Below are 57,671 nucleotides of genomic sequence, written 5' to 3'. Positions count from 1 at the left end.
ATGATCTCTTTTTCTGTCACTTTTGCATTGGGCTGCAGCACAATGATTGCCTTAGGCGTTTCTCCCCATTTATCGTCTGGGATGGCAATGACCGCAGCCTCCAAAACATCTGGATGATTATACAATACCCCTTCTACCTCTGTTGAAGAAATATTTTCCCCGCCGGAAATGATTAAATCCTTAGCCCTGTCCTGTATCTCAATATATCCATCAGGATAGGTAACTGCCAGATCCCCGGTATGAAACCAGCCATCTCTAATTGCTTCGGCCGTCTTTTCCGGATCCTTATAATATCCTTCCATTACAACATTTCCGCGAGTGATGATTTCCCCCAGTTCCTTTCCATCCCAAGCGACTTCTTTCCCTTCTTGATTGACCACCATCGTTTCCCCATTGAAAACCAATTCAATACCTTGTCTTGCCTTTATTATTGCTTGTTCGTCCGCCGATTTAGCTTCAAACTCATCCTTCCACTCGTTATATAGGATGAAAGGGGAAGTTTCTGTTAATCCATATACGTGGATCATATTCAAACCAAGGATTTCTTGTGCCTTTTGTATAAGCGCTGCTGCTGGAGGAGCACCAGCTGTTGCCATCCTTGGACGCACTTTGATATTTGTTTCCTTTGCTTTAGGATCATTTACCAACATATTGACAACAGTAGGTGCTCCACATAACAATGTAATATTATGACGGCTGAATAATTTGAGGATAAGAGGGGGATCGACCTTCCTTAAACATACATGGGTCCCGCCAGTAGCCGTTACCGACCATACACCTCCCCAGCCATTAGCGTGAAACATCGGCAAGGTATGTAAGTATACATCGTCATGCTTCACTCCAAGGTGATAAATGAAATTAGCGGCATTCATGTAATTCCCGCGATGGGTCAACATTACCCCTTTTGGTTTTGAAGTAGTTCCACTCGTGTAATTTATAGTCAAAAGTTGATTTTCATCGATTGTAACCTCTGGCAGACCACCATCATTTGCATGCAAAATGAAATTCTCATAGTCTATCCCAGGTAAAGTGGTTTCATGTCCTTCAACAGGCACGATAATGATTTTTTCCAATGATAGTCTAGTAATGATCTTTTCGATTGGAGCGGTGAATTCTTCATCGACTATCAACATTTTTGAATCGCTATGCTTGATGATATATTCCAAATCCTCTGCAGCAAGCCTATAATTCAAAGGAACCATTACCGCTCCCATTTGACAAATGCCATAAAAACATTCCAACATATAATGCGTATTTGGCAACATTACTGCAATATGGTCGCCTTTTTCAATTCCCGAAGAATGCAATGCTTTGGAAAGTTGATCTGTTCGCTGCCCGAATTCCTTATAAGTAAACTCTTTCTCTTCATCAATGACTGCCACTTTTTGAGGATAATATTTTACGGCCCTGCGCTTCCAATCCATTGGAGTTAATGGGGAAAACATTTTACCATCTCCTTCTTTTCAGATTCTTTGTATTCAGCACCCTGCCTGGTTCGTCATGATGAATCCTGAGAAAAAAACTTCTTATCCTTTTGATACATATTCATTTTCCAGCCGTCATATCTTCTTTAATGGATTACTTACACCAAAATAAAATCATTGAATGACGTTTTTATCTAAATATTTTTTAATTATTCTGATAATTAACCTCCTAAAACAGTGAAATTCACTGCTTTAATAAATATATAGTGCATCTTCATTCTATTATAATGGAAACTGTACACGTCAGGAAGACTATATTTTATTCTCTATGCATGACGACAGATGTTCGGTAAGCTTCCCAACGATTTGTTTGAGACGTTCCGTTTCCTCTCCATTTAGGACGCTATAAAAGTCACGAAAGATTTTGGTAAAACACTTATTGATGGAATGATAGGTATTCCTTCCACTTTCAGTGGATTGGATAAAAACTACCCGCCGATCATCCTCACTATGTACCCTCTCAATCAACTTCTTCCGTTCAAGCCGATCAATTAGTGCAGTTCCTGCCGCAGGTTTAATCTTCAAATGATTCGAAACATCTTTAACAGCTATGGATTCATTCAAGACTATTAATTGCAATGCGCGATACTGTACAGAAGTTAAATCATATTTAACCAATAACGGTTCAACCAATTCTTGTGATAGTCTGCTTAGTTCCCTGATCTCTAGATGTAAATTATACAATTCACTTGAATTCATGTTTGACAATCCTTTCTTATTGACACTATCTATCTAAAACTATAACATAATTAACGTATCAAAAAATTAACCATGCGAATTAAATTGGTTATTGATTTTTTAAAGAGAGAGAGAGGCTGTCCATGTCAGCAGAACAACGCAAAAAGATCATTATCCTCATGATCAATATGTTTATAGCAATAGGAAGTTTCGGTATCATCATTCCCATTTTACCAGCATACCTGGCCTCCATTAATCAAGGCGGAACCGCCGCTGGCCTAATGATCGCCATTTTCGCGGGTGCACAACTTATCTTTTCGCCAATTGCCGGAAAATGGACTGACCAATTCGGGCGCAGAAAAATGATTATTTATGGATTGGTCGGTTTGACATTATCCATGTTTATTTTTTATGCAGTCAATTCCATTTGGTTATTATATGCTTCACGTATCATCGGCGGGATCGGGGCAGCTTTGCTTATACCCGCAATTTTTGCTTATGTAGCCGATATCACCACATTTGATCAACGCGCCAAAGGCAATAGTTTAGTATCTGCCGCCATGTCCCTGGGAATTGTAGTCGGTCCGGGAATTGGAGGTTTTTTAGCTGACTTTGGCTTGAAGTTTCCCTTTTTGATTTCTGCTCTGGTATCCCTATCAGCTGTTGTATTTTCGATTTTTGTTTTAAAAGAAAGCGAAACGGCACAGGTTCCACAATCCATGGATGCAAAAACTGAAACAATGATTCGGAAGATTGCCTTATCCGTGAAAATGCCTTATTTCATCCCACTCATCATTACTCTTGTAATGAGCTTTGGCTTAATGGCATATGAATCTGTAATTGGTCTTTATCTTGATAATCAATTCAATTCAAGTCCTAAGGACATCGCCGTCATGGTTACAGCCACCGGTATCGTCAGTGTAATAGTGCAACTGTTTGTCGTCGACCGGATTGTACAGCGTTTCGGGGAAGTGAATGTGCTGAATATCTTTATCAGTGTTGCAGCAATCGGTTTCCTTCTATCACTTTTTGCTACAAGTTACCTGATTTTCTTTTTGATTTCGCTTATCATCTTCCTTTCCACTTCCATCTTGCGTCCAGTTCTTAACACACTGATTTCCAAGATGGCAGGGAATGAACAGGGCTTTGCAATGGGTATGAATAATGCGTATATGAGCATTGGAAATGTGCTCGGACCTACACTTGCCGGAATGATGTATGATGTCCACATTACCTACCCGTTCATGTTGGGCCTTATCCTTTTATTCATTACTTTGATGATTACCATGGCTTGGCAAAAGCGATCACTTCATGCGAAGGCATTATCCTAGAGATTAGAAGGCATTTCAAGTTTCATGCCTTAACAAAACCCCCGAGTAGCAGCCGCCATTCGGGGGTTTTTCATTTATGATTTTTATATCAATTGAAATCCTCCAAAACTGTATATTCACGAGTAAAAGTTAAATCTCGCGGATATTCCCTCCATTTTCCGGAAGCAGCTCTAAATCTTCCGTAACATTCAAATTCACGAGTAAATGGATGAATCTCACGAGTATTTGATCCGAATTCACGAGTAAATGGCTCTAATTCACGAGTAACGCTTCAATCTCTTGGATATTCGCTCCATTTTCATGCGGAAACAGCTCAAAATCTTGCGTAACAATCGAAACCATTTGCTTCTTAAGTTAATGATTTTATTTGACCAAAACAAAAAGCGGCCTTTTTCCTCTAATAGAGAATAAGGCCGCTTATCATTCAGTTTTTCTCATTTATATTGTTATTAGGGGAAAATGATTTTCATTTAATATATACGGCTTTTTTCCCTTTACTGCTTTCAAAAGCTGCATCAATGATTTTAATGACCGATAATCCCTCTTGGGCGGTTACTGGAGCTTTTTTTCCGCTCAATATACTATCTGCAATTGCCTGGTAATATGTTAAATAAGATCCATTCAGTGTTTCAATGGTTTCATGTGTCTCATTTTCACCTTCAACCGTAACCAGCTTACCATAGAATTCGGGTTCATCTGCACCCCAAGAGTCATCCAACGGTTTTTTCCCCTCACTTAGGGCTGCCTCTTGGCAGTCAAGACCGTACTTGATAAATGATCCTTTACTTCCATGCACCTGATAGCGCGGTCCATTAAACGGAACGATTGAGCCTGAATGCAAGATAACTCTTAGCTTTTCATATCCTAATATTACATGGAAATAATCATCCGTTTCTGCATTTTCTTTTTGGGAAAATACATCTGCCCAAACGAATTGCGGCAATCCAAACAAATGAAGTGCTTGATCGATGAGATGTGATCCTAAATCATAAAGCATGCCTGATCCCGGACCTGGTTTTTCCCTCCATCTATCCCTGACCACAGGCCGGTATCGATCATAATGGACTTGGTATGTATTGATTTCCCCAAGCACTCCATCATCCATAAGTTTTTTCACGGTCAAAAAGTCATTATCCCATCTCCGGTTATGATAGACACTTAATAGCAGATCCTTTTCCTCGGCAATCTTAATGAGCTCCTCCGCCTCCCAAGCTTCCACTACCATTGGCTTTTCAAGAATGACATGCTTCCCTGCTAACAAGCTTTGCTTGGCCATTTCATAATGTAAACCACTCGGTGTCGTAATAACAGCCAAATCAATGGATGGGTCTTCAAGAATCTCCTCTAAGCTGCTTACCACTTCAACATCTTTCAAATCTTTTTGGACTTTTTCCTTATTGGAGCTGACAACTTTCGCTATTTGAAACTGCCCTAAAACACTTAGTAACGGCGCGTGAAAAGTAGCTCCTGACAATCCGTATCCAACTATGCCCACTTTAATTTTTCTCATTTTCGTTCCCACTCGCTTTCTTGTTCCTCTTAAACATACATTTTATTATATTTCATTGTCCGGGTATGTATCTCTCAAAAACTTGACAGATTGATTAATCAATTCTTTCAATACGTTAATATCGATATCTGCCACTTTATTGATGTACACACACGCTTTTCCGGAAGTGTGTTTACCAAATGCCTGTAACAATTCTTCTCTTTCTTTGTCTCCCGTAGCAAAATATAAACTGATTTTTGCTTTTCGAGGCGAGAAGCCTACCAGGGGGGCATCGCCTTCGTGACCTGATTCATATTTATAATGATAGGTACCGAACCCAATTATGCTCGGTCCCCACATCTTTGCCTCATAACCTGTCGTTTCGGTAAAAACATCCAACAATTCGTATGCATCTTCACGTTTTTTCGGATTATCGACGTTCTCAATGAACTCAATGACACTACTGTCAGTTTCTTTGGTTTTTTGTTTATACATGACCGGAACCTCCCTTTTATTAAAAGGTAGAAAAAATTCATAAGATATCGCTTGCACAGTATTTTAGATTGATATGTATACAGCCTTCATCATCGATGTATCAATGATTGGCGGATCTTCATTACTAGTTCTCCACGCTTCATGGCAAATCCTTCATTCAATACCCTTATATATTATAGAACATTGATTCGTTTTATTCTATTTTAAGAGCAGAGTTATATAGATAAATCTTTTTTGCGTTAAAAATCGGTACTTATCATAAAAATCTCTACGATCAGAAAATATAATTCTGATCGTAGATTTTTGCATTAAAAGGCAAAATGCAGTTTATCCAGACCTATTGCCGCCGGATTTTTTCAATTTCATCAGCTATGAATTGTACCTGTGTCCCTACGATGACTTGAATGCTTTGGGGACCCACGATATTGATTCCAGCAACCCCTGTTGATTTGATTTTATTCTGATTGACAGCTCCCATATTTTCCACTTCAACTCTTAAACGGGTAACGCAGTTATCTAAAGATGTAACGTTTGCGTCTCCGCCTAATCCCTCATAAATAGCGGAAGCCATTCCAAAGAATTTACTCTCATTATTCCCGCCTTGACTGCTGTCTGCTTCCGCAGTCGCTCCTCCGCCATCAAGCTCATCTTCTGTATCATCTTCTCTGCCGGGAGTCATTAAATTGAACCTTGTAATCAAGAATCGGAATAAGAAATAGTAGATGACAGCAAAAGCCAGTCCTTGAAGAAGTAGCATATACGGTTCATTTGCCAATGGCAACCTTGAACTTAAAACAAAGTCAATGAATCCTGCACTAAAACCGAAACCTGCTGTCCATTGGAAAGTCGCAGCAATAGCTAATGATATTCCTGTTAATAAGGCATGCACAACGAATAGGGCTGGTGCAACAAACATGAAAGCAAATTCCAACGGTTCAGTAACGCCTGTGAAAAATGAAGCGAAACCGGCTGCGAGCATTAATGAGGCAACTTGTTTTTTCTTCCGTGATTTTGCCGTATGGTACATGGCAAGAGCTGCTGCCGGCAAACCGAACATCATGACGGGAAAGAATCCGGCTTGATACATGCCTGTGGTTCCTTTTATTCCTGTTCCAGCCCAGAATTTACCGATATCGTTAAGTCCTATCACATCGAACCAGAATACCGAGTTTAACGCATGATGTAAACCTGTTGGTATCAAAAGCCGATTAAAGAATCCATAGAGTCCTGCTCCAGCAGCTCCTAATTCACTTATTCCTTCCCCAAATATAACTAACCAGGAATAGATGAGCGGCCATACGAAGAATAATAATAGGGAAACCAGTAACATGACAACCGCAGTAAGGATCGGGACAAGGCGTTTACCGCTAAAGAAAGCGAGTGCATCCGGCAGCTCGACCTTACTGAACCGATTATACATAGCTGCCGCTATAAGGCCCGAGAGGATTCCGACAAATGCATTTTCTATTTTCACAAATGCTGGATTTACATCTTTTGCATCAATTCCCTGCAGCATCGCTACAGAGTCCGTGGAAAGCAATGTCGTTACAACCAGATAGGCTACCAGCCCGCTTAAAGCGGCGGCTCCATCTTTTCCTTTCGACATCCCCAACGCCACTCCAACAGCAAACAAGATAGCCATATTGTCTATAATCGAAGAACCTGCTTTTATTAAGAAAGCCGCTAATGGACTTCCCGCTCCCCATCCTGCCGGATCTATCCAATAACCGATCCCCATTAAAATGGCGGCTGCCGGCAATACGGCTACTGGCAGCATCAAGGAACGTCCAATTTTTTGAAGATATTTTTTCATCCCGCTTTCCTCCTGTCAATTACTATTTAGGGCAAACCCCATATTCTATTAGACAGCGGTTCCTTCCATTTTAGAACTTCATTTCATATATAAAGTTGGCTATATTCAGGAATAAAGTCTTAGCGATTTACTCCTCGATCAAAAGTTCATAAAAAAAAAGAAAAGTCCAACCGGACTTTTCTTTTTTCACTTATTTATAGAGCAAGTAGTTTTTACGAATTTTTTTAAAAGCATCCTGCTTTACTTGATATTCCTTCATGATTTCATTTACTGATGAACCTTCTTCAATTCTGGACATTACCCAGCCATTGCCAATCAATAAATTGAAATTTTTGGCTGCAAGGAATTCGAAATCATCAGGATATAGATCCTGAATGGTCTTGATGATGTGAAGTCCAGTAGGGACAGCCTTGAATTCCTCTCTATCCGTTATATAAATTTCCACTCCGTGGCTGAGTTTACCTGCATGTTTTGAAAATGTAGGTGTAAAGGAGGCTGCCCTGAATTTTACGCCAGGTAACCTTAATTCATTTAATTTCCCAGCAAGCTCATCACTGTTTATATAAGGAGCACCAATCAACTCGAATGGTTTAGTCGTCCCTCTGCCTTCCGAGACATTCGTTCCCTCGATCAAGCCTGTAGCCGGATATACGAAAGTAGTGGAAACTGCGGGCATATTCGGTGACGGCAAGACAAAAGGGAGACCAGTATCATCATAGTCCATATCTCGCTTCCAGCCTTTCATCTTGATGACCTTTAGATCTGCACCAATATTAAATTCCTTATTGAACAAAGTCGCGAGTTCCCCAACTGTCATCCCATGCTTTAGCGGTATTGGGTACAAACCGACAAACGATGAGAATTCAGGTTCAAGTACCGGCCCATCTACCGACTCCCCGCCCTGTGGGTTCGGCCGGTCCAGCACGATAAAGGGGATATCATTTTCTTTGGCTGCTTCCATTGCATATGCCATCGTGTAGATATAAGTGTAATAGCGTGTTCCGACATCCTGGATATCAAAAACAAGGACCTCCACATCCTTTAACATTTCAGGCGTCGGTTTTTTCGTTTTGCCATATAAGCTATAAACAGGCAACCCTGTTTTTTCATCAATATAATATTCAACGCTTGCACCAGCTTGCGCATCTCCACGCACTCCATGTTCAGGACCAAATAACGCTGTCAAATTAATGTCTGGATCATCATGAAGTAGATCGACGATGCTGGTTAATTTTGAATCGATGCCAGTTGGGTTCGTAATCAAGCCGACTTTCTTTCCGCTTAACACGTTCTTTTCTTCTTTTAAAAGGACTTCAATACCGGGACTGACCTTTTGTTTTTTCTTCTCTTTAACAGCGGTTACACTTTTTGAGGAAACAATGCCGAAAGTCAACAGACAAATGGTAAATAGGATTATCATTCTTTTCAAACTGCTTCCCTCCCTATTTTCTAATGGGTCTTCCAGATTTAATATCTAATCCATATCCAAATTTATAAAGACTTTCAGAGGGCTTAATTACTGATGGTATATCAACCGGCAACGTACCTTTAGGTTTTGATACTCCAAAAATGGCCGAAATTCCTGCCGGGATATTCGGCTGTCTATAACGCCCATTCGAATACCCTTTGAACCCGTAAACAGCAAGAACCGCTTTCGCTTCTTCAAAGTTTGCAACATCATAAGGGTTTCTTAAACTCATTAATACAAATTCTTTATCTTTCTTATTAGCATGATTCATGACCGCTCTAGGGAAGGCTGTTGCCCACTTCGAAGAATCTTGAATGCTATCATCGATCACTCCATCATTGACAGCCGGATCGTTTTTGACAACATAGGAACCAGTTATGACAAAGTCCGATTCATCAATGAGCCTTGCCACTTGATCAGTAAATGACTTTCCTGAAAAACTCATACCCGTTATTTGGACTTTCTTTATTTTCTTTTTATCAGCTAATTCGCTGATGCTCCTGGACATGGATTCAACTTGGTCATCAAAAGGAGCAAGAATTAAAACTTTATCATTTTTCTTAGGTTTGAAAGGTAATGTTTTGTCTTCATTTTTCAATAAGGTGATGGCATCTTCCGCGATTTTCCGTTCTTTTTTCAAATGATCTTCATTCCCTACCACTTGAAGCGCGGTTTCGATTTTTTTATCGATCGGAGTTTCATCAGGGTTTAATATCCCTCTTTTCACTTTTAGTTCAAGGATCCTCGTTACAGATTGGTTGACTTGATTTAGAGGAATTTCCCCGCTTGCCACTGCTGCCTTCACTGCATTGAATACAGAGGTTAAATTCTTTTCCATTTGAAGCGAATTAACCTGTGCAGGCATCAATGCAATATCAACACCAGACTTCAGGGCAAGGACTACGGCTTCTTCCTGTCCGAAGTTGTCCGCGATGGCTTTCATATTCAATGCATCTGTAACCACAACACCGTCAAAACCCATTTCTTCACGTAATAGACCCGTAATGACTTTATGTGACAACGTTGCAGGAACCATAATCTCTTGACCGTCTTTTTTACTGATATAGGTAGTGTCATCGAATGCAGGAAACTGAACATGTGCAGTCATCATCATATCAACTCCAGCATCAATGGCCCTTTGGAAAGGCATCAACTCGATGGAACGCAACCGTTCTTTATCATGAGAAACAAGGGGAAGACCATAATGACTATCGACTGCTGTATCTCCGTGGCCGGGGAAATGCTTGGTCGTTGCTATCGTGTTCTGATTTTGCAATCCTTTTATCGTTTGAATGCCCAGCTTTGCTACAAGTTCCGGATCAGAACTGAAGGAACGAACGCCAATAACGGGATTTCCAGGATTATTATTGACATCGACAGACGGCCCGAAATTGACATTTATGCCAAGTGACGACAGTTCCTTGCCAATGATTTCTCCGGATTGATAAGCATAACTTTCTTTTCTGGCTGCACCAAGTGCCATATTTCCAGGAAGGTTCGTTCCAGTTTGAAGGCGAGTTACGATTCCACCTTCCTGATCAATCGTTATGAACAGCGGAAGGTCCGGGCTTGCCATCTGCAAACCATCGGTGAGCCGTACCGTTTGTTCGGTATCGACTACATTCTCTGCAAACAGAATAACACCGCCCAGATGATATTTTTTGATGATGCTTGCAACTTCTGAGTTCATTTCAATAAACCCCGTCGTCTTCGCTTCTCCTTGTTTTTGCCAATTACGAAAATCAGGCATGAGCATTTGACCGACTTTTTCATCGACTGTCATGTTTGCTACGATTCCCTGAATATCCGATACTTTTTTTTCAGTCTCTGATCCTTTTGCTGTCGCATTCCCTCCCAGAATGGATAAAACCAAGAATAATGCTATTCCAGCAGGGGCACATATCCTTTTTATCATTTAGGCTTCCTCCCTTGTATACTTTCTAGCTCTGTTAGCAGCAATTCCATAACCACTTTCATGAAGGGGTATAAATGAATGGAAAAGAACTATATAGATCCTATAAAGAAACCAAGGCAGCATTGGGAATCCCGTCTGCCGCCTCTTTTAACAAGCCATCATGAAATATATCCTATTATCCCCGTATAATTGATTCATAGAGCCCAATTGGTCACTCAATTATAAGTTTTATCGTTTGACCAGGCTTTAGAAGGGACAGCAAGGGAATATCTTCTTCTATAATTCGCCCAATCACATTAACTCGATGATTTGCCCCTAGGTCTCTCTTGCAAATTTGGACCTCTCCCCGATACCTTCCGTAACCATCATTGTCCATCGTTATGGATCCAAGGCTGCGTGCAACTGTATTACTCGGCTCAACATTTGCTGTGAGCCGGGTATTCTGCAGCCGGAAAACATCTTGAGAAACATCTGGCCTCAATTCGTACTGACCGCTTTGTAAGAGTCGGGATTCCGCTCTAACAGTTAGAATATTTTGATTTTTATAGGCAGTCAGATTCTCAAGCAGATTATTCTCCGTTCCTTGATCTCCAACGTAAACTCCTTCCACATGCTGAAACAGCTCGATACCGGCAGCGTAAGGATTCATCAACCTGTGTTTTTCAAGCGTTGGAAGACCTTCATGAATTGGACCGCGTTTACTTCCTGCACCTGGGATGAAAGCAAAGATCGGAATGCCGTATTTCATGAACATTTGATTTTGTTCATGAAAGAATTCTTCCTCAAGGCCCGTTTCAGGCCTTGGATAAAAGTTGTGCCAAGCTATCAGATTTTCCGGTTCCACACCGCCTCCAAGCACGGCTAAAAGTTCATCTTCATTCAACGTGCTTGCATTCAGTGAAAGTGAAAACACCTTGGATAAGGATATGACCGTTTCTTTATCAAATCCATCATCAAGGCGAATACCTTTAATACCTAATCTCCATAAATCCGTAAATTTGCTAATCCCCAAATGATCAAGCGTTTTTATTGAGACATCTGCATGGATTTCCATTCCGCAGGACTCTGAAAGCTTTAAAAGCCTGATCATTCTCTTTACCAGTTCGCCCTTTTCTTCAGGAATATGAAGCGAGGTAAATGCTCTCTTCACTCCCAGGTCAGCAGCATGTTTGATTTGTGTTTCTGCATGCGGGTCTTGTAGATAAAAAGAGATTCCGATCACTTGAATTCAAGCGCCATTTCATCATTAAATCCAAACAGATACGTAAAAATAAATCCTGCTATATAGGAAATGAACAGTCCAGCGAGGAACAGAGCGATTTGATTTGGATGAACTAAAAAGGTAAGCGGCAGTCCGGACACACCGATGGACGACGTTGCGATTCCGAATTGAGCCTGGAATGCTCCGCCTACTCCTGCACCTAAACATGCCGTTAAGAAAGGCCGGCCCAATGGCAGGGTCACTCCAAATATAAGAGGTTCGCCGATACCTAGCATCCCGGAAGGAAGGCCTCCTCCGATTGCTCTCTTCAAACTTGCTTTCTTCGTTTTCATATAGATGGCAAATGCCGCTCCCACTTGGCCCGCGCCACCCATCGCCAAAATGGGAAGCAGTGGATCATCTCCAATCGAATTTATCAATTCTAGATGGACAGGCGTTAAACCTTGATGTAAACCAGTAATGACGAGAGGGAGGAAGGCTGCACCAAGGACGAATCCAGCTACAACACCGCCGAAATCCAATACATTCAATAACCCAGTCGTAATGGCATCCGATAAAAACCCACCTACCGGCATAAATACAATGTAAGTGACAATCCCAGTAATGAGTAAAGCGATGGTTGGCGTCAAAATGATATCCAGTGATTGAGGAATGAATTTCCTGACCTGTTTTTCCACCAAGGCTATGAAAATAGCTGCAAAGAGGACTCCTATCAACCCACCGCGGCCAGGGAGCAAATTTTCACCGAACAATGAAATGTCACCGACAGCGGGGTTGATGACCAAAATGCCTGCAAGTGCACCTAGTGCAGGTGATCCACCGTATTCTTTTGCTGCATTGGTCCCAACCAAAATCCCCAAGTAGGCAAACAGCCCCGATCCGATAACGGTTAAAATGATGGCTAATTGTGATTCTGCTGCTAGCCAGCCTGCTTGAACGATTGCTTTTGTAATACCGGTTATCAAACCTGATGCCACTAGGGCGGGAATTAAAGGGATGAAAATACTTGCAATCCTGCGTAAAAAAAGTTTAAAAGGTTTTGCATTTTTCCTATCAATCTCTGATTTATTCTTCGAGGCTACTTCCTTTAAGTTCAAATTGCCTGAATAATCTTCCAAAAGCTTTTCAAATTCTGCATGAACCTTGTTCACCACGCCTGGACCGAGGACGATTTGTATCGTTTCCTCTTCAATGACGCCAAAAACGCCTTCAGTATTTTTTATATCTTCCATTTTTACTTTCGAACGATCGATTGGCAATACCCTTAGTCTGGTCATACAATGTGCAGCATCGGCAACATTTGATGCCCCGCCTAATTTCCCCAATAATTCTTCGGCTAAACTGGCGTACTTATCCCCCTTACCCATTCAAAAGCCCCCTTTGTCAAATCTCGTATCAATCATTTATATCGATCTGTCATCGATTTAATGGCAGACCTGGTGTTATCAATATATTGGACAGTCTCTTCATATTGCTCTGAAGCCATCCCCAAAAACAAAATGTCAATCATATATAATTGTGCCAATCGTGAGGATGTGGCTGCACTTCGAAACGGTGCTTCATTCGAAAAGGATGTATACAGTGTAGCGTCACACAAAGAAGATACCGTTGTTTGGCCATAATGAGTCAGCCCAATCGTCTTTACCCCACGTTCTTTTGCCAGCTTCAATATATTGACAACTTCAGGTGTTTCCCCTGAGAATGAAATGGCAAAAACGATATCATTTTCATCAGCATTTGCAATCAAGGTTGCAACTAAATGCATATCTGTAAAAGCCGTTGCCCCTTTATTGATGCGAAGTAATTTTTGCTGAGCATCAGCCGCAACTATATTCGAAGCACCGACACCGCAAAAGTGGACAGTTTTAGCATTCAGCATTAGCGTTATCGCATGTTTGAGATTATCGTGATCGATTATTTCAGATGTGTCCCGGATGGTCTGAATCGAATTACTCGTTGTTTTCTCAACAATCCGATACAGTGATTCGGAAGGTTCGATATCCCGGTAGCCCTGTTCAACGGTCTTCATCAAATCTCCAGCAATCCTTATTTTCAGATCTTGAAATCCTTTTATGCCAAGCGACTTACACAACCTAATAACAGCAGCCCCGCTTGTTTGGGCAGACGTACTTAATTCCTGTACAGTGCTGTTCACAACTTCATGAGGATTCTTGAGAATATATTCTGCTAGTTTTTGTTCAGATTGCGGCAGCTTGCTCAACATTGTCTGTATGATTGATAATCCTCCTGTAGCCATTTCTTCCCTCCTTAATCTTCATAGATTGAGATGGCTTTTCTGACATCTCCATCAGCATTTTCCAGTAACTCCATTGCTTTTTCATAATCTGTTGCCGTTTTTATCATGACAATCGCTGGCTTAACTTGATTATTTGCCTTTTCAAGCGTATTCAATGCTTGATCATAGTCAGCATTCGTTACAGTTTCTATGATGCTTATTGCACGGTCCTTCAGTTTTTGATTACTGACATTTACATCTACCATCAGATTTTCATAGACTTTTCCCAGCCGGATCATGGTTGCCGTTGAAATCATATTGAGTACCATTTTATGTGCGGTTGCGGCTTTCATTCTCGTGGATCCTGTTAACACTTCCGGTCCGACAACCACTTCAATCCCTATATCCGCTGCTTCTGTGATGCTCGCGTTTTTATTGCATGATAAAGCAACCGCTTTAGCCCCGACTTTTCTTGCATAACGTAAAGCGCCCTTCACATAAGGGGTACGACCGCTTGCCGCAATGCCAATAACCGTATCATTTGCTGTAAGGCCCACATCCATCAGATCACATTCCCCAAACTCTTCTTTATCCTCTGCTCCTTCAACAGCCCGAACAAACGCCTTTTCGCCTCCTGCGATTATTCCCAGTACCCTATCAGGCGGTGTGCTGAAAGTCGGGGGACATTCCACCGCATCCAGCACACCGAGTCTTCCGCTCGTTCCTGCTCCGATGTATATGAGCCTCCCCCCTTTTTTTAACGATTCGCAAGCCCATTCAACCACCGTTTTAATTTCTGACAATACCTCCTCAACCGCTGCTGCCACTTTAAAATCTTCTTTATTGATTGCAGAAATGATTTCCATCGTATTTACACTGTCGATATTCATTGTCTTTTCGTTCCGTAATTCAGTCGTTAATGAACGCAAATGTTCTTCCATAGACAATTAAATCCTCCCATAAACAATTACTTAAATATAATTTCATTTTTTAATAGAAAATAATGAAATTATATTTCATATTATATTCAATGATAGCGTTTTCATTACTCGGATACAAGATATTTTTGGTGATCTTGCACCACAGGATTTTTTCAACAATAAAAAAACGTGTACCGTCCCCAAACTTGGGAACGATACACGCACAAGTTATATAATAAAATGCCAAACTAGTATACTACTTCGGCCCCAGGATACCTCATTCCTTTACCCAGTTAACGGACAGGGACTACTTTCCCATTTTCTACTGCACCGACGACAATAGTTGATGCAAATCCTCCATTTTCATCAATCGAGGGAATATCGTATATTTTTTGATCTGGTCCTATATTGGAAAGTCCATCTTGCATATGCTTACGGATGGCCTTGGCATCATCAACGCTGCCTGCAGATTTCATCGCTTCCACAAACGCATACATGGCGATATAATTCAATCCTACTTCTGAGCTTGGATCTTCCTTATAATTCTTTTGATATTTCTCAACGAAAGCAGGTATTGCTTCTTCATCTGAGTCCATCAGTGGCAAAACGCCAATCGAGCCTTCCAATGTTTCATATGACCCTGCAATCGGCTTCATTTGATCCAGCTTTGCTTGATCCATGATGATGAAACCACCCTTAAATCCTAGCTCCCGAGCTTGCTTCGCTACTTTTGCCGTAGGTTCCGAAGCACCACCGATAAATAGCACATCAGGATCTTTTTTCAAGGCATTGGTGACAATCGTAAAGAAATCGGTTTCTTTGGCGAAATCAATCGATGAATTATAAACGACTTTTCCGCCTTGCTTTTCCCAATGTGGGAGCACGGCCTCCGTCCAGTCTTTACCGTATTGCGAAGATGTTGGCAAAGCGGCAATCTTCTTGCCGAAATGTTCCATTGCATATGTTGTAAAAGGTTCAATATACCCCTCGTAATTCGGTGGAATTCGAACGGTTAATGAATTTCCGCTTTCGGTCACTGCCGGTTCACTCGTATATGCCCCAATTATGAATTCCTCTTGTTCATTAAAAACCTGAAGTGCCAGCACACCTCCGCTATGAGGCGTGAAAATGATCGGCGTATCATATTCCTGAATTAACCGTTTAGCATTCGACCCTGTTTCATTTGGAAGGTATTTATCATCCAACGAAACTAAATTCAATGTGTATTTCTTACCATCTACTTCAAACCCACCAGCATCATTAATTTCATTGACAGCCATTTCTACACCATTCAATGTCCTTTTCCCATATAACGCTGCCGCACCGCTTAAAGGACCGCTAAAACCGATGTTAACGACATTATCACTTTTACCTTTACTGCCACTGCTTGACACAGTGCTATCCCCTTTATTGCACCCAGTCAACACAGTGATCATTAGCAGGAGAAAAATAAATAATACGTTCAGTTTTTTCATGAAAATCCCCCATTCAATTTTTTCAGGCTCCAATATACGCTTTCCTTACTTCATCATTGGCTAATAACTCACTTGCTGTCCCTTGAACGACAATTTCCCCATTTTCAAAAACATATCCTTTATCTGCAATGCCGAGAGCAGCATTCGCGTTTTGTTCAGCAAGCAGGACCGTGATTCCTTCGCGGTTTATTTCTTCAATGACCCGAAACATTTGTTCAACAATAAGTGGAGCGAGTCCCACCGAAGGCTCATCAAGCATCAACAATTTAGGTTTCGACATCAAAGCTCTTCCAATTGCGAGCATCTGCTGTTGCCCGCCGCTCAGGCTTCCCGCTTCATCATGATGCTTTTCTTTTAAAATCGGGAATAAGTGATAGACGTATTCCAAGGAATCCTTGATCTCCGCTTTCTTCTTTCGATGCACATAAGCACCCATCCTCAGATTTTCCTGGACGGTCATTTGTGGAAACAGTTTACGTCCTTCGGCACACTGGACGATTCCCTCCCGAACATTCTTGTCCGGGGCACGGCCCGCTATCGGCATGCCCAGAAAATGAATTTCCCCCTTGGACAGCTTACTGATTCCGCTTATGGAACGAAAAGTCGTGCTTTTTCCTGCCCCATTAGCTCCCAACAAAACAACGATCTCTCCCTTGGCAACTTCGATATTCACATGTTTTATCGCAGTGAAACTACCATAATTCACGGCGACATCGGTTAACTTAAGCACTGGCACTCCCTCCTAAATAGGCTTTAATCACCGCTTCATTTCCGCGGATTTCCTTAGGTGTGCCCTCGGCAATTTTTTCTCCGTAATTAAGGACCATGATGTGGTCTGCCAAGTTCATGATCATATGCATTTTGTGCTCGATTAAACAAACGGTCAGTCCCGATCGATTCAATTTTTTAATCAGTTCTGTCAAGCCTTCCGTTTCATCAGGGTTGATTCCCGCAGCAGGTTCATCAAGAAAGATAATTTCCGGCTCAGTCGCAAGGGCAAGGGCAATGGCTGTCCGTTTCTTTTCCTCCTGCGAGATGCTGGAGACCATTCTGTCAGCCGATTTCGTCAATCCGACAATATCAAGAACTTCCATTGCCTTATCCCTGCAAGCCGCTTCCTCCCGTTTTAAACGTTTTGTTCTTAGAATGGCATCCACCAGATTGGATTTGGTTCGCAGCCTATGACCGACAATGACATTATCCAACACGGTCGTTTGATCAAAAAGACTTGTCGTTTGAAAGGTTCTTGAAATTCCGAGCCCCGCTATTTCATTGGCAGGAAGTTTGGTGATATCAATCCCCTTAAAAAGGACCGTCCCGGAAGTTGGTCGATGAAAGCCACTGATCAAGTTGAAAAATGTTGATTTCCCTGCACCATTTGGTCCGATTATTGCATTGATTCTACCTTTTTCAATCGTAAAATCCACATTATTGACGGCCGCCAATCCTCCAAACCGCTTTGTCAAACTCTTCGTTTCGATTAGCAAATTCATCCCTCCTCAGCTTTTATGTGCATTTCGCTTCTCACCCTGGACAGTTCATTATCTTTTCGCTTTCTTTTCCAATCAAAGAAGGCACCTGCGATTCCGCGCGGATAAAAGATTATGATCACCGTAAGCAATGGCCCGAATATCAACATTCGATATTCTTGAAGGAATTGCAGATTTTGCGAAAGGATTACTAACAATAATGTTCCTACCAAAGGACCTGAAAGTGTCCCGATTCCACCAACCAATAAATACATCAATAGATCGAACATTATGGCGGTTGATCCGATATCAGGTCCAATGAAACGAATGAATGAAGCATACAAAGCACCTGCCAAACCTGCAAAGAATGTGGAAAGGACAAATGCGGTTAACTTATTCTTCATTGTGGATATACCAATGGTTTTTGCAAGGTCCTCGCTGTTCCTGATGGCCATATACGTCCTGCCGGTCAACGAGCGTATAATTCGATACACGACTAAAATGACTGCAAGCAGGAAAATGAGGACTAGATAATATTGGGATGCTGCAGTATCGAAGGTGATCGGCCCTATATTGCCAGGAGCAGGGATACCGATCAATCCCCTAACCCCCTCTGTAAGTCCTTCCCATTTATCGATGACCAGATATATGATGTAACCCACACATAGGGTATAAATCGCGAAAAAGTGTTCCTTTGTCCTCAGCGCGATCAAACCGATTAAAAACCCAATTGCACATGTGATTAAGCATGCACATACAAGTGCCAGCCAAAAGTTCATTTCCGCTTTTACCGTCAGGAGGCCAAGTGAATATGCTCCAATCGCAAAAAATCCAGCATGTGCAAGCGAGAGATATCCAGTATATCCTGATAATAAATTGATTCCATAAACAGCTATCGCCCAGATGAACGAAAGTGTCAGCATATGGAGATAATAATCGTTTTGAGCGATAAAGGGGAATGAAAAAGCAAAGATGATAAGTGCGAAAATCCCATTTCTTTTCGTTAATATCTTCACGCTACCTCTCCCCCTTGGCAAAAAGACCTGTTGGTTTCACGGTTAATATTACGACTAAAAGAATGAATGCAATTATGTCTTTATAATCATTTGAAATATAAGTTGCGCCCAGGCTCTCACTGAAACCTAGGATATATCCGCCTACGATCGCCCCCGGGATGCTCCCCATCCCGCCCAATATGATAATGACGAATGCTTTTAGGATGACTAAATGCCCCATGCCGGGAAAAACAAGGTTAATCGGTGATGCAAGGGATGAAGCGATGGCTGCTAATCCTCCCGATATCATGAAGGTAAGCATTGCGACTTTATTAATGTTGATTCCCACTAATGAAGCACCTTCACGGCTTTGGGACATCGCTATAATCGTCGAGCCGGCATAAGTTTTCTTTAGGAAAAGGTAAAGTAAAACCATCACTGCGATAGCTGATATGATGATCAATAATCGCTGAAGTGTGAACGTCAGGCCCATGATATTGACCACTTGGCCATATGGAGAAGTCATTGTATGGAAGTCGGCACCCCAGACAAATTGGGCAAAGGCTTCAAGAAAAAGGAGAATTCCGATTGCCGCTATCTTATCGTGCAATGGAGGTGCCTCCCTTAACAGGCGAAACACGAAACGTTCCAAAAGGACTCCCAACAAACCAACAACGATAATGGATACGAACATGGCAATCCAGTAATTGACCCCATATAAGGTCATCATTGATAACGTGATATATCCACCCAACATATATAGGGCACCGTGGGCAAAGTTCGGGATATGCAATATTCCATATACTAGCGTCAATCCCAGGGCAACAAGACTATATACGCTGCCAATCGTCAAACCATTAAAAAGCTGCTGAATCAAAATTTCCATTTACTTCCTCCTTGAAAATTATTGAATTTCACTTTGCTGTTCATTCCCTGGCCTACCATCCTGTCCATATTTTGAAAGCACACCTCTGTGATGAAAAACATTTTAATTTTTCCCTCACAGGCTCAACCTCCCGGGGAGGAATAGTAAGTATTATTTCCCTATATTCTCCACCTACAGATAAAGATTAGGTGTAGCGAAAAAAACACCCGATTGTTTGTTAGCGCTTTCATTTATAATGACAACTTATTACAGTACATGACGTTTTGTCCTCATTCATTCTGCCTTATGAATCTAGGCTGTACGATTGTGCAGACAAGCAGATGCTGATTTTAGGGATAGCCAAATGATTACAACTTCACTTTAATAACGGTTTACCCATGGTAATCGTCTTGTTCGTTCACCCCTTCCACACCACTAAAGGACCATTACGCAGATTAATTTCCTGTATGTAGATTATTTCTTGTATGTAGATTATTTCTTGTATTATAAATGCAAGTGCCGTGCCAACATGAACTCACCGACAATTAGGCTATTCACCAGTCAGTGAATTCATTATTGAATTGTAAAAATCAAAAGTAACGATTCCATACGGGATTTCCGTCATTCACTATTGACTGAAAAAATCATTTCTGAATCAATAAAATAATTAAATGAAGACATTAAATGAAAGGAATCCAATAATAACCTTCACAACCTTAATCGTTTTAAGCAAGTCCAGGTTAAAATGCACAAAAAAACAGCACCCTCCATTGTTGGATGGTTTCCAACAATGGAGGTGCTGTTCAAACTCACCTATTCTTTTCCGCTGACCTTTAATCGGTATTTTTTAAGTTTCCTCACAATTGTTGCCTGACTGGAATCTAGGGCCTCTGCGATTTCATATGTAGTTTGGTAGGTTTGAGCCGCTTTCGTCAAGATTTCCTTTTCGGCTCTTTCCACCGCTTCTTTTAAAGTTAGGGTAGCATTGAGGTTCGGCTGATTCCGATTTTCCGGCTGATATTCTTCCGGAAGGTCGTTAATCGATAATATTTGATTATCCGTCAGCACGACGAGCCTTTCCACTATATTAATCAATTCACGGACATTTCCTGGCCAATCATGTTGATAAAAATATTCCTTCAACCGCGAATCTATTTCTTTTGAGAATTTATATTGTTCGTTTGCTTTTGTTAAAAATAAGTCAGTCAATGCCAAGATATCCTCTCTTCTTTCCCGTAGAGGAGGAATCGTAATCGGAATGACATTCAGCCTATAAAAGAGGTCTTCACGAAACTCACCCGCTTTGACCATTTCCGATAGATTTCTGTTCGTGGCTGCTATTATGCGAACATCGATCTTCTTTGGCTTTGTTCCACCGATTCTTTGAATCTCCCTTTCCTGAAGGGCCCGAAGCAGCTTCACTTGAAGTTGCAGGGGAAGCTCACCAACTTCATCCAGGAATAAGATCCCACTCTCTGCAAGCTCAAACATCCCTGGTTTGCCTTTTTGATTGGCTCCGGTAAATGCCCCTCCTTCATATCCAAAGAGCTCGGATTCCAATAAATCAGCAGGAATTGCCCCACAATTTATTTTGATGAAATCTCCTTTTTTAGATCGGATGCTCCGATTATAAATATTGCGGGCAAGGACATCCTTTCCAACACCCGTTTCTCCCAGAATGAGTACTGTCGCATCAATATCCGATATTCTTTCAGCAATTTCATAAATCATTTTCATTTTATCACTGACAAATACGACTCCATCCTTGCTTGTTATCTTCCGCAGTTTTTCAATTTCCTGCTTATATTGATTATTCAGTTCATTTACTTTCGTCAACTCGTGCATCAGTTCATTTAAATCGGATAAATCTCTTATATTCGTAACGACTTGCTCTATTTCCCCTTCTGCATTAAAAACGGGACTTCCTGTAATCAATGTTTCCTTTCCAGCAAAATTATCCTGTACGACTGATACCGTTCGTCTCAGCTTCACTACCTTATGCGTCACCGAAGCATTCAGTATGCCGCGTTTAATTAATTGGTCCACCGATTTGCCGATATAATACTCTTTTGGTATGCCCGTGATCCGTTCAATTGCCGAATTGGTATAAAGCGTGATTCCATCTTGATCGGTGATGTATATTCCATCATAGGAATTTTCGATAATGGCATCCAGTGCGCGATTCAATTTATCCGTTTCATGCGCATCAATCAATAAATCGTCCAAAAATTCTGTTTCACTGCCTATATATAGAATATTGTCAGCATCCATTTGTTTCATTAATAAAAATAAAAACCGCTTATCATGCAGCCTTGCAGCTGCAAGCCTTTTATTATCGAGAAATTGCCACTCATCGAATTGTTCGGTTAGTGTATTATTACCATCCTGACTTAACGATTGATTAAAATAGTTGCCCCAATCCTTTATCCGATTTTCAGAATCCACGACTAGTGCAGGGATGGTCGACTCTTTGAGCAAATTAATCCGAGAATCCTGTTTCACTTGATTCATTACTATTCACCGCCGCAAAAAGAATTCTTTTTAAGTACAATTCTGGATAATTTTCGAAACTCCTTTAAAATTGTCGAATTTCGCTCCAAAAAAAGTAGTGATGAAATAATTTTCATCACTACTTTCCCTCAGTAAGTCTTAAAAATAACCTCTCCACTGATTGCTTCCTTACCTGACTGGTTAGTGGCCGCAACGTTGAAAAAATATCTATCCCCATTTTTTTCTTTTAGATCCGCTTGAAGAGTTATGACATCATTCAAGAAAACCATACCTTTGAAACGAATCTTGTATTCTTCGATAAAACCAATTTCATATAGATTACTGAAAAGCTTTGCGAGGTTTCCCATCGTCCACATTCCATGCGCGATGATACCGGGAAGACCAGCATTTTTTGCTTCCTCATCAATCGTATGAATGGGATTGAAATCACCTGATGCGCCGGCATATTTAATGAGGTCCAGTCGCGTTACAGGCGCAAGCTCGATGGAATGTAACGAGTCACCAATATGCAGTTCGGTTAATGTCGTCACTTACTCATCACCATCCTTCTGATCGTTTCATTTATAATGACAAGCTGTTCAGCAGTGAAGACGATTTCCCCATTTGCATCCGTCCCATAATTTTTAAAGGCTAGAAATCCCATTTCCCCTTGTTTTCCTTTTTTCTCATAATAGTCTTTCACTTCCGTATAACAGGTGATTTCTTCCCCTACCTTCAGCGGCCTGTTATAGCGATATATCTGCTCACCGTGAATCAACCCTTTATTCGGTAGATTTAAGCTTTCAATCGTCCCAAAATCAAAGACCCTTGGGAAAGTTGGTGGAGCGATATTCGTTCCGTACCTTGATTGCCTGCCTATTTCTTCATCTATGAAAATTGGGTGGGGATCACCAATCGATAATGCGAATTTTTTAACGGCTCCCCGTTCAACTATATTTTTAACGGGGTTGGATCGTTTTCCAATACTTTCGTTGAACATAACATCCCGCCTTTTCCCTTAATTTTTTGGACCGCCCGCAACATATAAAACCTGCCCGCTAATGAATGAGGATGCTTCATCGGCAAAGAATGCAACAGCATGAGCGATATCACTTGGCAAACCGCTTCTGGCAACAGGAATACTGTTTGCCCTGTCCTGGATGAATTGCTCAAAACTCACTCCCACCCGCCTAGCTGTTTCTTTCGTCATTTCGGTTTCGATAAAACCTGGTGCTACCGAATTAGCCGTTATCCCGTATTTGCCCAGTTCGATTGCCAGTGTTTTTGTTAACCCCTGAAGTCCGGCTTTAGCAGCTGAATAATTAGCCTGCCCGCGGTTCCCGAGGGCCGAGGTGGATGATATATTGATGATTCTTCCGTATTTATTTGCAACCATATGCTTCTGGGCAGCACGTACTGCATTGAAAGTACCTTTTAAATGCACATCCATTACCGTCTGCCAATCTGAATCGGTCATTTTGAAAAGTAGATTATCCCGGATGACCCCAGCATTATTCACGAGAATATCAAGCGATCCGAATGTGTCGGCTATTTCTGTTATGGATGCTTCCACTTCTTCGGGATTGACTACATTGGCAACTTTTATAAAAATGGTATAACCCTTATCCCTTAATTCATTTCCCGTTGATGTCAAAACCTCTTCGTTGATATCCATAATCGCTACGTTTGCGCCTTCACTGGCAAATAGTTCGACGATCGCCCGGCCAATCCCCCTGCTTCCACCTGTAACTAATGCCGTTTTCCCTGAAAATCTCCCTGTCATAATCGTTTCCTCCTAATCTATTATAAAAATTGCCCTACTTTAACATGTCCCTTAATCAAATTTCGGGAAATGATCATACGCTGTATTTCATCCGTACCATCATAAATCCTCCAAAGCCTGGCTTCGCGGTACCAACGTTCGATGGGAAGCTCCTTCGTATAGCCCATGCCACCGTGAATCTGCAATACACGATCAACGACCCGATTCCCCATATTGGCTCCATAGAGTTTAGCCATTGAAGCTAAATGGCGGTTGTCTTCTCCATTATCAAGTGTAAAAGCCGCATTCAATACAAGCCATCTTGCAGCTTCAATTTCTACGGCCGAATCAGCTATCTGCCATTGAATGGCCTGGCGCTCCGCGATCGGTTTACCGAAAGTTACTCGTTCTTTAGCGTATTCTATAGCCATTTGCAGCAATCTTTCTGCCGAACCAACAGCACGTGCGCCCACGATCCATCTTGCAAACCCAATCCATTCCAAGCCTAGTTTATAACCGCCATGCACTTCCCCTAAGATGTTTTCTTCGGGTACCCTGACATTATCAAAAACTAAACCCGCCGGTCCCCATTCTCCCATCGTATTGATATATTCTGATCTCCAGCCCATATCACGGTCTACAATGAAACAGGTTACCCCTTCCGTCCCGGTTGCTTGATGACGTTCTTTGTCAGTTACAGCAATGACCATGACGAAATCGGCATCATTTCCTCCAGTGATGAATGTTTTTTCTCCGTTAAGCACCCATTCATTCCCTTCTTTTACTGCCGTCATTTTAATATTTCGCGTATCAGACCCAGCCCCCGGCTCCGTCATGGCAAAACAGGACTTTTTCTCACCATTAATAGTAGGAATCAGATATTTCTGTTTCTGTTCTTCATTTGCATAATAAAGTATGTTATCAGCCGAACCTCCAAAGCTGAATGGTACAAACGTTTTTGATACTTCCATCAAGACAATTGCCATCATAAGCTGCCCTAAGTCTGCCCCGCCATATTCCTCTGGGGTATTGATGCCCCAAAACCCAGCTTTTTTTGCTTTTTCCTGTAAATCTTTCAATGTTCCCTCTGGTAAACTAGGCTTCCCTGCCATTTCATTGCGAAGCACTTCATTTTCCAAGGGTATCAATTCATTTTCCACGAACTTGCGTATTGTTTTTTGTACCATTTTTTGTTCATCTGATAGTCGTAAATCCATATTAACCCCTCCGCTTTCCAATTAGACTAGTTTTGATATTTTCTCTTCAATTGTCCGGTAATGATATTTTTTTGGATTTCGGACGTGCCTTCATATATTCTAGTGATTCGGGCATCCCGATAAAAACGTTCAACTGGATAATCCTTCATGTATCCCATACCGCCATGAATTTGAACGGCCTTATCAGCGACACGATTATATACTTCCGAACCATACAACTTTAGCATTGCCGCTTCTTTAATGATTTTTTCTTTCTGATCGACCATCCATGCAACCCGGTATGTGAATGAGCGAAGTGCTTCTATTTCCATTGCCATCTCGGCAATCATATGGGATACAGCTTGATGATCTATGATCGGCACATTAAATTGTTCACGTTCTGTGGCATATTTAGTAGATAGATCGAGCAAGTACTGACAGGACCCTAAATTACGGGCAGCAAGGCCTGCCCGGCCATTTGCAAGGATCTTCAATGCATTTACATACCCTTGTCCAACGTCCCCCAGTACATTTTCGGCAGGAACCTCGCAATCTTCAAAAACCAATTCGGCAGAATTTGAGCCTCGAAGACCCATCTTCCTTTCCAGGCTACCAACTCTAAAACCCGGAAAATCCTTTTCTACTATGAATGAGGTGATTCCTTTTGCCCCTTTATCTTTGTCCGTTACGGCCATAACCGTAAAAATATCTGCTACATCAGCATTCGTTATATAATGCTTAGTCCCGTTAAGTATATATTTATCGCCATTTTTGACTGCCGTCATTTTGAGGTTCGTAGCATGTGACCCCGCTGCAGGCTCAGTTAAAGCAAAAGCACCAATTCTATTACCGCTTGCCATATCTGGTAGATACTTTTCCTTTTGCATTTCATTGCCCATTTCGACTATCCCTACCGTCCCTATGCCGGTATGGGCCCCAATCAGAGTGGTATATCCATTATGTGTTTTGCCGATTTCCTCATATAAAGCGCATTTTCCCACCATCCCGATTCCGAGCCCGCCATACCTTTCCGGGATACTAAGCCCGAATAGCCCGATTTCCTTCGATAAATTTATAATGGATTCCGGGATATGATCTTCATCCTCTATCTGCATGGAAAATGGATCGATTTGCTCTTCGATAAACTGGCGTATATTTTCTTTTAATAACAGGATGTCTTCATCTAAGCGAAAGTCCATTTGCATTCCCCTTTATCTTCGAATTGGTTGTTAGCGCTTTCATATATTATCCGAATAAGCGATATGTTTTTCCTGAAGTTTGCGTTTTAAGATTTTACCTACTGCCGTCTTAGGAAGTTCACTTTCAAATGTGATTGCTTTTGGGACTTTAAAGGCAGCGAGCTGCTTTCGGCAATAATCCTTCAATTCGTTTTCAGTTATTCTTTCACTTGGTTTTAGAACTACCGCTGCATGTACCGTTTCACCGCGATATTGATCGGGAGCGCCAAAGACGGCAGCTTCCAGAACCTTAGGATGGCTGTATAAGACATCTTCAATTTCTATTGGATATATATTGAACCCGCCAGCTATGATCATTTCTTTCTTCCGTCCCACAATGTAAAAGAAGCCATCTTCATCCATCTTGGCAATATCACCGGTATGCAGCCATCCGTTTTGAATCGTCTGCCGCGTTTCTTCAGGCATGCCCCAATAACCTTTCATTACCTGTGGACCCTTTATGACCAATTCACCTGGTGTATCAACCAAGAGGGCAGGCTCTCCTGTAATACTGTCAATTATGGCGGCATCCGTATTTTGTATCGGAATCCCGATACTTCCGGGTTTTTGCAGACCGCTAACTGGATTCCGGTGCGTGACTGGTGACGCCTCGGACAGGCCATAGCCTTCTGCAATCTTTGTCCCGCTCAGTTCGTTAAACCTTGACAATACATTCAATGGCAATGGTGACGAACCCGAAACGCAAGATTTCAATGTATGCAAATCAAATGGATGGGACTGGTAATATTGTAATAAAGCAATGTACATCGTCGGTACCCCTGGAAAAATAGTCGGTTTAAGATCATTGATAATATCGACGATCTCCGTCACCTCAAACTTGGATACAAGAATTAATTCCCCGCCATTATAAAATGTCAGGTTCATCCCTGAAGTCATGCCGTAAACATGAAATAATGGGGAAACGCCAAGTACCCTTTCCTTACCCTTTTGAGTATTGATTCTTGAAGTGGCTGCACTCTGCAGCGTATTGGCTACTATATTACGATGTGTTAGCATCGCCCCTTTAGAACGCCCTGTCGTTCCTCCTGTATATTGGAGGACGGCGACATCTCTAGCAGGATCAATCTCCACACTGAAATCCGCTTCTGTTACTGTTAGCAGTTTTTTTGTCATTTCACATTTGCCCTTTTCCAGCGACACGCTTAACACCTTTTCAACATCGGTTGCAGCTATAACGGCTTCAACTATTGGTTTTAAATCATCTAGCACAATGATGTGCCTTGCACCTGAGTCTTTCAGGACATGTATTAATTCGTTCGCCTTATACATTGGATTGATTTGGACAACAATGGCTCCATTCAAAAGAGTTCCAAAAAAACCAATTGGATATTGTGGACAATTAGGAAGCATAAGAGCCACTCGATCTCCCTTTCCAATCCCTTCAGCAGCAAGCAAGCGGGCACATCTTTTCACTAACGTCCCCAACTCTGAATATGTATACCTCTGCTCCCTGAACGTAACCGCTGTTTTATCCGAATATTGTTCGACTGCTTGATAAAATAGTTCCGTCAAAGACATGTCAGGAATATCAATCTCGCTTGGGTTTCCTTGCGGGATATGTTTTTTCCAAGGTCTATCCATTGGCCCTCCCCTTTCTTCATTCAAAAAAATAAAGAAGTCATACTAAACAATATGCAAGGAGTGTGCCAAAAATAAATCGTTATGTTACGCTGATTCATTCAATGGTAAAATTCAAAATTGAATTATTTGCTGCGCCCTTAATAATATTAGGTTCATAATGCTAGGATTTAAAATTGACTCAATAAGTCATTTTTGAATTTAGAGATGCTTTCGTAAAAGGTATCAACTTGTAGTACGGGGCATGTGGAGAAGGATATTATTTGAAAATAAAACGGGATGCTGATCAAGATCAGCATCCCGTTTTAAAAAATGATTCACTGCTCTATGGCGGAGTCATCTTCCAATGATATTTTCCATAATTCTTTCGCTTTTCCACTAACCGTTTCATCAAAAACAAATGATCCATTCGTATATCGATCATGATTTTTTAATGAAGCGGCATGAATCGTTTCAATGTTTCCCTTTTCAGAAAGAATGAATAGGCTGTCCGTTTTGTTAATGATATCAAATCCAATGACCCTATGAGGATTCGATTTCAATTCCCTCAAGACCACGACACCGCGTTTTGCCCGGCTCGTTTTTTCAAACTCGGTTAATTTCATTTTCTTTATGGCCCCGCGCTGTGTAACGATAAAGATCGATTCTTTACTATCCTTGGCCAAAACCTTTCCGCCAATGACATAATCATCTTCTTTCAAATTAATCCCTTTGACTCCTGCTGCCCGAACACCGACAACACTTACTTCCTCTTCATCAAACCATAAACCATAGCCATTATGGGTGACCAGGAAAAGGTCAGCCTGTCCATCGGTATGATGGACATCGACAAGTTCATCGTCACCTTTTAAATTGACACCAACCAGCGGTTTTGAATGACGCTGGGCTTTATAGGAAGCTAATTCTGTCTTTTTCACCATACCATTTTTCGTGATGAACAATAGGAATTCCGGCACGGCAAACTCTTTGATTGGAATCGCTTTTATGATTTGTTCTTCCCTGTCGATTGGTATGATGTTCGCGATATGCTGACCGGTTTCCTTCCAACGAATATCAGGAAGCTGATGAACTGGACAATAGAGGTAGTTCCCTTTGGATGTGAACAGCAACAGGACATCAGTTGTATTCATCTCCAGCCTCTGGAGCAGGCGATCGGAATCCTTCATGCCAAAATCAAGACCGCCTGATGCTGCATAGGATCGTAACGAAGTCCGTTTTACATAGCCTTCTTTCGTCACGGTCACCATCACGTCCTCACTCGCAATCAATACTTCAAGATTGATTTTGATTTCTTCAATTTCTTTTTCGATTTTGGAACGACGTCCGTCATCAAAGCCCTTTTTAATGAATCGAAGTTCTTTTTTAATTACTTGAAGAAGAACTTTTTCACTGCCAAGAATCTTTGTCAATTCCTCAATTTTGTCTTTCAATTCCGCCGCCTCTGCTTCAAGTGCTGTAATATCCGTATTTGTCAGCCTGTATAGCTGCAAGGAGACAATGGCTTCAGCTTGCGCTTCTGTAAAATCGAATTTAGCAATGAGGTTATCTTTGGCATTCCGTTTGTCTTTAGATGCCCGGATGACAGCGATGACCTCATCTAATATGGACAAAGCCTTCACTAAACCATCGACGATATGTGCCCGGTCATGTGCCTTTTGCAACTCATAACGTGAACGGTTCACGATTACCTCTTTACGGTGTCCGATATATGCATCTAGCATTTTTGGCAGGCTCATCAATGTTGGCCGTTTTTTATAAATCGCGACCATATTGAAATTGTATGCAATTTGAAGATCGGAATTTTTGTATAAATAATGCAGGACTCCATTTGCATCTGCTTCTTTTTTCAGTTCGATAACAATCCGCAGTCCCGTACGGTCGGTCTCATCCCTAACTTCGGCGATACCTTCCACTTTCCGGTCCAGACGGAATTCATCCATTTTCTTAACAAGGTTTGCTTTATTGACTTCATATGGGATTTCAGTGATGACGATTTGCTGTTTGCCCCCCCGAATCGTTTCCACTTCCGCCAACCCGCGAATGATTATTTTCCCTTTACCTGTCTCATAGGCCTTACGAATGCCTTCAATGCCTTGAATGATACCGCCAGTAGGAAAATCCGGCCCTTTAATGACCGTCATTAAGTCAGCGACAGTCGCTTCCGGCTTATCGATTCGCATAATGGCCGCATCAATGACTTCACCTAGTTGATGTGGCGGGATTTCAGTGGCATAGCCTGCTGAAATTCCTGTAGAGCCATTTACAAGCAGGTTAGGGAACATTGCTGGCAATACAATGGGCTCCTCTGAAGTATCATCAAAGTTCGGTACAAAATCGACCGTCCTTTTTTCAATATCCCGCAGCATCTCGGAGGCAATCGATGAAAGCCTTGCTTCCGTATACCGCATCGCAGCAGGCGGATCGCCATCAATACTACCGTTGTTTCCGTGCATTTGGACCATTACCTTCCGCAGCTTCCAGTCTTGGCTCATCCGAACCATTGCCTCATAAACGGATGAATCTCCGTGAGGATGATAGTTACCAATTACATTACCGACCGTTTTTGCGGATTTCCTGAATCCTTTTTCCTGAGTATTTCCTTCAACATGCATCGCATACAATATCCTGCGCTGCACCGGTTTTAAACCGTCCCTTGCATCTGGAAGTGCCCGATCTTGGATGATATATTTACTATAACGCCCGAAGCGGTCACCAATTACCTCTTCTAGCGGCAAATCTCGAAACGTTTCTTCAAATACCATCGTTAATGACCTCCTCTTCAATCGACATATTTTCATTATCTAAAATATTCGATTCCTCTTCGAGACCAAAAGCGACATTGGCTTCAATCCACTTACGACGCGGTTCAACCTTATCTCCCATCAACGTTGTCACACGTCTTTCCGCACGGGCACCATCATCGATCTTCACACGTATCAATGTCCTTGTTTCCGGGTTCATGGTGGTATCCCATAATTGATCGGCATTCATCTCACCCAGCCCTTTATATCGCTGAATCATATAGCCTTTCCCCACCTTGTCTATCGCTCCCTGAAGTTCCTCGTCGCTCCAAGCATATTCAATGACTTCTTTCTTCCCGGTCCCTTTACTCACTTTATATAAAGGGGGCAAGGCAATGTAAACCTTTCCAGCCTCTATTAACGGCTTCATATAGCGATAAAAGAATGTCAGCAGCAGCACTTGGATATGGGCTCCATCGGTATCGGCATCAGTCATGATGATCACTTTATCATAGTTAGTGTCAGGCGTATTGAATTCCGCACCGACACCTCCGCCGATTGCATGGATGATCGTATTTATTTCCTCGTTTTTAAAAATATCCGCCAGTTTTGCCTTTTCCGTATTAATAACTTTACCCCGCAATGGCAGCACTGCTTGGAATCGGCGATCGCGTCCTTGTTTAGCGGATCCCCCAGCAGAGTCCCCTTCTACAAGATACAGTTCATTCCGTTCGGGATTTTTCGATTGAGCTGGTGTTAATTTCCCAGAAAGGATGGCATCGGATTTTTTCCTTTTCTTCCCGCTTCTTGCGTCTTCGCGAGCCTTGCGTGCCGCTTCCCTTGCTTGGAACGCTTTAATCGCTTTTTTTACCAATAGGGTACTCGTGGTCGGATCTTCTTCAAAAAAGTAGGCTAAGTGCTCTGATACGATGGAATCGACTGCAGAACGGGCTTCACTTGTTCCAAGCTTGCTCTTGGTTTGTCCTTCGAATTGAAGAAGTTCTTCAGGGATACGTACTGAAATGATTGAAGACAAGCCTTCACGTATATCGGTACCTTCGAGGTTTTTATCTTTTTCCTTCAATAGCCCCATCTTTCTGGCATAATCATTAAATGCCCGTGTCATGGCCGTTTTTGCGCCAATCTCATGGGTGCCTCCATCTTTTGTACGAACATTATTTACAAAGCTTAAAATATTCTCTGAATAGCCATCGTTGAATTGAAAGGCTAGTTCGACTTCTATCCCATTTTGTTCCCCTTCTAAGCTGACTACACTATGAAGGGTCTCTTTTTCTTCATTTAAATAATCGACAAACGCTTCAATGCCATTTTCATAGTAAAAAACTTCATTATGGTCGTTACGCTCATCCGTCAATTCTATCTTCATGCCTTTTAAAAGAAAGGCTGATTCGCGAAGACGCTCACATAGGATTTCATAATTAAAAGTAGTCACCGAGAATATTTTTGGATCGGGCTTGAAGTGGATCTTGGTACCGGCTTGATTGGTTTTACCGATTTTCTCCAGAGTGGTTTCTGGCTTTCCGCCATTGAAAAACCGTTGTTCGTAAATGAACCCGTCCCTTTTGATTGTCACGACAAGCCATTCAGACAACGCGTTAACGACCGAAGCACCGACTCCATGAAGCCCTCCACTCGTTTTATATCCGCCTTGTCCAAATTTACCTCCAGCATGAAGAATCGTCAAAATGACTTCAGGCGTCGGTTTACCTAATTTATGCATGCCAATAGGCATTCCCCGCCCTTTATCAGACACACTTACACTGTTATCTTTATGTATTTTCACACTAATTTGGTCTCCATATCCAGCTAAAGCCTCATCTACGGAGTTATCTACAATCTCGTACACTAAATGATGAAGTCCGCGTGCATCAGTACTGCCGATATACATACCGGGACGTTTTCTGACCGCTTCGAGTCCTTCCAGTACCTGAATTGCATCATCATTGTACTCGATTGTTTTTACTTTCTTTGCCACAGAAATTCCCCTTTCCTTACTAAAACACAATTTCCGGGCCAAATCATACTGCAATGAAATGACTCACTAGCTAAACAAATCCATTAATACGTTAATATCATATAAAAAGTATAATACTTTTACGAACAAAGAACAAGTGTTCTATTTTTTTGTCCTTTTTATTAGCGTTAGCACATTTATGTGGAACAAAACGTATCATAGCTACCTTTCTAATTGTAGCGGTAAATTTTCATTTGGCAAATATACTTTTACTATTTTTAATCAAATTAAGCGTCCATGGCTTAAATTTACCCTGCCTTTTGACTTCTTTCGGTCGAAATACAGCCACACCTTAACAAAAAGAGCGGAAGATCCGCTCTTCATTTTACTTAGTAAGGGCGTGTTCGACTTTTATACATCGATTCATGATGACAGTATATCCTTTTTCTTTCAAGAAATTATAGGCTTCTTCATTTTCCACACCCTGCTGGGCCCAAAAGATATCAGCATCGATTTCTGCAAATTCCTTGGCTATCTCCGGCAGGAACTCTGAACGGCGGAAAACATTGACGATATCGACGTGCCCTTCAATATCTTTCAGGGCTTTAACCGCCTTGACACCCAGCACTTCAGATACAGCAGGGTTTACCGGGATGATTTCATAACCGCTATCCTGCATGGCCTTCGATACCATATAAGAAGTACGGTCAGGGTTATTAGATAAACCAACGACAGCTATGCGCTTCGATTTTTTCAACATCTTTCCCATTTCTTCTCTGCTCGGATTTTCTATCATTCTTTTCTATCCCCTTTATAATAAAATGTATTATTTGAATAAAGAGTATTCCTTAAAAAAGGTATTTTACAGAGGAAGCTGTTTATTACCATTATTAAGAAAAACCATTATACAAGAAAGAATAAGTTTCGAAAAGGCATGTCTCACTTAACTTTCTTTATGTTCATACAGACTACCACGGATTGTAACAATTTATACAAGGAGGCATCCTTCATTTTATATTTACGAAAATAAGGAACCCTAAACCTTTCACCCTTCATGAACTTAACGTATATCAAAAGATGTAAGTTCATCAAGGAAAATCATTTTTTTAGTGGATTTTTTTTTGGACAGCCGTACCATTTTGTCACGAAAATGTTACAATAAGAGAAGCTTAACAGGTGTTTTAAAGCTGTTTTTGGCTATTTCTACACGTTTATTTTTGAAAAAGGGAACAATCGCCCCTGAACGTGATAAAAAAAAGAAGATTTTTCTTAAAAGAAAGGGTAATAGAATGCTTACATTTATCACTATACTGGCTGCCTACCTGATCGGTTCGATTCCTTCCGGTTTAATAATCGGTAAAGCTTTCTACAAAATCGACATCCGGGAGCATGGCAGTAAGAATCTAGGCGGGACAAATACCTTCAGGACACTTGGTGTCAAGGCAGGGCTTACCGTTACTATCATGGATATACTTAAGGGTACCCTGGCAACTTTTCTTCCGTATATGCTAGGCGTGGACATGCATTTATTGCTAGCCGGAGTTATTGCGGTAGTCGGTCATATGTTTCCCATTTTCGCAAACTTTCGGGGCGGAAAAGCGGTGGCAACTTCTGCTGGTGTCATTCTTGCTTATGAACCATGGTTTTTTGTCTTTGCCGTCATCATTTTCTTTATATCCTTATACATATCCAAATATGTCTCGCTTTCATCCATGATTGCTTGTCTACTTGCTCTCATCTACAGTTTAGTTTTTCATATTGATGATTTGGCGCTCATTATTGTAATCAGTATAATAACGATCTTCATTTTTTACCGGCATCGCGCAAACATCAAGCGGATTATCGATAAAACTGAACCTAAAGTAAAATGGTTATAAGAACATGTAAAAATAGGCCCGTATGCATGGGCCTATTTTCCATTCTACAATTCATTTGCCGTGTTATTCAGGATATCGGCATGCCTCGAAACTTTTTCAGTAGCGTTTCCTATTTCCTGGATGATTGACACTAATTCCTTAATAGTCATTTCCATTTCTGCAGAATCCGCTATATTCCCGTTGATGACTCCGATTATTTCATTGAAGGAATTTTCTGTCAATTCAGATTCTTTCTCGCCTGCTTGAACTACCTCCTTGACCCTTAGGACAGAATCAACAACATCCTTCATATATTCATTTGATGTTTGCACGATTGCATCTATTTCAGCTATCGACTTCTTAGTCTGTTCAGCAAGTTTCCTGACCTCATTCGAAACAACCGCAAATCCATTACCATGTTCACCTGCCCGTGCTGCCTCGATGGCTGAGTTCAATGATAGTAAATTTGTCTGGTCGGCCATTCCCTGTACAAGCTTAACAAACTCGGTGATGCTTAAGAAAGATTGGTTTAATAAAATGATCTTTTCATCAACATTTTTCATGAAATTAACAAGGTTTTGTATCTTTTCCGTTAAGATCTGCATGCGCTTCTGCCCCTCTTCAGCCATTGTTTTTGAACGAAGTGATTGTTCAGCGCGCGTTGCGATCTGCATTTTGACAAATTGCCCGTTTTCTATCAATTGCTTAACGGAAGCATCCGTTTCTTCACTTAAATACAAGACTTCTTCACTAACTAACGAGATTTTCCTTTTTACTTCCTCTTTTATTTCTTTATATTGATTTTCCCTAGCTTTTAAATGTTCAACTTCATATGCCTCAAGGACTAATTGCTGTTCGAGATTTAGTATCTTTCCTATCGCTGATATTAATGCCCGCTGCTCATCTTCATTCTTGGTTTGTTCAAAGACAATTCTTTGCAAGTGATTCTGTACATTTTGAAAACCGGATGAATACCACCGGGGCTGTAAGCCAATACGATAATGAGTCTTCGCCACCTTTGTCCGCAATTTAACAAAATCATCGTCAATCACACCATTGAATAAAAATAGCATATGGGTAATTAACTTTTTCCTCAATTTTCCCACCGTGCTGTGTTCAGTGATTATCCCTTTCAATTCAGGAACCTGCAGAATCGTTTGATAAAAGGCATCAACAACTCCCTCTACCTGGGGCTCGATTGCCTCTCTAAAGGCATGTATCAGCTTTAAATCGAATTCCGTTAAATCGATGATAGTCACCTGCATTTTCACCTGTTCACTGCTTACATCCAATATGCCCTCTGTCTCTTTTGCTTTTTGAAACCAGATTGCTTTTTCCGGCTTCGCTTTTATGAAGATCCCCATATCCCACTCCCCCTGATTTTGTAATTCACGATAAAACGGATCCAAGATATTCTACCCAATACTACACAGGCCTTTATACCCATACCATTTAAAGTGAACCAGATTCACATAAAAATAATAATCCATTTAGACTATATGCATTTTATTTTGGCCTCATTTCAAGTCTTTTGTCAAGGTAAAAAGCCCTAATATGCTTTTACATTTACTTCCCATCAAATCAATAGTATGGTTTTCGTTTAATGGATAAATGGTCAAGTAAGGATTGAATAATTGAAGAACAGAGGCTACACTGGAACTAGCTATTATATACGATAGGAGAAATTGCCATGAAGCCATTGCAAATATCACCGGAAACCGCATTAAAGTTATCCAAGTCACTAAACTTGCCTTTAGAGCAAATCATGCATATGCCTACACCCGTTTTGCTGAGAAAGCTTGCCGAGGCTGAAGCAAAAGAAAAAGGAAATACAAAATAGCTGCAGGAATCTGCAGCTATTTTTGTATTTCCTTTTCTGTCATCTATGGAATCCTGCCAGTAACTAATTAAATACCCTTGCCTATAAATCGGCATATAACATGCCTTCTTTATATTGTAAATAATCCCCACTAACCGACTGTGCTGGATGATCTCATACCCATAAATATCCTTTTGAGCCAATAATGACAATAACACCTCGTACTCCCTTTTAAAATCTCGTTTTCCGTAAATCATCACAATAAATAATTTCAGAACCTTGCTAAAAAATACCAAAATCACTAATATTCTTCTGCTACTCTGTGTGATATTTAGCTTAGGAATCAAAAAAAGCAAAAAAACCGCACATAGGCGGTTTTTAATTGAAAGTCAATTCTTTTGCCCAATCAGGCAAAGGCTTTTTCTTGACTGATATTAATTGTTCATTTTCATAGGTACAGACGAATTCTTGTGGTGGTTCATCCTGTAATATATCTTTTAGGTAATACTTTATGTTGGACACAACATCAATTGCCTCCATAACCCATTGATATGGCTTCCAGGCAAGTTCCCCTTCATCACAGGCAGATAGCCCGCCCCCTGCATCTTCAGCTCTGTAAACATACATTCCACCCGTTTGATTCCATGTCACGATTCCTCGAAAGGCCATCCCCCTTACTTTCAATCCAGTTTCTTCAAGAATTTCGCGTTCCATCGATTCATCGATGGTTTCACCTTGTTCTATCTTCCCGCCTATGCCATTCCATTTATGCTTATTGGGATTCTTTTGGCGAAATAGCATCAACACTTCGACTTCGTTGAATTTTTTTCGAGTTATGAAACAAATATTATAGATAATATCCATGGGTTATATCCTTTCTTGAACGCACATTATTCGCATCTACTTCATAATTACTTTATACTTAAATAACGAACCTCTAGGAAGGAGAATGAGTATGAAACTGACCATTTCCGATCAAGCAGCTAAGTGGTATATTGATGAGCTGGGGCTTCAAGAAGGCTCTCATTTACGCTTTTATGTAAGATATGGCGGGCATAGTACCGTCCAAAGCGGCTTTTCATTAGGTATCATGCAGGAAGAACCTGAAACTGCAGCAGCCGCAACAACTATGAATGAGATTAATTTTTATGTAGAAGAAAAGGATTTATGGTACTTTGATGGTCACGATTTACTTATTACTTTTAATGAAAAACTGACTGAACCAGAATTTCACTATGAAAAGAGTGCTTGACAATAAAGCAGCGGTGTAACCGCTGTTTTTTCTTGTTCAATCGAGCAGACGCTCTTTAATATCTTCCGCTCTAAGAATTTCCGCTTGCTTTTCCCCTAAAAGATCGAAATGTGAATAGCCATCCTTCCTGTGATGAATCCACTCTTTTTTAAGCCCGTATTGCTTACCCCACTCCGATAAACGCCGTAAATCTTTGCATCCCACTTTTGTAACCGTCTTGCAACCGGGAAATCGGTCATCCAGCCAATAATGAGTTAAAAAAGCAATTTGGCCTTGATCGATTTTCTGCTTCCAGGCTACTACGTCTACCCGTTTAATCCCAAAAGCCATCTTTTGATCACCTCAATAATTATAATTAAACCAATTCATCCTGCTTTTTATTTTTCTCATAGGCCTCATGCCATTCAGGATACATGCGTTTAATGGATATCGGGCGGAAGCTCTCCTTTTTAACGCAAACGTGGGAAGAATGACCTGTAGCCGCCACTTCATTTTTCCCATTAACGATCTCATACCCATAAACGACCCGCAAGCCGTCATATTTTTCAATCCAGGTTTTAATTTTTACCTTATCACCATATCTAACAGGGGTTTTATACGAAGCCTGAATATCCATAACAGGTGAGAGGATGCCATCCGCTTCCATATCAGCATAATAAAACCCTAAATCATTTATCAATTTTGTCCTGCCTAGTTCCATCCATATTAAATAATTCGCATGGTAAACGACACCCATTTGATCTGTCTCTGCATACCGCACTTCAATTTCGTTTTCAGCTATGAACATTTTGTTTCCCCACTTTCATATCTATTGCAATAAACATTTTACCATAACAATTGTGCAAATTTCATTTAAGCTGCCTTATTCTGGACTGCTTTCCCTTCAATGAACCTAAATAAAAGAGGAGAAAGATTTCTTGCCTCTTTCTCCCCTTTACCTAGTTATTTACATATTATCGTTACTATAACCGCTTTCCCGAGCTTCCTGCTCATCTTGCATTTCTTCCTTCATTCCATCAATGCTCTTTCTTCTTCGTTCATTTTTAGCCTGAATTGCCTGTTTTTCTTCCCCTGAAGAGAATGATAACGTTTCATTTGCAGCGATTATGTTCTCTTCCGTATTTTCTATTGCATCTTGAATTTTTTCAACATTATCCAAACGATTATCCGGATTGTTCTTATTTGTGCCCATTAATTTCACCTCATGTTTTTTTATTTACATAATATTATTACGATTACTTTATTAAGCCTTGATTACTCGCCTTTAGTTTGAATGACCTGAGGATGTTTCCCGGATTTGTCCTGCATTTTCTTACCGTTATTCCCACCTGCTGCTATTGGTTGTGTCCCTAGATGGCTCGGTCTAAAGTGTTTGGAATCTTTTTTTGGATTACCCATTTTATCGCCTCCTTCTCTTATCCTTCTCTTATCATGGATAAAAAAGAGGAAATTCATGAATGCCAGTTTTTGAAAAAGCCATGAAAAAAGAGCTAGCACCTTGAAGGGACCTTCATGGCACTGGCTCTTTTTAAGCATAAACCTATTCAGCCTTTTGCATATGTTTTTTTTCAAGACGTTCCTCAAGTCTTTCCATTTGCTTAACGTCCATCAATAATTCCCTTTTATTTTCTTTAATTAATTCTTCAAATGTCCTTTTTCTTTTTTTCATACTTTTCACCTACTTATTTTTAATATAATTTTCAGTATTGCCAAATTAACGTAAAATTATGACTATATGGTTTACATCCCTTTAATTGTCATAATTATCAGATTTTTAACCTGATTAAAATTCCATTTATCCGCTCTCTATACTTTAACCCTTTTTTCATGAACATTAACCATAATTTTTTAAATTTTTTGATTTTTTTATTAAAGTTTGACAACTTTGTTAACAAATAATAAAACGGAACTTCATAAGGGTTCCGTCAGAATGTAGACTAACCTCGATGAAAATCGAGGTTGTCTACAGTTTTTTTGATTTGTACAATGTACGTTGATTTCCTCTCCAGGGACTCGCTTTTCCCGCAGGAGTCTCGTACCTTCCGTTCCAATCAACTTTGTTTTAACTTTTAGATAGAACCCTTTTGCCTAAAGTCTTCACTGCCTTAAAATAGAATTAATAAAACTTAAGGTGATGAGGATACTTTCTAAACATGATTCTATTCAGCGAGATCGAACTGGAAATGATTACTTTATACCAACTGGTGCCACGTAAAATGGAGGCTGCCATTGACAAAAGGGTTCGGAATTTTTTAATTCCGCCCCCCTCTTGTCTACAAACTGAAACGGAACCTTTATAGGTTCCGTTTCAGTTTGTAATTTTCCCTCCGACTGCCGCCAAGTCTCCTAGCCCCATGCATCTAGCCGGGTTTGGGCACCGAGTTTCGCTAATTCCTTCAATACTATTGGAACTTCATAAAGTTCCCCTACTGCATACTATTTATATTTCGTTCCATATCTTTTAATTGCATGGCTGAAATTACCTTATTCCTGATGATGCCTTGTTTGTCGATGAAGTACGTTGTCGGTATGCTAAGAATCTTGTAGCGCTCATTCACTGGATTTTTGGCACTTTGACTGTCCAGCGGTATGGTAAAAGTAATTCCATTATCCTCTACAAATGCTTGTACATCATTTTCAGGGTCAATATTAACGGCAAGTACGACGACATCATCACCCGCTTGCTGTGTATATTTCTCCATATCCGGCATTTCCTTCTTGCAAGGCGGACACCACGTTGCCCAAAAATTCAACATTACCTTTTTGCCCTTATAATCCGATAATTCAACTTGTTTCCCATCCAAAGTTTTCAGGGAGAAATTCGGTGCTTTAGCTCCAATTTTCAATCCGCCCAAAGCATCTTTTTCGTTATTTTCCTTTGAGTCATTATCCATCGCCTGCACAATCGCTACAGTAATAAGTGATAGTAAGGCCACCGAAGCAATAATTTTTTTAAGCATACTCGTCCCCCTAGTCCCATTACAATAAAAATATTAGTCCATTTCCAGAAATAGAACAACTTCCCTATTCCATCTTAACAATAAAAGGACCTCCGGAAAAGTGCAATTCCTTTAAATCATAACATGATATCACATTGTTTCATAAACTTGACACAAAAAAAGCGGTAAACCTGATAAGTAGGTTTACCGCTTCCTAAAAGCTGAAATTAGCCTTTTAATTTATTACGTAATACCATTTGAAGGATACCACCGTGACGGTAGTAGTCGATTTCGATTTCGGAATCGAAACGAACAAGTACATCAAATTCTTTTACGTTTCCAGCTTCATCAGTAGCTGTAACTGTTACGATATCACGTGGTTTAACTGTTTCGTCGATTTTAACTGCAATCGCTTCTTTACCAGTCAATCCTAGTGTTTCAGCGTTTTCGCCTTCTTTGAATTGAAGAGGAAGAACACCCATTAATGCAAGGTTAGAACGGTGAATACGTTCGAAGCTTTCAGCGATAACTGTTTTGATGCCAAGAAGGTTAGTACCTTTTGCAGCCCAGTCACGAGAGCTTCCCATACCATAGTCTTTACCAGCAATTACAGCAAGACCTGTTCCATCAGCTTTGTATTTCATACAAGCATCATAGATAGCCATTACGTCGCCAGTTGGCCAGTAAGTAGTGAAACCACCTTCTGTACCTGGAGCAACTTGGTTACGGATACGAATGTTAGCGAATGTTCCGCGCATCATTGCTTCATGATTACCACGACGAGAACCGTAAGAGTTAAAGTCACGTGGTTTCACTCCGTTTTCACGAAGGTAAATACCAGCTGGTGTATCTTTACCGATTGCACCTGCAGGTGAAATGTGGTCAGTTGTTACTGAGTCACCGAATTTACCTACTACGCGCAAGCCGGAAAGCGGGTTAACGGAACCTGGTTCTGGTGATAATCCTTCAAAGAATGGAGGATTTTGAATGTATGTTGATTTAGAATCGAAAGCGTAAATCGCTTCGTTGCTTGTTTGGATTTCATTCCAACGTTTGTTATCGTTGAATACTGTTTCGTATTCTTTACGGAATAATTCCGGTGTAACTGTTGCTTTAACAGCAGCGTTAACTTCTTCTTGTGATGGCCAGATATCAGCAAGATATACATCGTTACCATCTTTGTCTTTACCAAGAGAATCATTGTTAAGATCGAAGTCCACAGTTCCAGCAAGAGCATATGCTACAACCAAAGTAGGTGAAGCAAGATAGTTTGCTTTTACAAGTGGGTGAATACGACCTTCAAAGTTACGGTTACCAGAAAGTACTGAAGTTACTAATAGATCTGCTTCAGCAACAGCTGCTTCGATTTCATCAGCCAATGGACCTGAGTTACCGATACATGTAGTACAGCCGTAACCAACTACGTTGAATCCTAATTGATCAAGGTATGGTTGAAGACCTGCATCACGAAGGTAACCAGTAACAACTTTAGAACCTGGTGCCAATGATGTTTTTACATAATCCGGAACAGTCAAGCCTTTTTCAACTGCTTTTTTAGCAATAAGACCTGCCCCAAGCATTACGTATGGGTTAGAAGTATTTGTACAGCTTGTGATTGCAGCAATTGCGATCGCACCTGTTTTCATTACCGTTTCTTTACCATCGGCAAATTTAACAGTTACTTCTTTATCCAATTCAGAATTGTCCATGCCGAAACCTTGGTTACCCATAGGTGCATTGATAGCATCATGGAAAGATTGTTTCATTTGAGAAAGTGGAATCAAATCTTGCGGGCGTTTAGGGCCTGAAAGGTTTGGTTCAATTGCTGAAAGGTCGATTTCCACAACATCATTGTATGCTGGATCTTCGTTTTCAGGAGAGTAGAACAATCCATTTTCTTTGCAGTAAGATTCAACCACTTTAATTTGTTTTTCATCACGGCCTGTTAAACGCATGTAATCGATCGCTTCTGCATCGACAGGGAAGAAACCAACTGTAGCACCATATTCAGGAGCCATGTTAGCGATTGTTGCACGGTCAGCAAGTGGAAGGTATCCTACTCCAGGACCGTAGAACTCAACAAACTTACCAACTACGCCGTGTGCACGAAGAACTTGAGTCACTTTCAATGCAAGGTCAGTAGCTGTTGTTCCTTTAGGAAGTTGACCAGTCAGTTTTACACCGACTACTTTAGGTACCGGGAAGTATGAAGGCTGTCCAAGCATGCCTGCTTCTGCTTCGATACCGCCGACGCCCCAACCAAGAACACCAATACCGTTGATCATTGTAGTATGAGAATCTGTACCGAATACAGAGTCAGGGAATACTTCAAAATCGCCGTTTGGAGTTTCAACTGCATGCACTACGTTCGCAAGGTACTCAAGGTTAACTTGGTGAACGATACCAGTTGCTGGTGGAACCGCGCGGTAGTTATTGAATGATTTTTGAGCCCAGCTTAGGAACTGGTAACGCTCTGCATTACGTTCGAATTCAAGATCCATATTGGCATCAAGGGAATCGATTGTACCTGCTTTATCAACTTGTACAGAGTGGTCAATTACAAGGTCAACTGGAATTTCCGGGTTGATTTTGTCAGGATCTCCACCAAGTGCAGCGAATGCATTACGTAGAGAAGCTAAATCAACAACAACTGGAACACCAGTGAAATCTTGTAGGATAACACGAGATGGTTTGAAAGGAACATCTATATCTTGTTGCTCGCTTGTTCCCCATTTAGCAAGGTTCGCAACATGTTCTTTTGTGATTACTCTTCCGTCTACTTGGCGAAGTACCGCTTCAAGTAACACTTTAATGGAATATGGAAGGCGAGATACTTGGCCGTCCCCTGCTTTTTCAATAGCGTCTAGGCTGTAGTAGTTGTAGCGTTTCCCTTCAATTTCAAAGGACTTACGCGCTTGGTATACGTCATTTTTCGTCATGAATATTACCCCCTATTAAACTGTCAGAACGTATTCTGCACATAAAAGTAAAACCTGGTTCACTGAAACCATGTTTACTATAAATATAAGTAAAAAAGTTAGTTTGTCGAATTTTCTCTCTCTTCTCCCACCCTAACTCTTCCTTCAACTTAATACTAATATAGAAATGAGTATAAGTAAATAACAAGAAAGTTATTGTTTTTGATAAGTTTCTCTTATAGAAAAAAATCCCCCACATATTAAAGTGCATTTAGGAAGCGATGCTGATATGAGTTTTATTGAAAATACCCTTATTTATGGACTGATAAATTATTCCAACAAAACATATTAGTACTTCATACATAATCATTCGACATTATCGCATTCTATGGGTGGAGGTGTCGAAATGACAAAACAAAAGGCAAATCATGTTATACCGGGTATGAATGCTGCAAAAGCGCAAGGTAATGGGGCTGGATACAATGATGAATTGGGAAATGAACCGCCATTATCGGAAATGCAAAGGCAAAACAATAAAAAAAGAAAGAAAAACCAATGATTTCCCTCATTTTTAGGCTTTAAACAGGATAGGCTTTTTGAAATGGCAGTTGTACTGCATTTTTCAAAAAGCCTATTCCATTCTAAAATCAGGAAACGCAAAAGTAAAACGCACAAAAGACGATAGAACCTGTCACTCAATAGTCCTCAGAATTCACCTCATTGACGATTGACTGAATATCCTGTTCGAATTTCCTCAATTGTTCTTTCTGATGTTCGGAAGCGGTGACTAAAGCTGATTGTATTTGCTGATAGGCCTCGTTCACTTCCTGCTTCACATGTTTCAATTCCGTTCCGTAATTCGGTGCGTTCTTCTCAATGGATGAGTATACATCAAATACTTGCTGATAACTTTGCTGGGCTTCCTGGAAAGCCCTTCGCTTATCTTGTTTATCCTGCATTTGGTTCAGCTCCTTAAATATAGTGTCCATCAATAGCATGTACGAGGTTTGCAAATATATGTATGTGAATAAAATTTCACGGACTGATTATCTTAAGAGATAGGAGGGATCGAACATGAACAAAAACGATGGTAAAGATATGCGAAAAAATGCTCCTAAAGGAAATAACCCAGGTCAACCAGCACCGTTAAGCGGTTCTCATAAGGTGAAAAACAGGCAGCACTCCCGTCAGAAGCATAATAGCAGTCATGATATGTAAGCTGCTTAAATAATCGTTCCATAACGAAGCGGTGCCGCCCCAAAAGGCAGACACCGCTTTCGTTTTATATTTGTGCAGCAAATAAATCACATGGAAAATGTTCGATACCTTCCTATTATAAGGGCGTCTTTTTTGGGCACTCTTTCACGGTTTAAACGTGAATTTTAAGTCCGTGCCAATCCATTTCAGCCAAAATAACGATGATATAACGTTTTTGCCTCTGCAATATCTTTTGTTCCATGAATCAACGCCCGTCCGTCTTTAAAAACGACCAACCGATGGGTTTCAATGGTAAATGAAAGTAAATAAGGATTCCTGTCGATCTTACCACCTTGTGCGATAAGATTATTTTCAAGTTCCGCTAAGTCTCTTTCAACCTTCATTGCCGGACGGATTTGGACCGAATCCCTTCCGCATAAAACGGCAGTCTTTGTTCGATTTGAATAAGAGAGGTGGGGATACGATCGATTTGACCCACATGACAAACAAGTATCCTTTTTTAATTTCGCTACATTTATGGATGAATGTTCATTTTTCCAAAGATCAAATGAAACGATTTTGTTTCTCAGCGATTCGTGATCTTCGACAAGGATTTTTAAAGCTTCCGCCATTTGATGGGCCACGACCGTTTGAACGGCAGGGCTGATGATTCCCGCCGTATCACAAGTCAGTCCTCCAATCGGGACCGTTTCCAGCAAACAATTCAAACATGGGGTCGTCTCCGGAATCACCGTGTAACTTATCCCATAACTCCCTACACAGGCACCATAAATCCAGGGGATTTTATATTTTTGTGCAGTATCGTTAATAAGCATCCTGGTGTCGAAATTATCAGTGGCATCCAATATCAAATCCACACCTTCAACCAGCTTCGCCAATTCATCAACCGAAACATCCGCCACAAATGAATTTACGATAACGTCCGAATTTAGCGCTTGCAAACGATTCTTCGCTGCCACTGCTTTCGGTATTCTTTTTTGTGCATCTTCTTCACAATAAAGCTGTTGTCTTTGAAGGTTGCTCCACTCTACATAATCTCTGTCCACAATGGTGAGTTTCCCAATTCCGGCTCGTACAAGACCTTCCGCAGTTCCCGTACCGAGAGCACCCGCTCCAATCACCAAAACGTGCTTTTTGCGAATTTTCAATTGCCCTTCTGCTCCAATAGGGCCAAAAAGTTCTTGACGTGAATAACGTTCACTCATCCAATGCTCAATCCTTCAACTGGACTGCTTGCTATCGCATAATCATTTTTTTCGATTCTTCCTGCTTCATACCCCAATCGACCTGCCTCAATGGCAAGTTTCATTGCTTTCGACATTTTGACGGGGTCTTTTGCTCCCGAAACAGCAGTGTTAAGCAATACGCCATCCGCCCCTAATTCCATGGCGATAACCGCATCGGAGGGAGTTCCAATCCCTGCATCAACAATTACCGGAACCTCAGATTGTTCCATGATGAAGCGTAAGTTCAATGGGTTTATAATGCCCTGACCAGAGCCAATTGGTGAAGCTCCAGGCATGATTGCATGGCACCCCACTTCTTCCAGGCGTTTAGCGAGCAACACATCATCCGAAGTATAAGGTAATACGGTGAATCCGAGTTTCACTAATTCTTCAGCAGCTTTCAATGTTTCAATCGGATCAGGCAGCAAAGTTTTTTGACAGCCAATGACTTCTACCTTAATCATGTCACATAAGCCAGATGCCTTTGCTAGATGGGCTATGCGCACTGCTTCCTTGGCTGTTTTAGCTCCTGCTGTATTGGGAAGGAGTGTGTACTTTTTCAAATCAAGCTTTTCTAAAAAATTGGGCTGGCTGGCTTCAAAAATGTTCATTCTCCGGACCGCAAATGTTAATATTTCCGTCCCCGAAACCTCCACTGATTGCTTTTGAACATCGAAATTTGGATATTTTCCAGTACCTAATAGTAATCTTGAAGAAAATTCATACGAACCAATCTTTAACATAATCATCCGCCTCCTACAAAATGTACAATCTCTACCTTGTCTCCATTTGACAAAAGTGTTTCACTTAAACTTTCTTTTGCTAATATTTCATCATTCAATTCAACAATCACTACTTTTTGATGTAAATTAAAGTGTTGCAAAAGCCCTGTAACTGTTGATTCATCGGCAGGAATCCGTATTTTTTCGCCGTTAATGACCAATTCCAATTCATCCACCTCCATTAAGAAAAAAGGGTCTGTATCGAACGATCCAATCGAAAAGCGGACCATTCGGGATTTGTCTTCCTTTCTAAAATATCCGCTATAAGTACACCTGTAATTGGAGAAAGCAGGATGCCATTCCTGTAGTGCCCCGTTGCAATGAAAAGTCCTTTGCATGCCGGATGTTCACCAAAGTACGGCAAGCCGTCCCCAGTTTGTGGGCGTATACCTGCCCAGGTCTTTTCCAATTCGGTTCCTTTAATCGCCGGAAGCAATTGCGTTGCTCTTTCTATTAAAGTAGAAATCCCGTCAAGACTTACCTTTTGATCGAAAGTGCCCGCCTTAACCGTTGCCCCGACAATGATTCTTCCGCCTACTTTGGGCACAAGATAGCAGCCATGCGAGAAGACCGTTTTTTCAAGCAATGGACGATCGGTCAGGACGGAAAAGCACTCTCCCTTTACAGGATAACTGTCTAGTTTCATCCCTGATTTTTCAAGGAGGAAAGCACTCCAAGCCCCACCTGCCACGATGACATTTTCACTTGAAAATGCGCCTATGTTCGTCACCACTCCAGTTACACATCCGTTTTCAGTAACTAAGTCGGAGACATGAACAAATTCCTTTATATCTACACCAAGGGCAGCGGCAGATTCAGTAAAAGCGAGCGACAGCCTAGTGGCTGAAACTTGTCCATCCTTAGGAATGAACATGGCTCCTTTAATCTCATCCGAAAGAAGAGGTTCCGTTTTCCTTATTTCGGCAGTCGATAGCCATTCAGCCTCAAGTCCCGCATCTTGCTGGGCTCTAATCATGTTCTTCAACTCGGCTACCTGATCATTCGTTAGCGCCACCTTGAACATGCCCTTGTTCACTAATTCGATGTCTATTCCACTTATGTCTTTTAATTCTTCCGCCAGTGCAGGAAACATCCCCCTGCTTCGGCTTGCCAATGTAAAAAGCGGGTTATCAGCATCTAACTCGGCTTGTGCCCCTAACATCCCGGCTGCAGCACTGGATGCTTTGCTGGCAAGTCTATCTTTTTCCAATAAAAGGACCTTTTTACCTCGTTTGGCTAATTGAAAAGCAATGGATCCACCTATTACTCCTCCCCCAACAATGATTGCATCATATATGGAATTCATCTTATGTCTCCTTTCCCAAAGACTTCGAATATTCTTTAACGGCTTCAATCGGATTTTCAGCTTCAAGAACCCCTGACATGACCGCAATTCCACGTGCCCCCGCATCCAGCACGATTTGGCAATTGAAAGGTGTTATTCCGCCTATCGCAATTATCGGAAGATTGACATTTCTTGAGATTGCATGAAGCTCCTCAACTCCCCTAGGAGGAAGGCCGATTTTTGAATCCGTTTCAAAAACATGTCCATATATCGCGTAATCGGCCCCTTTGCTGAATGCGGCATTCGCTTCATCCATGGAATGGATCGAACAGCCAACATTCATCCCTGGAAAAGCTCCTTTTACAACTCCCGCACCTAAACTATGAAAAGCCAATTGCACACCAAATACTTTGTGTACCCAAGCTACATCCACCCGATCATTAATGATGATCTTAGAAAGCGGGATCCTATTATCATGTAGCAGGGTCACTGCTCGATAAAGTTCCGATGCACTCATATGCTTTTCCCTTAGATAAAAGAAATCAACATGTTCCTGAATGTTTGAAGCGATTTCCACAAACTTTTCAATTGGCTGTTTCCCAGTAGAAATAATATGCAATTCATGTGCATTCATACTAAGGACTCCTAACAAGTAAAGTTACAATCTCATAAAATCAAATAGAAACTAACGGGAATTGAATCGACAGATAAAAGCCGGCCAACAACAGGATGATAAAATACAAAATGAAACCATGGTCCTTTTTTGAAAACCCAAACTCATAATAGAATGTTCGTTCTCGTGTGTCTGTAAATCGCTTTGCTTCCATCGCAACCGCGATTCGGTGAGCACGTCTTATGCTTCCGGATAACAACGGGATGGAATAGGCTTTCATTTTAAAATATAACGCTTTTATCCCTTTTCCCCTTTCGAAGCCGCGTACCTTCATCGCGTTTCGTATCGTTTGGAACTCCTCCATCATGATGGGAATCAGCCTTAATGCCGCCATGAAACTATAGGCATATTTCGGTTTAAGCTTAACTTGCTGCATTAACGAATAAAACAAGTTCACTGGTCTCGTAGTTAAGGAAAAAGTTAAGCCAAGGACCGCAAAGAACAAAGCTCGAAAGCCTACCAGTAATCCCCTCATGAAACTTTCTTCAGTAATCGATATAAGGCCCCACTCAAACCAAAGCGTCTCACCTTGCCCGAATAATATCATTGCAGAAGAGGTGGATATAAAAATGAAACAAAAGGGAATCGACAAAAGTAAGATGCGTTTTATCGAATGCCCGGTAAAAAACAAAAACAAAAGTAATACGCCAATGGTGATATTCATCATATAATTCAGGTCATGAATGAATAACGCCACGATGCATAACACAATCAGTACACCAAGTTTAAGGCTTGGATTAATTCTATGGAGCCATGTTTCTGCATTTGAATCATTCATCTACATGACACTCCTTTTAACTTTGGTCTCCACAAATCCTGATTGCACAATGTTTTCATCACTTATTACGTTTCCATCCTTAACCGTCCAGATCCTGGTTGCAAAGTTTTTTGAAATATGATCGTCATGAGTTACCATGATCACTGTTATTCCACGCCTTCGATATTCCTCAAACCATTCCAGTAATGCAAAGGTATTTTTCGAATCTTGGCCAAAGGTTGGCTCATCCAGGAGAATGATTTTTTTGTCTATTACGATTGAGGCGGCTACGCTTAAGCGACGCTTTTGACCCATTGATAATTGAAACGGGTGTTTATCCCGATGTTCCTCCAGGCGGAACACTTTAAGCAATGAGCGGACTCTCTCATCTATTTCTTGTTGCGGCCTTTTATCAATTCGCAATGAATAAGCAATCTCTTCATATACAGTATTTGCAACGAACTGAAACTCAGGATTTTGAAAGACAAACGTCATATGATCCGTTGGATTTTTCACCTTTTTAATCGGTGTTCCCAATAATTCATACTTACCATTCGTTTTTATGAACTGCATCAGTGCATGCAAAAGTGTACTCTTCCCCGCGCCATTCTCACCCCTGATTACAATCCATTCACCTGAATGGACCTTCAGCTCGTCAACCTTGATTTTTTCCTCTTTATTCCGAAAACCGCTAAAGCCTTGCACATTCATAAGAGGTGAATCATCTGTAAATGGGTGTTCCCGAATCGGTGCATAATTCTGTATATATTCACCCCAAACACCTGGGAACCAAATTCCATATTCCTTCATTTCATTTTTATATAGTGAAAGAATGGTGTCTCTTGGACCATCAGCTATGATTTGACCATCATCGTTAAAAAGCACGATTCGTTCGATGAATTCTAAAACATGGTCAATTTTATGCTCGACGATAATAACCGTTTTGTCTCGTCCGACTTCCTTCAGCAATTCCCAGATTTCTTTCGTTCCTTCCGGATCAAGCATGGCGGTTGGCTCATCTAAAAATATCACTTCTGGTTCAAGGGCCAATACTGAAGCGATTGCCAGACGCTGTTTCATCCCGCCTGATAATGTTTCAATACTTGTATGGCCCAGGTTCAATCCTACTTTACGGAAATGATTTTGAATCTTCTCTTTCATTTCTTCTTTAGGGACGGAAAGATTCTCAAGGACGAAGGCAATTTCCTCATCGGCAAATGGCATGCAAAACTGACTATCAGGATCTTGAAAAACATACCCCCACGAAGAAGGGCATTTCAATTTTTCCGCTTTCATCGGTACTTCGATGGAATTCGGAATCAATCCGCTTAACACTTGTAAAAGGGTCGACTTACCACAACCTGATGGCCCCAACAATAGCACTTTTTCTCCTTGATCAAACGTTAATGATAGGTCCTTGAATATCAAAGATTCATCACCGGGATATTTCATTCTTAACTTTTCAACAGAAACGATTGGTTCCATGGCCCTCAACCTCTACTTTTGATCCAGTTCTGCATAATCTTTATTTGAAACCGGACGCACAAGATTTGTTACTCCTGTTGCTTCCAGGACTTTAACTAGATAATAAGCGGTCACACCTGCAAAGAATATGGAACCCACAAACCTCGCTATCATGAATAACGATAGATTCCAGGTTGAAAGCGCACCTATTTCCCCGTATGCAAAATCCATAATAACTGATGCCAGGCAGGAAGCTATCGCAGCTAAAACGGCCACCGGCATATTGAATTTTTTATATTTGAAAGCCATGAACACCAGTTCCGCGAACAAACCTTGTACCACCCCATATAACAGTACGGTCAGCCCCCATGGTGAACCAAGGAAGAACTCCCCGGAAGCTGCAGCTATCTCCGCCAAAAGTGCCACACCCGGTTTCCGTAAAATTAAGAAGGCGACGGGGCCAGCTATAAACCACATTCCATAAATAAGTTGATCCAGATGTAATCCTAACGGTTTAACGGAATAATAAATCGAACCCCAAAGGATATAAACGATTCCAAATGCTACCGCAATCACGATCGTGACCAATATGTCCGTTAATTTCAAACCTTTTTTCATTGTTTCATTCCCCTTTATACTTCTAGTGTTTCCTTATGCACAGGCCATGTCTCTAAACGATAAGCCATTTCCCAAAATGAGTATTCATATTGGCTGCTGAGGATAAAATGCTCTTTCATTCTTTCCTTATCTTCGTCTGTCACTTTTTCAGCAATCTCATCAAGCCTCGCAATTTGTTCTTCCACCAAAGTGCGGAACCACTCCCCTCCGTAAGCCGCTATCCATTCTTGATAAATCGGCTCCTCCGGCATGCACCCTTGCAGCTTTTCACCTATTTCATAATAAAGCCAGTAACACGGCAAGATAGCTGCAATAACATCTCCTAAATGTCCCGAATAAGCCGCACGATACATATGGGAAGTATAAGCATAAGCGGTCGGGGCTGGTTTGAAATTATCCCGTTCTTCTTTTGTGATCCCTAATCTCTCAGAAAAATTCTCATGAAGCTTCAACTCCGCTTCATATGTTCCTTGTGCATGGCCGGCAAGCCTGCTTGTTGTATGTAAATCAGTAGCTTTAACTGCTCCTAAAGCTTGAACCCTAGCAAAATGAGATAAATAATAGGAATCTTGCATAACATAGAAACGGAAACACTCCAATGGCAATGTGCCATCTCCTATTCCTGAAACAAACGGGTGATTAAAGCTAGCTTCCCAAATGTGATCCACTTCCTGACGAATTTCCTCTGAAAACTTCATGACCATTACCTCCAAATTATATTTTTTGAATGAATATTACGGAAAAAAACTTTTATCACCCCTTTTTTTGCAAACAAAAAACCACTTTCTTAAACGTAAAGAAAGTGGTTGTACTTGAAATAATACAGAAACGTATTGTTCCAGACCCCACTTCCCTACGCTGGTATAAACCAGATCAGGTTCTAAGGGTCTTAAAGTCATACTTTAATCTCAGCTTCTGCGGTAAAAATCAACTTTCACCTTTAAAGCACCCCTAGTGGTACAAATTGTATATTAAATTTCATTTGCCTTTATATTAACACGATAAATCCAATTGTCAAACGTATTAGAAAAAGTTTTCAACTTAATGATTTAGGGTTACTAACCTTTCAATCTTGCATATACACCATTTACCCGGCAGTTTAACGGCACTTTAATCAATGGGTTTCATTACGTAATTTCCTCGTGAATTCTACTCTTTTACTCGTGAATTTGGCCGGTTTACTCGTAAATTCAGCTGCTTTACTCGTGAAATTGATTTTTCTTGGGATTTCTGCTGCTTTACTCGTGAGTTTAGCTACTTTACTCGTGAATTCGTTTATTCTCTAAAAAACAATATTATACATTCGATGTTGCTTTTCGTTTTAATATTTTGCTCGATCTGTAGTTTATCATAGCTGCCATACTTCTCTTTCACATAACGCCCAGGCAGCCATTATGCTCGGAACAGTGAAGGCCATGAATGCATTTTGTGGTGAATAGTTTGCAGCCAGCAGTAATCCTATTAATGTCGGGGCAACAATCGCGCCAATTCTACCAAAAGCCAAGGCCCAACCTATCCCGGTGGACCTTATCTCCCGGGGATAATACTCGGATATATACGTATTAGCCAAATTCATCGTGCCGACTGTACAGGCACCTCCAAAAGCGATCAGAATATATAAGGCTGCTGCATTTGAGGTCAAACCTAATATGACAAAACAAACAGTACCCATTGCACAGAGGGATAAAAGTACTCTTCTATGGCCTATTTTCCCAACGAAGTACCCTCCAATTAACGATCCGCCAATTTGTCCTATTCCCGATATAAGATTGAAAGATAAACTGGATTAAAGGCCGTATCCGGACTGCCCATGACGGCCCCCCTCCCTATTCAACTATTAAAATTACTTGTTAACCGCATTGACGGCTACTTGCATCGGTTTGTTAAGCACTTCATCGACCATGCTAAAGTTCTTGTTTTTCTTATATTTATTATAAAATGACTTTCATTACCGCATTATCAAAAATCAGTGTTAAACTAACCATGTTCATTCATATTTCCAGCTTAATTAATAACGGACTTTTTTGTTCTTGACTTGAATAGATGAAAGTGGTGAGGAAAGTTTCAATTTTGCGTACATTTAGAAAGTTCTACCAATTTTTCGTGGATATACCTTTAAAAAAAGGAGTGGTTTTGAATTACCGTTACGAGGTAAAAGCTGTAATCGGAACAGGAAGCTACGGTATTATTTATCTTTGCAATGATTTGAAAAAAAAAGAAAATATAGTGATCAAGCAACTCCGGAAAAGTAAACGCCGCAGCAAAAAAGAGCTGAAGCAGTTTGAAAATGAAATTTCCATTTTACGAATGTTAAACCACAAAAACATCCCCAAATTTCACGATAAATTTTCACATGAGGGAAATGTTTATTTTGTGATGGATTTCATAGAAGGAGATAATTTGGAAGACCATATTTTCATGAATCATATAACATTCAATGAGAAAGAGTCTCTATTTTTTCTGGATGAGCTGGTCGGTTTAGTATCTTATCTACATGACCATGACATTTCCCATCAAGATTTACGTATACCAAATATTTTACTAAAGAACAATCAGCCCATTTTGATAGACTTTGGTTTGTCTAAAAAGATCAATTCGGCCGATTTTACTAAAGAATCCATGTTGCAGCTGAAAAGGCAGGATTTTTACGACTTGGGGGAAATACTTCTATATGTACTTTATACGACGTACGCCTCCAAAAGTAAAAAGACTCTTCCTTGGACAGAAGAGCTTTCGTTAGAAAAAGAAACCGTGCATTTACTGAACAGGTTATTAAGCATCCAAGAACCTTATTCAGATATTAAAGAAATCTCAATGGACCTGCAGGCTGCATTGAAGTCAAAGAAACTGAATTAGCTGCTACTGCCGCGCCCTTTTCTCTTGTAGCGGTCACTTCCACTCATGGGATACCTTTTGTAGCCTCGGCTGCTGCTGCTGCTGCCTCGGCGATAATGACCATGTCTTCGCTCACTGCTGCCTTGGGAAAGCTGTTTGATTTTTTTCATTATTTTCTTCAGCATATCTTTCACCTCTTTTATTTTGGTTTTAAAACTTGTTATTACTTAGCCTAACATAGTCACAGTATAAACCTTACTAATAAGTACTATAATTTTTTTTCATTTATGTTACATTCCATTACTGCTTCATGAAGTGGGCTTCTTTCATTGTTGATCATGAGAACTCCCTAAATTCCTCCGTTAGATAATGGCACAAATAAATAAAAATGACTGTCTTTTACTGTTCTTCGAAGCGCATGACAGTAAACAAAAAAACCTGGCGAATATCGCATCGCCAGGTTTTTTTGTTTACTTTTTTATTTTACAGCTTCTTTTAATTCCTTACCTGCTTTAAAAGCGGGAACTTTACTAGCTGCAATTTGTATTTCTTCGCCAGTTTGCGGGTTTCTTCCTGTACGGGCAGCACGGTCACGCACTTCAAATGTACCAAAACCAACTAATTGGATTTTTTCTTCTTTAGCAAGTGTAGCCGTGATTGTTTCAAACAATGCGTCCACTACTTTTTTTGCGTCGTCTTTTGTCAGTTCAGCTTGTGCTGCAACACTGCTCACTAATTCTGTTTTATTCATATGAACACCTCATCCTTTTATTTTGTATAAAGTATGTAGAGTAGACAACATAACATATCTTGTATGCCTCTGTCACTTAAAATGGCTAAATAAAAGGAATTATCGCTCTAAAATGATCTTTTTTAAAGGTAAAAGGGCATTGATCACATTAACCTAATGACCTTTTTAACTTTCTGCAGTTTCCAGCTGCAGCCATTGATAGATGGTATCCATATCAATGTTTTCCTCCAAATGGGATGCCAAGAGATTGTACGCTTCCTCCCTGCGCTCCGAGTCGCTTTGGACGTTTTCCTTCACTTCTTCCAACCCCTTGTTCCGTCGAATTTGGTTAACTAGTAATCTAGTGAACAGGCGATTATGGAATATCCCATGAAGATATGTTCCCATTACCTTGTTGTCATTGGAAATGGCTCCATCCTCTCTTCCATCCTTCAATAAAAGAAAGGGCCTTACTTGCGACTTCAATGTCGTTCTGCCTAAATGTATTTCGAAACCGTTAAGATTCATTTGACCTTCCATTATCCCGGCAGAAAGGACACCTTCCATTTGTACCGTTTTCTTCTCTGCTTGAAATACGGTTTCCACCGGAAGAAGCGAGAGCCCATCTGCGTTCTCACCGTCACCTTCGACCGCGTCAGGATCGAAAAGTTTAGTCCCTAGCATTTGAAAACCGCCGCATATGCCAAATATCATCGTTCCTTGTTTCCGCAGTTCATTGATGGCCCGATCCAACCCCATACGATTCAACCACTCTAAATCTTCCATCGTGTTTTTTGTACCAGGCAAAATAAGCAGATCGGGATTACCTAACTCATGGACACTGCTTACCAGGCGGACACCTACTCCGGGTTCATCAAAAAAAGGATCCACATCTGTAAAGTTGGAGATCCGCGGAAATCTCAAGACGGCTACATCGATCGGAAACTCAGCCTTTTTAGGTTTTTTAAAACGTAAGGAAGAGAGGGCAAGTGAATCTTCCGCTTCAATATTCACGTCAAGATAGGGCAGCACCCCGAGAACCGGAATCCCGGTTTCCTTTTCCACCCATTCAATACCATCGTCCAACAATTCACGCATGCCACGAAATTTATTGATGATGATCCCCTTTACACTATCTCGTTCATCTTGATCCAATAAAGCAAGTGTGCCGATGATGGACGCAAATACTCCACCACGATCAATATCGGCCACCAAAATGACAGCCGCATCCGTGAGTTTAGCCATTCGCATATTCGCTATATCCCGGTCCTTCAGGTTAATTTCAGCCGGACTTCCTGCCCCTTCAAGTACGATGATGTCATAGTCTTCTTGAAGTTTTTCGACCGATTTACGGATGATGGGCATGGCTTCCTGGACAAATTGGGACCGATAGCTTTTTGCATTCATATCAAGGAAATGCTTTCCGTGCACGATGACTTCCGAAACCATATCCTGCTTCGGTTTCAGTAATATCGGATTCATATCGGTCGTTGCCGTGATCCGTGCTGCTTCCGCCTGTACTCCCTGAGCCCGTCCGATTTCACCGCCATCCAATGTTACATAAGAATTCAAAGCCATGTTTTGTGATTTGAATGGGACGACACGTAATCCTTTATTGGAAAATACCCGGCAAAATGCCGTACAAATCAAACTTTTCCCTACATCAGACGACGTCCCTTGTATCATGATGGATCGTGCCTTCATTACGCTCACCCCCTTAAAACTCTAATCCTTTGACAGCGCCGATGCCCTCGTCATAATAATGCTTGGTCGCCTCAATCGTTGAAACCAAATCGGCCATTTCCATAAGCTCTGGCCTTGCATCCCTGCCGGTAATGACTATATGCATATGAGCGGGACGATTTCGAATTGCATCGATGATTTCAGCCAATGGCAAGACATCTTCAATCGGGAATTTGGAAATCGCTAACGCATTGTTCAACTCATCCAAAACAAGTAAATCAATATCCGGATCAGTAAGTGCCAGTTTCGCCTTTTCCCATGCTAACGATAAGGCGTTGCGATGCTCTTCTGGTGTTTTGGTCCATGTAAAACCAATACCTAGCTGCTCCATTTCAACTCCTAATTTTCTCAAAGCCAATGCTTCCCCATAAGTACGCTCTGGAGATTTTATGAACTGAAGGTATTTGACATTCATTCCTCTGCCGATTGCCCTCAAAGTCACCCCTAATGAAGCAGTCGTCTTCCCTTTCCCGTTTCCTGTATAAATAAGCATTAATCCTCTGCGTGCCACTCACTCACCTACCTTCATAGCCAAACTGTTTTTTCTATGTATGAAGTCCTTTTAGTAGCTGGAACCGGTTGATCGCCTTTAGGGTATCCGACAAAAATGGTGCCGATCACTTTTTTGTTTTCCGGTGAACCGATAAATTCGTGCAGGCGTTCATCCCTGACTAGACCCACTCCTCTAGTGCGCCAAACG

58 protein-coding genes and 1 riboswitch (2 of these 59 running past the window's edge) are annotated in these 57,671 nt (G+C 41.0%); of the genes, 7 read left to right on the top strand and 51 right to left on the bottom strand.

The window, feature by feature from the left end:
- Positions 1-1,445, bottom strand: the 5' portion of a protein-coding gene (locus tag ACYP5M_RS02690) for a long-chain-fatty-acid--CoA ligase (RefSeq protein ID WP_452445129.1). 145 nt of this gene lie to the left of the window's left edge; only the first 1,445 of its 1,590 coding nucleotides appear in the window; it begins with the start codon at positions 1,443-1,445; its stop codon lies off the left edge, out of view.
- A gap of 291 nt (positions 1,446-1,736) precedes the next feature.
- Positions 1,737-2,183 (bottom strand): MarR family winged helix-turn-helix transcriptional regulator, encoded by a 447-nt coding sequence (locus ACYP5M_RS02685; protein WP_101221922.1) that lies wholly within the window; start codon positions 2,181-2,183, stop codon positions 1,737-1,739.
- A 122-nt stretch (positions 2,184-2,305) separates the two neighbouring features.
- Here ACYP5M_RS02685 and ACYP5M_RS02680 point away from each other — a divergent pair, with 122 nt between their 5' ends.
- Positions 2,306-3,493 carry an MFS transporter gene (locus ACYP5M_RS02680; RefSeq protein ID WP_230176380.1) on the top strand — a complete coding sequence of 396 codons (1,188 nt, stop codon included), beginning with the start codon at positions 2,306-2,308 and terminating at the stop codon, positions 3,491-3,493.
- Between the two features lie 466 nt (positions 3,494-3,959).
- On the opposite strand, the gene ACYP5M_RS02675 is transcribed toward ACYP5M_RS02680, so the two are convergent.
- The 24 genes from ACYP5M_RS02675 to ACYP5M_RS02560 form a co-directional block, all read right to left on the bottom strand.
- On the bottom strand, positions 3,960-5,003 hold the full coding sequence (locus tag ACYP5M_RS02675) for an oxidoreductase (RefSeq protein ID WP_402942536.1): 1,044 nt from the start codon (positions 5,001-5,003) through the stop codon (positions 3,960-3,962).
- 45 nt (positions 5,004-5,048) lie between these two features.
- Positions 5,049-5,477, bottom strand: a complete 429-nt coding sequence (locus tag ACYP5M_RS02670) for a DUF1801 domain-containing protein (protein WP_230176382.1) — start codon at positions 5,475-5,477, stop codon at positions 5,049-5,051.
- Positions 5,478-5,814: 337 nt separating this feature from the next.
- Entirely contained in the window at positions 5,815-7,290 is a 1,476-nt protein-coding gene (gene nagE, locus ACYP5M_RS02665) for an N-acetylglucosamine-specific PTS transporter subunit IIBC (protein ID WP_459734605.1), read from the bottom strand.
- A 190-nt stretch (positions 7,291-7,480) separates the two neighbouring features.
- Positions 7,481-8,719, bottom strand: coding sequence for an exo-beta-N-acetylmuramidase NamZ family protein (locus tag ACYP5M_RS02660; RefSeq protein ID WP_434169465.1), 1,239 nt, complete (start codon positions 8,717-8,719; stop codon positions 7,481-7,483).
- Between the two features lie 13 nt (positions 8,720-8,732).
- Positions 8,733-10,673: a glycoside hydrolase family 3 protein gene (locus ACYP5M_RS02655; RefSeq protein WP_459734604.1), complete on the bottom strand. Its 1,941-nt coding sequence runs from the start codon at positions 10,671-10,673 to the stop codon at positions 8,733-8,735.
- 211 nt (positions 10,674-10,884) lie between these two features.
- Positions 10,885-11,895 (bottom strand): MupG family TIM beta-alpha barrel fold protein, encoded by a 1,011-nt coding sequence (locus ACYP5M_RS02650; RefSeq protein WP_459734603.1) that lies wholly within the window; start codon positions 11,893-11,895, stop codon positions 10,885-10,887.
- On the bottom strand, positions 11,892-13,262 hold the full coding sequence (locus ACYP5M_RS02645; protein WP_459734602.1) for a PTS transporter subunit EIIC: 1,371 nt from the start codon (positions 13,260-13,262) through the stop codon (positions 11,892-11,894). Before ACYP5M_RS02645 ends, ACYP5M_RS02650 begins: the two co-directional genes overlap by 4 nt.
- 32 nt (positions 13,263-13,294) lie before the next feature.
- Entirely contained in the window at positions 13,295-14,152 is an 858-nt protein-coding gene (locus ACYP5M_RS02640) for a MurR/RpiR family transcriptional regulator (RefSeq protein ID WP_101221915.1), read from the bottom strand.
- Between the two features lie 11 nt (positions 14,153-14,163).
- Positions 14,164-15,072, bottom strand: coding sequence for an N-acetylmuramic acid 6-phosphate etherase (gene murQ, locus ACYP5M_RS02635; RefSeq protein ID WP_459734893.1), 909 nt, complete (start codon positions 15,070-15,072; stop codon positions 14,164-14,166).
- 272 nt (positions 15,073-15,344) lie between these two features.
- A complete protein-coding gene (locus ACYP5M_RS02630) occupies positions 15,345-16,526 on the bottom strand; it encodes an ABC transporter substrate-binding protein (protein WP_459734601.1) in 1,182 nt (393 codons plus the stop codon).
- A 22-nt stretch (positions 16,527-16,548) separates the two neighbouring features.
- Positions 16,549-17,256: an ABC transporter ATP-binding protein gene (locus ACYP5M_RS02625; RefSeq protein WP_101221913.1), complete on the bottom strand. Its 708-nt coding sequence runs from the start codon at positions 17,254-17,256 to the stop codon at positions 16,549-16,551.
- On the bottom strand, positions 17,249-18,019 hold the full coding sequence (locus tag ACYP5M_RS02620) for an ABC transporter ATP-binding protein (protein WP_402942516.1): 771 nt from the start codon (positions 18,017-18,019) through the stop codon (positions 17,249-17,251). Before ACYP5M_RS02620 ends, ACYP5M_RS02625 begins: the two co-directional genes overlap by 8 nt.
- On the bottom strand, positions 18,016-19,011 hold the full coding sequence (locus tag ACYP5M_RS02615) for a branched-chain amino acid ABC transporter permease (RefSeq protein WP_434169461.1): 996 nt from the start codon (positions 19,009-19,011) through the stop codon (positions 18,016-18,018). The genes ACYP5M_RS02620 and ACYP5M_RS02615 overlap by 4 nt, the downstream gene beginning before the upstream one ends.
- A gap of 1 nt (position 19,012) precedes the next feature.
- Entirely contained in the window at positions 19,013-19,876 is an 864-nt protein-coding gene (locus tag ACYP5M_RS02610; protein ID WP_230176387.1) for a branched-chain amino acid ABC transporter permease, read from the bottom strand.
- A 792-nt stretch (positions 19,877-20,668) separates the two neighbouring features.
- Entirely contained in the window at positions 20,669-22,366 is a 1,698-nt protein-coding gene (locus ACYP5M_RS02605) for a sigma-54 interaction domain-containing protein (protein WP_459734600.1), read from the bottom strand.
- Positions 22,367-22,494: 128 nt separating this feature from the next.
- A complete protein-coding gene (locus ACYP5M_RS02600; protein ID WP_057914834.1) occupies positions 22,495-22,896 on the bottom strand; it encodes a MaoC/PaaZ C-terminal domain-containing protein in 402 nt (133 codons plus the stop codon).
- Complete coding sequence (locus tag ACYP5M_RS02595) at positions 22,893-23,345, bottom strand: MaoC family dehydratase N-terminal domain-containing protein (protein WP_101221909.1); 453 nt, start codon at positions 23,343-23,345, stop codon at positions 22,893-22,895. The genes ACYP5M_RS02600 and ACYP5M_RS02595 overlap by 4 nt, the downstream gene beginning before the upstream one ends.
- Before the next feature lie 18 nt (positions 23,346-23,363).
- A complete protein-coding gene (locus ACYP5M_RS02590) occupies positions 23,364-24,128 on the bottom strand; it encodes an SDR family oxidoreductase (RefSeq protein WP_459734599.1) in 765 nt (254 codons plus the stop codon).
- 20 nt (positions 24,129-24,148) lie between these two features.
- A complete protein-coding gene (locus tag ACYP5M_RS02585; RefSeq protein WP_057277806.1) occupies positions 24,149-25,324 on the bottom strand; it encodes an acyl-CoA dehydrogenase family protein in 1,176 nt (391 codons plus the stop codon).
- 26 nt (positions 25,325-25,350) lie between these two features.
- Positions 25,351-26,502 (bottom strand): acyl-CoA dehydrogenase family protein, encoded by a 1,152-nt coding sequence (locus ACYP5M_RS02580; RefSeq protein WP_459734598.1) that lies wholly within the window; start codon positions 26,500-26,502, stop codon positions 25,351-25,353.
- Between the two features lie 39 nt (positions 26,503-26,541).
- Entirely contained in the window at positions 26,542-28,143 is a 1,602-nt protein-coding gene (locus tag ACYP5M_RS02575; RefSeq protein ID WP_459734597.1) for a long-chain-fatty-acid--CoA ligase, read from the bottom strand.
- A 314-nt stretch (positions 28,144-28,457) separates the two neighbouring features.
- Positions 28,458-30,902 carry a DNA topoisomerase IV subunit A gene (parC, locus tag ACYP5M_RS02570; RefSeq protein ID WP_459734596.1) on the bottom strand — a complete coding sequence of 815 codons (2,445 nt, stop codon included), beginning with the start codon at positions 30,900-30,902 and terminating at the stop codon, positions 28,458-28,460.
- On the bottom strand, positions 30,892-32,877 hold the full coding sequence (gene parE, locus ACYP5M_RS02565) for a DNA topoisomerase IV subunit B (RefSeq protein ID WP_101221904.1): 1,986 nt from the start codon (positions 32,875-32,877) through the stop codon (positions 30,892-30,894). The genes parC and parE overlap by 11 nt, the downstream gene beginning before the upstream one ends.
- Positions 32,878-33,241: 364 nt before the next feature.
- Positions 33,242-33,652, bottom strand: coding sequence for a CoA-binding protein (locus ACYP5M_RS02560; protein WP_230176391.1), 411 nt, complete (start codon positions 33,650-33,652; stop codon positions 33,242-33,244).
- Positions 33,653-34,145: 493 nt separating this feature from the next.
- Between ACYP5M_RS02560 and plsY the strand changes: the two genes are divergently transcribed.
- Positions 34,146-34,733, top strand: coding sequence for a glycerol-3-phosphate 1-O-acyltransferase PlsY (gene plsY, locus ACYP5M_RS02555; RefSeq protein ID WP_230176392.1), 588 nt, complete (start codon positions 34,146-34,148; stop codon positions 34,731-34,733).
- A gap of 44 nt (positions 34,734-34,777) precedes the next feature.
- On the opposite strand, the gene ACYP5M_RS02550 is transcribed toward plsY, so the two are convergent.
- The gene (locus tag ACYP5M_RS02550; RefSeq protein ID WP_459734595.1) at positions 34,778-36,076 is read right to left on the bottom strand and encodes a protoglobin domain-containing protein; all 1,299 of its coding nucleotides are present in this window, start codon (positions 36,074-36,076) and stop codon (positions 34,778-34,780) included.
- Positions 36,077-36,402: 326 nt separating this feature from the next.
- On the opposite strand from ACYP5M_RS02550, the gene ACYP5M_RS02545 reads away from it, so the two are divergent.
- Positions 36,403-36,552, top strand: coding sequence for a YycC family protein (locus ACYP5M_RS02545; protein ID WP_065310839.1), 150 nt, complete (start codon positions 36,403-36,405; stop codon positions 36,550-36,552).
- 357 nt (positions 36,553-36,909) lie between these two features.
- Here the strand turns inward: ACYP5M_RS02545 and ACYP5M_RS02540 are convergent, their stop codons facing one another.
- Positions 36,910-37,395, bottom strand: coding sequence for an NUDIX hydrolase (locus tag ACYP5M_RS02540; RefSeq protein WP_427572636.1), 486 nt, complete (start codon positions 37,393-37,395; stop codon positions 36,910-36,912).
- A gap of 91 nt (positions 37,396-37,486) precedes the next feature.
- On the opposite strand from ACYP5M_RS02540, the gene ACYP5M_RS02535 reads away from it, so the two are divergent.
- Positions 37,487-37,783 carry a HesB/YadR/YfhF family protein gene (locus tag ACYP5M_RS02535; RefSeq protein WP_101221899.1) on the top strand — a complete coding sequence of 99 codons (297 nt, stop codon included), beginning with the start codon at positions 37,487-37,489 and terminating at the stop codon, positions 37,781-37,783.
- A gap of 36 nt (positions 37,784-37,819) precedes the next feature.
- Here ACYP5M_RS02535 and ACYP5M_RS02530 read toward each other — a convergent pair whose 3' ends face one another.
- The 7 genes from ACYP5M_RS02530 to acnA form a co-directional block, all read right to left on the bottom strand.
- On the bottom strand, positions 37,820-38,113 hold the full coding sequence (locus tag ACYP5M_RS02530) for a hypothetical protein (protein WP_101221898.1): 294 nt from the start codon (positions 38,111-38,113) through the stop codon (positions 37,820-37,822).
- Positions 38,114-38,138: 25 nt separating this feature from the next.
- On the bottom strand, positions 38,139-38,570 hold the full coding sequence (locus ACYP5M_RS02525) for an acyl-CoA thioesterase (protein WP_034312417.1): 432 nt from the start codon (positions 38,568-38,570) through the stop codon (positions 38,139-38,141).
- A gap of 159 nt (positions 38,571-38,729) precedes the next feature.
- Positions 38,730-38,975, bottom strand: a complete 246-nt coding sequence (gene tlp / locus ACYP5M_RS02520; RefSeq protein WP_063593348.1) for a small acid-soluble spore protein Tlp — start codon at positions 38,973-38,975, stop codon at positions 38,730-38,732.
- Between the two features lie 62 nt (positions 38,976-39,037).
- The gene (locus ACYP5M_RS02515) at positions 39,038-39,181 is read right to left on the bottom strand and encodes an acid-soluble spore protein N (RefSeq protein ID WP_057275900.1); all 144 of its coding nucleotides are present in this window, start codon (positions 39,179-39,181) and stop codon (positions 39,038-39,040) included.
- 142 nt (positions 39,182-39,323) lie between these two features.
- Positions 39,324-39,452, bottom strand: a complete 129-nt coding sequence (locus ACYP5M_RS02510) for an FbpB family small basic protein (protein WP_072272906.1) — start codon at positions 39,450-39,452, stop codon at positions 39,324-39,326.
- Positions 39,453-40,209: 757 nt separating this feature from the next.
- Entirely contained in the window at positions 40,210-40,743 is a 534-nt protein-coding gene (locus ACYP5M_RS02505) for a TlpA disulfide reductase family protein (RefSeq protein ID WP_101221897.1), read from the bottom strand.
- 206 nt (positions 40,744-40,949) lie between these two features.
- Entirely contained in the window at positions 40,950-43,661 is a 2,712-nt protein-coding gene (gene acnA, locus ACYP5M_RS02500; RefSeq protein ID WP_101221896.1) for an aconitate hydratase AcnA, read from the bottom strand.
- A gap of 385 nt (positions 43,662-44,046) precedes the next feature.
- On the opposite strand from acnA, the gene sspO reads away from it, so the two are divergent.
- Entirely contained in the window at positions 44,047-44,199 is a 153-nt protein-coding gene (sspO, locus tag ACYP5M_RS02495; RefSeq protein ID WP_034312428.1) for a small acid-soluble spore protein O, read from the top strand.
- A gap of 136 nt (positions 44,200-44,335) precedes the next feature.
- Here sspO and ACYP5M_RS02490 read toward each other — a convergent pair whose 3' ends face one another.
- Positions 44,336-44,599: a hypothetical protein gene (locus tag ACYP5M_RS02490; protein WP_137018480.1), complete on the bottom strand. Its 264-nt coding sequence runs from the start codon at positions 44,597-44,599 to the stop codon at positions 44,336-44,338.
- A gap of 115 nt (positions 44,600-44,714) precedes the next feature.
- On the opposite strand from ACYP5M_RS02490, the gene ACYP5M_RS02485 reads away from it, so the two are divergent.
- A complete protein-coding gene (locus ACYP5M_RS02485; RefSeq protein WP_063576391.1) occupies positions 44,715-44,858 on the top strand; it encodes a small acid-soluble spore protein P in 144 nt (47 codons plus the stop codon).
- 185 nt (positions 44,859-45,043) lie between these two features.
- Here ACYP5M_RS02485 and ACYP5M_RS02480 read toward each other — a convergent pair whose 3' ends face one another.
- The 10 genes from ACYP5M_RS02480 to ACYP5M_RS02435 all read right to left on the bottom strand — a co-directional run bounded on the left by ACYP5M_RS02480 (position 45,044) and on the right by ACYP5M_RS02435 (position 53,371).
- Positions 45,044-46,063 carry a thiazole biosynthesis adenylyltransferase ThiF gene (locus ACYP5M_RS02480; RefSeq protein ID WP_434169454.1) on the bottom strand — a complete coding sequence of 340 codons (1,020 nt, stop codon included), beginning with the start codon at positions 46,061-46,063 and terminating at the stop codon, positions 45,044-45,046.
- On the bottom strand, positions 46,060-46,827 hold the full coding sequence (locus tag ACYP5M_RS02475; protein ID WP_402942478.1) for a thiazole synthase: 768 nt from the start codon (positions 46,825-46,827) through the stop codon (positions 46,060-46,062). Before ACYP5M_RS02475 ends, ACYP5M_RS02480 begins: the two co-directional genes overlap by 4 nt.
- 2 nt (positions 46,828-46,829) lie before the next feature.
- Positions 46,830-47,033 carry a sulfur carrier protein ThiS gene (gene thiS / locus ACYP5M_RS02470; RefSeq protein WP_101221892.1) on the bottom strand — a complete coding sequence of 68 codons (204 nt, stop codon included), beginning with the start codon at positions 47,031-47,033 and terminating at the stop codon, positions 46,830-46,832.
- A gap of 14 nt (positions 47,034-47,047) precedes the next feature.
- Positions 47,048-48,172 (bottom strand): glycine oxidase ThiO, encoded by a 1,125-nt coding sequence (gene thiO, locus ACYP5M_RS02465; RefSeq protein ID WP_452445120.1) that lies wholly within the window; start codon positions 48,170-48,172, stop codon positions 47,048-47,050.
- A gap of 1 nt (position 48,173) precedes the next feature.
- The gene (locus tag ACYP5M_RS02460; protein WP_434169452.1) at positions 48,174-48,785 is read right to left on the bottom strand and encodes a DUF561 domain-containing protein; all 612 of its coding nucleotides are present in this window, start codon (positions 48,783-48,785) and stop codon (positions 48,174-48,176) included.
- Between the two features lie 40 nt (positions 48,786-48,825).
- Positions 48,826-49,602: an energy-coupling factor transporter transmembrane component T family protein gene (locus tag ACYP5M_RS02455; RefSeq protein ID WP_230176402.1), complete on the bottom strand. Its 777-nt coding sequence runs from the start codon at positions 49,600-49,602 to the stop codon at positions 48,826-48,828.
- Positions 49,603-51,066: an ABC transporter ATP-binding protein gene (locus ACYP5M_RS02450; protein ID WP_434169451.1), complete on the bottom strand. Its 1,464-nt coding sequence runs from the start codon at positions 51,064-51,066 to the stop codon at positions 49,603-49,605.
- A 12-nt stretch (positions 51,067-51,078) separates the two neighbouring features.
- Positions 51,079-51,663: an ECF transporter S component gene (locus ACYP5M_RS02445; RefSeq protein WP_230176404.1), complete on the bottom strand. Its 585-nt coding sequence runs from the start codon at positions 51,661-51,663 to the stop codon at positions 51,079-51,081.
- 14 nt (positions 51,664-51,677) lie between these two features.
- A complete protein-coding gene (gene tenA, locus ACYP5M_RS02440) occupies positions 51,678-52,361 on the bottom strand; it encodes a thiaminase II (protein WP_434169450.1) in 684 nt (227 codons plus the stop codon).
- Positions 52,362-52,496: 135 nt separating this feature from the next.
- A riboswitch (TPP riboswitch) is annotated at positions 52,497-52,626 on the bottom strand.
- Between the two features lie 385 nt (positions 52,627-53,011).
- Positions 53,012-53,371 (bottom strand): MFS transporter, encoded by a 360-nt coding sequence (locus ACYP5M_RS02435; protein WP_434169654.1) that lies wholly within the window; start codon positions 53,369-53,371, stop codon positions 53,012-53,014.
- Between the two features lie 419 nt (positions 53,372-53,790).
- Between ACYP5M_RS02435 and ACYP5M_RS02430 the strand changes: the two genes are divergently transcribed.
- Complete coding sequence (locus ACYP5M_RS02430; RefSeq protein ID WP_434169653.1) at positions 53,791-54,519, top strand: protein kinase domain-containing protein; 729 nt, start codon at positions 53,791-53,793, stop codon at positions 54,517-54,519.
- On the opposite strand, the gene ACYP5M_RS02425 is transcribed toward ACYP5M_RS02430, so the two are convergent.
- The 5 genes from ACYP5M_RS02425 to ACYP5M_RS02405 form a co-directional block, all read right to left on the bottom strand.
- Positions 54,516-54,683 (bottom strand): hypothetical protein, encoded by a 168-nt coding sequence (locus tag ACYP5M_RS02425; RefSeq protein WP_153246085.1) that lies wholly within the window; start codon positions 54,681-54,683, stop codon positions 54,516-54,518. The two genes, ACYP5M_RS02430 and ACYP5M_RS02425, sit on opposite strands and share 4 nt — an antisense overlap.
- A 293-nt stretch (positions 54,684-54,976) precedes the next feature.
- Positions 54,977-55,249: an HU family DNA-binding protein gene (locus tag ACYP5M_RS02420; RefSeq protein WP_063233522.1), complete on the bottom strand. Its 273-nt coding sequence runs from the start codon at positions 55,247-55,249 to the stop codon at positions 54,977-54,979.
- 165 nt (positions 55,250-55,414) lie between these two features.
- Complete coding sequence (locus ACYP5M_RS02415; RefSeq protein ID WP_260357503.1) at positions 55,415-56,932, bottom strand: cobyric acid synthase; 1,518 nt, start codon at positions 56,930-56,932, stop codon at positions 55,415-55,417.
- Positions 56,933-56,945: 13 nt separating this feature from the next.
- Entirely contained in the window at positions 56,946-57,482 is a 537-nt protein-coding gene (locus ACYP5M_RS02410; protein ID WP_101221882.1) for a cob(I)yrinic acid a,c-diamide adenosyltransferase, read from the bottom strand.
- 14 nt (positions 57,483-57,496) lie between these two features.
- Positions 57,497-57,671, bottom strand: partial view of a nitroreductase family protein gene (locus ACYP5M_RS02405; protein ID WP_260357501.1) — the end only. The gene runs 389 nt beyond the window's last position; the window shows 175 of its 564 coding nt (coding positions 390-564); its start codon lies off the right edge, out of view — the gene reads right to left on this strand; it ends in the stop codon at positions 57,497-57,499.

The organism is Peribacillus sp. N1, assembly GCF_054600815.1.
The sequence above is the reverse complement of the archived record's forward strand: the minus strand, read 5'-3'. Positions and strand labels throughout refer to the sequence as shown.

Coding starts and splice junctions, on each gene's coding strand:
- ACYP5M_RS02685 (WP_101221922.1), bottom strand. CDS start 2,183: ATGAATTCAAGTGAATTGTATAATTTACATCTAGAGATCAGGGAACTA.
- ACYP5M_RS02680 (WP_230176380.1), top strand. CDS start 2,306: ATGTCAGCAGAACAACGCAAAAAGATCATTATCCTCATGATCAATATG.
- ACYP5M_RS02675 (WP_402942536.1), bottom strand. CDS start 5,003: ATGAGAAAAATTAAAGTGGGCATAGTTGGATACGGATTGTCAGGAGCT.
- ACYP5M_RS02670 (WP_230176382.1), bottom strand. CDS start 5,477: ATGTATAAACAAAAAACCAAAGAAACTGACAGTAGTGTCATTGAGTTC.
- nagE (WP_459734605.1), bottom strand. CDS start 7,290: ATGAAAAAATATCTTCAAAAAATTGGACGTTCCTTGATGCTGCCAGTA.
- ACYP5M_RS02655 (WP_459734604.1), bottom strand. CDS start 10,673: ATGATAAAAAGGATATGTGCCCCTGCTGGAATAGCATTATTCTTGGTT.
- ACYP5M_RS02645 (WP_459734602.1), bottom strand. CDS start 13,262: ATGGGTAAGGGGGATAAGTACGCCAGTTTAGCCGAAGAATTATTGGGG.
- ACYP5M_RS02640 (WP_101221915.1), bottom strand. CDS start 14,152: ATGGCTACAGGAGGATTATCAATCATACAGACAATGTTGAGCAAGCTG.
- murQ (WP_459734893.1), bottom strand. CDS start 15,072: ATGGAAGAACATTTGCGTTCATTAACGACTGAATTACGGAACGAAAAG.
- ACYP5M_RS02630 (WP_459734601.1), bottom strand. CDS start 16,526: ATGAAAAAACTGAACGTATTATTTATTTTTCTCCTGCTAATGATCACT.
- ACYP5M_RS02620 (WP_402942516.1), bottom strand. CDS start 18,019: ATGAATTTGCTAATCGAAACGAAGAGTTTGACAAAGCGGTTTGGAGGA.
- ACYP5M_RS02610 (WP_230176387.1), bottom strand. CDS start 19,876: ATGGAAATTTTGATTCAGCAGCTTTTTAATGGTTTGACGATTGGCAGC.
- ACYP5M_RS02605 (WP_459734600.1), bottom strand. CDS start 22,366: ATGAATCAAGTGAAACAGGATTCTCGGATTAATTTGCTCAAAGAGTCG.
- ACYP5M_RS02595 (WP_101221909.1), bottom strand. CDS start 23,345: ATGTTCAACGAAAGTATTGGAAAACGATCCAACCCCGTTAAAAATATA.
- ACYP5M_RS02590 (WP_459734599.1), bottom strand. CDS start 24,128: ATGACAGGGAGATTTTCAGGGAAAACGGCATTAGTTACAGGTGGAAGC.
- ACYP5M_RS02585 (WP_057277806.1), bottom strand. CDS start 25,324: ATGGATTTACGACTATCAGATGAACAAAAAATGGTACAAAAAACAATA.
- ACYP5M_RS02580 (WP_459734598.1), bottom strand. CDS start 26,502: ATGGACTTTCGCTTAGATGAAGACATCCTGTTATTAAAAGAAAATATA.
- ACYP5M_RS02575 (WP_459734597.1), bottom strand. CDS start 28,143: ATGGATAGACCTTGGAAAAAACATATCCCGCAAGGAAACCCAAGCGAG.
- parC (WP_459734596.1), bottom strand. CDS start 30,902: ATGGTATTTGAAGAAACGTTTCGAGATTTGCCGCTAGAAGAGGTAATT.
- ACYP5M_RS02560 (WP_230176391.1), bottom strand. CDS start 33,652: ATGATAGAAAATCCGAGCAGAGAAGAAATGGGAAAGATGTTGAAAAAA.
- plsY (WP_230176392.1), top strand. CDS start 34,146: ATGCTTACATTTATCACTATACTGGCTGCCTACCTGATCGGTTCGATT.
- ACYP5M_RS02550 (WP_459734595.1), bottom strand. CDS start 36,076: ATGGGGATCTTCATAAAAGCGAAGCCGGAAAAAGCAATCTGGTTTCAA.
- ACYP5M_RS02545 (WP_065310839.1), top strand. CDS start 36,403: ATGAAGCCATTGCAAATATCACCGGAAACCGCATTAAAGTTATCCAAG.
- ACYP5M_RS02540 (WP_427572636.1), bottom strand. CDS start 37,395: ATGGATATTATCTATAATATTTGTTTCATAACTCGAAAAAAATTCAAC.
- ACYP5M_RS02535 (WP_101221899.1), top strand. CDS start 37,487: ATGAAACTGACCATTTCCGATCAAGCAGCTAAGTGGTATATTGATGAG.
- ACYP5M_RS02530 (WP_101221898.1), bottom strand. CDS start 38,113: ATGGCTTTTGGGATTAAACGGGTAGACGTAGTAGCCTGGAAGCAGAAA.
- ACYP5M_RS02525 (WP_034312417.1), bottom strand. CDS start 38,570: ATGTTCATAGCTGAAAACGAAATTGAAGTGCGGTATGCAGAGACAGAT.
- tlp (WP_063593348.1), bottom strand. CDS start 38,975: ATGGGCACAAATAAGAACAATCCGGATAATCGTTTGGATAATGTTGAA.
- ACYP5M_RS02515 (WP_057275900.1), bottom strand. CDS start 39,181: ATGGGTAATCCAAAAAAAGATTCCAAACACTTTAGACCGAGCCATCTA.
- ACYP5M_RS02510 (WP_072272906.1), bottom strand. CDS start 39,452: ATGAAAAAAAGAAAAAGGACATTTGAAGAATTAATTAAAGAAAATAAA.
- ACYP5M_RS02505 (WP_101221897.1), bottom strand. CDS start 40,743: ATGCTTAAAAAAATTATTGCTTCGGTGGCCTTACTATCACTTATTACT.
- acnA (WP_101221896.1), bottom strand. CDS start 43,661: ATGACGAAAAATGACGTATACCAAGCGCGTAAGTCCTTTGAAATTGAA.
- sspO (WP_034312428.1), top strand. CDS start 44,047: ATGACAAAACAAAAGGCAAATCATGTTATACCGGGTATGAATGCTGCA.
- ACYP5M_RS02490 (WP_137018480.1), bottom strand. CDS start 44,599: ATGCAGGATAAACAAGATAAGCGAAGGGCTTTCCAGGAAGCCCAGCAA.
- ACYP5M_RS02485 (WP_063576391.1), top strand. CDS start 44,715: ATGAACAAAAACGATGGTAAAGATATGCGAAAAAATGCTCCTAAAGGA.
- ACYP5M_RS02480 (WP_434169454.1), bottom strand. CDS start 46,063: ATGAGTGAACGTTATTCACGTCAAGAACTTTTTGGCCCTATTGGAGCA.
- ACYP5M_RS02475 (WP_402942478.1), bottom strand. CDS start 46,827: ATGTTAAAGATTGGTTCGTATGAATTTTCTTCAAGATTACTATTAGGT.
- thiO (WP_452445120.1), bottom strand. CDS start 48,172: ATGAATTCCATATATGATGCAATCATTGTTGGGGGAGGAGTAATAGGT.
- ACYP5M_RS02460 (WP_434169452.1), bottom strand. CDS start 48,785: ATGAATGCACATGAATTGCATATTATTTCTACTGGGAAACAGCCAATT.
- ACYP5M_RS02455 (WP_230176402.1), bottom strand. CDS start 49,602: ATGAATGATTCAAATGCAGAAACATGGCTCCATAGAATTAATCCAAGC.
- ACYP5M_RS02450 (WP_434169451.1), bottom strand. CDS start 51,066: ATGGAACCAATCGTTTCTGTTGAAAAGTTAAGAATGAAATATCCCGGT.
- ACYP5M_RS02445 (WP_230176404.1), bottom strand. CDS start 51,663: ATGAAAAAAGGTTTGAAATTAACGGACATATTGGTCACGATCGTGATT.
- tenA (WP_434169450.1), bottom strand. CDS start 52,361: ATGAAGTTTTCAGAGGAAATTCGTCAGGAAGTGGATCACATTTGGGAA.
- ACYP5M_RS02425 (WP_153246085.1), bottom strand. CDS start 54,683: ATGCTGAAGAAAATAATGAAAAAAATCAAACAGCTTTCCCAAGGCAGC.
- ACYP5M_RS02420 (WP_063233522.1), bottom strand. CDS start 55,249: ATGAATAAAACAGAATTAGTGAGCAGTGTTGCAGCACAAGCTGAACTG.
- ACYP5M_RS02415 (WP_260357503.1), bottom strand. CDS start 56,932: ATGAAGGCACGATCCATCATGATACAAGGGACGTCGTCTGATGTAGGG.